The organism is Lonepinella sp. BR2271 (assembly GCF_051851515.1).
GTDB lineage: Bacteria > Pseudomonadota > Gammaproteobacteria > Enterobacterales > Pasteurellaceae > Lonepinella.
The window spans coordinates 1-49,544 of the sequence record NZ_JBPDVF010000015.1 but is presented as its reverse complement, the minus strand read 5'-3'; the positions used below and the strand labels follow the sequence as shown (position 1 = coordinate 49,544).

At 42.1% G+C, this 49,544-nt stretch carries 53 protein-coding genes and 4 tRNA genes; 8 read left to right on the top strand and 49 right to left on the bottom strand.

What is annotated here, in order from left to right; genetic code table 11:
• Window positions 1–6: 6 nt before the first annotated feature.
• The 17 genes from ACTG7X_RS10670 to rne form a co-directional block, all read right to left on the bottom strand.
• Window positions 7–82, bottom strand: a tRNA-Lys gene (locus ACTG7X_RS10670).
• Window positions 83–301: 219 nt separating this feature from the next.
• Window positions 302–760, bottom strand: coding sequence for a peptidoglycan-associated lipoprotein Pal (pal, locus tag ACTG7X_RS10665; RefSeq protein ID WP_439258429.1), 459 nt, complete (start codon window positions 758–760; stop codon window positions 302–304).
• A gap of 23 nt (window positions 761–783) precedes the next feature.
• On the bottom strand, window positions 784–2,067 hold the full coding sequence (tolB, locus tag ACTG7X_RS10660) for a Tol-Pal system beta propeller repeat protein TolB (protein ID WP_439258434.1): 1,284 nt from the start codon (window positions 2,065–2,067) through the stop codon (window positions 784–786).
• A gap of 73 nt (window positions 2,068–2,140) precedes the next feature.
• Window positions 2,141–3,262, bottom strand: coding sequence for a cell envelope integrity protein TolA (tolA, locus tag ACTG7X_RS10655; protein ID WP_439258428.1), 1,122 nt, complete (start codon window positions 3,260–3,262; stop codon window positions 2,141–2,143).
• Window positions 3,263–3,277: 15 nt separating this feature from the next.
• Window positions 3,278–3,703 (bottom strand): colicin uptake protein TolR, encoded by a 426-nt coding sequence (gene tolR / locus ACTG7X_RS10650; protein ID WP_439243402.1) that lies wholly within the window; start codon window positions 3,701–3,703, stop codon window positions 3,278–3,280.
• Between the two features lie 83 nt (window positions 3,704–3,786).
• Window positions 3,787–4,470: a protein TolQ gene (gene tolQ / locus ACTG7X_RS10645; RefSeq protein ID WP_439258427.1), complete on the bottom strand. Its 684-nt coding sequence runs from the start codon at window positions 4,468–4,470 to the stop codon at window positions 3,787–3,789.
• 16 nt (window positions 4,471–4,486) lie between these two features.
• Window positions 4,487–4,885 carry a tol-pal system-associated acyl-CoA thioesterase gene (ybgC, locus tag ACTG7X_RS10640; RefSeq protein WP_439258426.1) on the bottom strand — a complete coding sequence of 133 codons (399 nt, stop codon included), beginning with the start codon at window positions 4,883–4,885 and terminating at the stop codon, window positions 4,487–4,489.
• A 152-nt stretch (window positions 4,886–5,037) separates the two neighbouring features.
• Entirely contained in the window at window positions 5,038–6,312 is a 1,275-nt protein-coding gene (gene murA, locus ACTG7X_RS10635; protein WP_439258425.1) for a UDP-N-acetylglucosamine 1-carboxyvinyltransferase, read from the bottom strand.
• A gap of 10 nt (window positions 6,313–6,322) precedes the next feature.
• On the bottom strand, window positions 6,323–6,580 hold the full coding sequence (locus tag ACTG7X_RS10630) for a BolA family protein (protein ID WP_439243412.1): 258 nt from the start codon (window positions 6,578–6,580) through the stop codon (window positions 6,323–6,325).
• A gap of 15 nt (window positions 6,581–6,595) precedes the next feature.
• Window positions 6,596–6,946 carry an STAS domain-containing protein gene (locus ACTG7X_RS10625; RefSeq protein WP_439258424.1) on the bottom strand — a complete coding sequence of 117 codons (351 nt, stop codon included), beginning with the start codon at window positions 6,944–6,946 and terminating at the stop codon, window positions 6,596–6,598.
• A 26-nt stretch (window positions 6,947–6,972) separates the two neighbouring features.
• Window positions 6,973–7,635: an MlaC/ttg2D family ABC transporter substrate-binding protein gene (locus tag ACTG7X_RS10620; protein ID WP_439258423.1), complete on the bottom strand. Its 663-nt coding sequence runs from the start codon at window positions 7,633–7,635 to the stop codon at window positions 6,973–6,975.
• Window positions 7,636–7,687: 52 nt separating this feature from the next.
• Window positions 7,688–8,317: a phospholipid-binding protein MlaC gene (gene mlaC, locus ACTG7X_RS10615; protein ID WP_439258422.1), complete on the bottom strand. Its 630-nt coding sequence runs from the start codon at window positions 8,315–8,317 to the stop codon at window positions 7,688–7,690.
• 35 nt (window positions 8,318–8,352) lie between these two features.
• Window positions 8,353–8,853: an outer membrane lipid asymmetry maintenance protein MlaD gene (gene mlaD / locus ACTG7X_RS10610; RefSeq protein ID WP_439258421.1), complete on the bottom strand. Its 501-nt coding sequence runs from the start codon at window positions 8,851–8,853 to the stop codon at window positions 8,353–8,355.
• A gap of 32 nt (window positions 8,854–8,885) precedes the next feature.
• The gene (gene mlaE, locus ACTG7X_RS10605) at window positions 8,886–9,665 is read right to left on the bottom strand and encodes a lipid asymmetry maintenance ABC transporter permease subunit MlaE (protein WP_439258420.1); all 780 of its coding nucleotides are present in this window, start codon (window positions 9,663–9,665) and stop codon (window positions 8,886–8,888) included.
• On the bottom strand, window positions 9,662–10,459 hold the full coding sequence (locus ACTG7X_RS10600) for an ATP-binding cassette domain-containing protein (protein ID WP_439258419.1): 798 nt from the start codon (window positions 10,457–10,459) through the stop codon (window positions 9,662–9,664). The genes mlaE and ACTG7X_RS10600 overlap by 4 nt, the downstream gene beginning before the upstream one ends.
• Window positions 10,460–10,549: 90 nt before the next feature.
• Window positions 10,550–11,899, bottom strand: a complete 1,350-nt coding sequence (xseA, locus tag ACTG7X_RS10595; RefSeq protein ID WP_439258418.1) for an exodeoxyribonuclease VII large subunit — start codon at window positions 11,897–11,899, stop codon at window positions 10,550–10,552.
• Between the two features lie 57 nt (window positions 11,900–11,956).
• Window positions 11,957–14,866, bottom strand: a complete 2,910-nt coding sequence (gene rne / locus ACTG7X_RS10590) for a ribonuclease E (protein WP_439258417.1) — start codon at window positions 14,864–14,866, stop codon at window positions 11,957–11,959.
• A 406-nt stretch (window positions 14,867–15,272) separates the two neighbouring features.
• On the opposite strand from rne, the gene rluC reads away from it, so the two are divergent.
• Window positions 15,273–16,244, top strand: coding sequence for a 23S rRNA pseudouridine(955/2504/2580) synthase RluC (rluC, locus tag ACTG7X_RS10585; protein WP_439258416.1), 972 nt, complete (start codon window positions 15,273–15,275; stop codon window positions 16,242–16,244).
• Window positions 16,241–16,765, top strand: coding sequence for a hypothetical protein (locus ACTG7X_RS10580; RefSeq protein WP_439258415.1), 525 nt, complete (start codon window positions 16,241–16,243; stop codon window positions 16,763–16,765). The genes rluC and ACTG7X_RS10580 overlap by 4 nt, the downstream gene beginning before the upstream one ends.
• 36 nt (window positions 16,766–16,801) lie before the next feature.
• On the opposite strand, the gene trxA is transcribed toward ACTG7X_RS10580, so the two are convergent.
• Together trxA and ACTG7X_RS10570 are read right to left on the bottom strand one after the other, a co-directional pair.
• The gene (gene trxA / locus ACTG7X_RS10575; protein WP_439243442.1) at window positions 16,802–17,125 is read right to left on the bottom strand and encodes a thioredoxin; all 324 of its coding nucleotides are present in this window, start codon (window positions 17,123–17,125) and stop codon (window positions 16,802–16,804) included.
• 128 nt (window positions 17,126–17,253) lie between these two features.
• Window positions 17,254–18,366, bottom strand: coding sequence for a methionine biosynthesis PLP-dependent protein (locus ACTG7X_RS10570; RefSeq protein ID WP_439258414.1), 1,113 nt, complete (start codon window positions 18,364–18,366; stop codon window positions 17,254–17,256).
• A 254-nt stretch (window positions 18,367–18,620) separates the two neighbouring features.
• Here ACTG7X_RS10570 and ACTG7X_RS10565 point away from each other — a divergent pair.
• The 4 genes from ACTG7X_RS10565 (at window position 18,621) to ACTG7X_RS10550 (ending at window position 19,765) form a co-directional block, all read left to right on the top strand.
• Window positions 18,621–18,696: transfer RNA gene (locus tag ACTG7X_RS10565), tRNA-Gly, on the top strand.
• 34 nt (window positions 18,697–18,730) lie between these two features.
• Window positions 18,731–18,817 (top strand) — tRNA-Leu (locus tag ACTG7X_RS10560).
• Between the two features lie 64 nt (window positions 18,818–18,881).
• A tRNA-Cys gene (locus ACTG7X_RS10555) sits at window positions 18,882–18,955 on the top strand.
• Window positions 18,956–19,024: 69 nt separating this feature from the next.
• The gene (locus tag ACTG7X_RS10550) at window positions 19,025–19,765 is read left to right on the top strand and encodes an HAD-IIB family hydrolase (protein WP_439258413.1); all 741 of its coding nucleotides are present in this window, start codon (window positions 19,025–19,027) and stop codon (window positions 19,763–19,765) included.
• A gap of 38 nt (window positions 19,766–19,803) precedes the next feature.
• On the opposite strand, the gene iscX is transcribed toward ACTG7X_RS10550, so the two are convergent.
• From iscX to trmJ, 10 genes are all read right to left on the bottom strand, one after another.
• The gene (gene iscX / locus ACTG7X_RS10545) at window positions 19,804–19,998 is read right to left on the bottom strand and encodes a Fe-S cluster assembly protein IscX (protein WP_439258412.1); all 195 of its coding nucleotides are present in this window, start codon (window positions 19,996–19,998) and stop codon (window positions 19,804–19,806) included.
• Window positions 19,998–20,339 carry an ISC system 2Fe-2S type ferredoxin gene (gene fdx / locus ACTG7X_RS10540; protein ID WP_439242959.1) on the bottom strand — a complete coding sequence of 114 codons (342 nt, stop codon included), beginning with the start codon at window positions 20,337–20,339 and terminating at the stop codon, window positions 19,998–20,000. Before fdx ends, iscX begins: the two co-directional genes overlap by 1 nt.
• Window positions 20,340–20,369: 30 nt before the next feature.
• Complete coding sequence (hscA, locus tag ACTG7X_RS10535) at window positions 20,370–22,217, bottom strand: Fe-S protein assembly chaperone HscA (protein WP_439258411.1); 1,848 nt, start codon at window positions 22,215–22,217, stop codon at window positions 20,370–20,372.
• 10 nt (window positions 22,218–22,227) lie between these two features.
• Window positions 22,228–22,872 (bottom strand): hypothetical protein, encoded by a 645-nt coding sequence (locus tag ACTG7X_RS10530; protein ID WP_439258410.1) that lies wholly within the window; start codon window positions 22,870–22,872, stop codon window positions 22,228–22,230.
• Window positions 22,873–22,882: 10 nt separating this feature from the next.
• Window positions 22,883–23,398 carry a Fe-S protein assembly co-chaperone HscB gene (hscB, locus tag ACTG7X_RS10525; RefSeq protein WP_439258409.1) on the bottom strand — a complete coding sequence of 172 codons (516 nt, stop codon included), beginning with the start codon at window positions 23,396–23,398 and terminating at the stop codon, window positions 22,883–22,885.
• A gap of 14 nt (window positions 23,399–23,412) precedes the next feature.
• Window positions 23,413–23,736: an iron-sulfur cluster assembly protein IscA gene (iscA, locus tag ACTG7X_RS10520; protein WP_439242967.1), complete on the bottom strand. Its 324-nt coding sequence runs from the start codon at window positions 23,734–23,736 to the stop codon at window positions 23,413–23,415.
• A 169-nt stretch (window positions 23,737–23,905) separates the two neighbouring features.
• Window positions 23,906–24,289, bottom strand: coding sequence for a Fe-S cluster assembly scaffold IscU (gene iscU, locus ACTG7X_RS10515; protein WP_439258408.1), 384 nt, complete (start codon window positions 24,287–24,289; stop codon window positions 23,906–23,908).
• 19 nt (window positions 24,290–24,308) lie between these two features.
• Window positions 24,309–25,523: an IscS subfamily cysteine desulfurase gene (locus ACTG7X_RS10510; RefSeq protein ID WP_439258407.1), complete on the bottom strand. Its 1,215-nt coding sequence runs from the start codon at window positions 25,521–25,523 to the stop codon at window positions 24,309–24,311.
• Window positions 25,524–25,555: 32 nt separating this feature from the next.
• A complete protein-coding gene (iscR, locus tag ACTG7X_RS10505) occupies window positions 25,556–26,020 on the bottom strand; it encodes a Fe-S cluster assembly transcriptional regulator IscR (protein ID WP_439258406.1) in 465 nt (154 codons plus the stop codon).
• Between the two features lie 71 nt (window positions 26,021–26,091).
• Window positions 26,092–26,838 carry a tRNA (cytosine(32)/uridine(32)-2'-O)-methyltransferase TrmJ gene (gene trmJ, locus ACTG7X_RS10500; protein WP_439258433.1) on the bottom strand — a complete coding sequence of 249 codons (747 nt, stop codon included), beginning with the start codon at window positions 26,836–26,838 and terminating at the stop codon, window positions 26,092–26,094.
• Window positions 26,839–27,025: 187 nt separating this feature from the next.
• On the opposite strand from trmJ, the gene suhB reads away from it, so the two are divergent.
• The gene (gene suhB / locus ACTG7X_RS10495) at window positions 27,026–27,829 is read left to right on the top strand and encodes an inositol-1-monophosphatase (protein ID WP_439258405.1); all 804 of its coding nucleotides are present in this window, start codon (window positions 27,026–27,028) and stop codon (window positions 27,827–27,829) included.
• A gap of 39 nt (window positions 27,830–27,868) precedes the next feature.
• Here the strand turns inward: suhB and ACTG7X_RS10490 are convergent, their stop codons facing one another.
• The 5 genes from ACTG7X_RS10490 to ACTG7X_RS10470 form a co-directional block, all read right to left on the bottom strand.
• The gene (locus ACTG7X_RS10490; protein ID WP_439258404.1) at window positions 27,869–28,990 is read right to left on the bottom strand and encodes an AAA family ATPase; all 1,122 of its coding nucleotides are present in this window, start codon (window positions 28,988–28,990) and stop codon (window positions 27,869–27,871) included.
• A 70-nt stretch (window positions 28,991–29,060) separates the two neighbouring features.
• Window positions 29,061–30,836 carry an ATP-binding protein gene (locus ACTG7X_RS10485; RefSeq protein ID WP_439258403.1) on the bottom strand — a complete coding sequence of 592 codons (1,776 nt, stop codon included), beginning with the start codon at window positions 30,834–30,836 and terminating at the stop codon, window positions 29,061–29,063.
• Window positions 30,837–31,108: 272 nt separating this feature from the next.
• A complete protein-coding gene (locus ACTG7X_RS10480) occupies window positions 31,109–31,366 on the bottom strand; it encodes a helix-turn-helix domain-containing protein (RefSeq protein WP_439258402.1) in 258 nt (85 codons plus the stop codon).
• Window positions 31,367–31,651: 285 nt separating this feature from the next.
• Window positions 31,652–35,554: an ATP-dependent RNA helicase HrpA gene (gene hrpA / locus ACTG7X_RS10475; protein ID WP_439258432.1), complete on the bottom strand. Its 3,903-nt coding sequence runs from the start codon at window positions 35,552–35,554 to the stop codon at window positions 31,652–31,654.
• Window positions 35,555–35,572: 18 nt separating this feature from the next.
• Window positions 35,573–36,025 (bottom strand): DUF441 domain-containing protein, encoded by a 453-nt coding sequence (locus ACTG7X_RS10470; protein WP_439258401.1) that lies wholly within the window; start codon window positions 36,023–36,025, stop codon window positions 35,573–35,575.
• A gap of 240 nt (window positions 36,026–36,265) precedes the next feature.
• On the opposite strand from ACTG7X_RS10470, the gene ACTG7X_RS10465 reads away from it, so the two are divergent.
• Window positions 36,266–37,195: an AEC family transporter gene (locus tag ACTG7X_RS10465; protein ID WP_439243048.1), complete on the top strand. Its 930-nt coding sequence runs from the start codon at window positions 36,266–36,268 to the stop codon at window positions 37,193–37,195.
• Here ACTG7X_RS10465 and ACTG7X_RS10460 read toward each other — a convergent pair.
• The 15 genes from ACTG7X_RS10460 to ACTG7X_RS10390 all read right to left on the bottom strand — a co-directional run bounded on the left by ACTG7X_RS10460 (window position 37,173) and on the right by ACTG7X_RS10390 (window position 49,374).
• A complete protein-coding gene (locus ACTG7X_RS10460) occupies window positions 37,173–38,750 on the bottom strand; it encodes a peptide ABC transporter substrate-binding protein (RefSeq protein WP_439258400.1) in 1,578 nt (525 codons plus the stop codon). The two genes, ACTG7X_RS10465 and ACTG7X_RS10460, sit on opposite strands and share 23 nt — an antisense overlap.
• A 16-nt stretch (window positions 38,751–38,766) precedes the next feature.
• Window positions 38,767–39,810, bottom strand: coding sequence for an outer membrane-stress sensor serine endopeptidase DegS (degS, locus tag ACTG7X_RS10455; protein ID WP_439258399.1), 1,044 nt, complete (start codon window positions 39,808–39,810; stop codon window positions 38,767–38,769).
• Between the two features lie 10 nt (window positions 39,811–39,820).
• A complete protein-coding gene (ribD, locus tag ACTG7X_RS10450) occupies window positions 39,821–40,954 on the bottom strand; it encodes a bifunctional diaminohydroxyphosphoribosylaminopyrimidine deaminase/5-amino-6-(5-phosphoribosylamino)uracil reductase RibD (protein WP_439258398.1) in 1,134 nt (377 codons plus the stop codon).
• Window positions 40,954–41,409 carry a transcriptional regulator NrdR gene (gene nrdR / locus ACTG7X_RS10445; RefSeq protein ID WP_439258397.1) on the bottom strand — a complete coding sequence of 152 codons (456 nt, stop codon included), beginning with the start codon at window positions 41,407–41,409 and terminating at the stop codon, window positions 40,954–40,956. The genes ribD and nrdR overlap by 1 nt, the downstream gene beginning before the upstream one ends.
• Before the next feature lie 8 nt (window positions 41,410–41,417).
• Window positions 41,418–41,600: a YnbE family lipoprotein gene (locus ACTG7X_RS10440; protein WP_439258431.1), complete on the bottom strand. Its 183-nt coding sequence runs from the start codon at window positions 41,598–41,600 to the stop codon at window positions 41,418–41,420.
• A 98-nt stretch (window positions 41,601–41,698) separates the two neighbouring features.
• Window positions 41,699–44,422: a YdbH family protein gene (locus tag ACTG7X_RS10435; RefSeq protein ID WP_439258396.1), complete on the bottom strand. Its 2,724-nt coding sequence runs from the start codon at window positions 44,420–44,422 to the stop codon at window positions 41,699–41,701.
• Window positions 44,423–44,434: 12 nt separating this feature from the next.
• Window positions 44,435–45,226 carry a hypothetical protein gene (locus ACTG7X_RS10430; RefSeq protein WP_439258395.1) on the bottom strand — a complete coding sequence of 264 codons (792 nt, stop codon included), beginning with the start codon at window positions 45,224–45,226 and terminating at the stop codon, window positions 44,435–44,437.
• Window positions 45,227–45,244: 18 nt separating this feature from the next.
• Window positions 45,245–45,703, bottom strand: coding sequence for a ribosomal protein S18-alanine N-acetyltransferase (gene rimI / locus ACTG7X_RS10425; RefSeq protein ID WP_439258394.1), 459 nt, complete (start codon window positions 45,701–45,703; stop codon window positions 45,245–45,247).
• 8 nt (window positions 45,704–45,711) lie between these two features.
• Window positions 45,712–46,383, bottom strand: a complete 672-nt coding sequence (locus ACTG7X_RS10420; RefSeq protein ID WP_439258393.1) for a trimeric intracellular cation channel family protein — start codon at window positions 46,381–46,383, stop codon at window positions 45,712–45,714.
• A 132-nt stretch (window positions 46,384–46,515) separates the two neighbouring features.
• Window positions 46,516–46,749: a hypothetical protein gene (locus tag ACTG7X_RS10415; RefSeq protein WP_439258392.1), complete on the bottom strand. Its 234-nt coding sequence runs from the start codon at window positions 46,747–46,749 to the stop codon at window positions 46,516–46,518.
• 173 nt (window positions 46,750–46,922) lie between these two features.
• Window positions 46,923–47,321, bottom strand: coding sequence for a type II toxin-antitoxin system tRNA(fMet)-specific endonuclease VapC (vapC, locus tag ACTG7X_RS10410; RefSeq protein ID WP_439258391.1), 399 nt, complete (start codon window positions 47,319–47,321; stop codon window positions 46,923–46,925).
• A gap of 8 nt (window positions 47,322–47,329) precedes the next feature.
• On the bottom strand, window positions 47,330–47,563 hold the full coding sequence (locus tag ACTG7X_RS10405; RefSeq protein WP_439258390.1) for a hypothetical protein: 234 nt from the start codon (window positions 47,561–47,563) through the stop codon (window positions 47,330–47,332).
• 97 nt (window positions 47,564–47,660) lie between these two features.
• On the bottom strand, window positions 47,661–48,212 hold the full coding sequence (locus ACTG7X_RS10400; protein ID WP_439258389.1) for a hypothetical protein: 552 nt from the start codon (window positions 48,210–48,212) through the stop codon (window positions 47,661–47,663).
• Between the two features lie 210 nt (window positions 48,213–48,422).
• Window positions 48,423–48,626 carry a hypothetical protein gene (locus tag ACTG7X_RS10395; RefSeq protein ID WP_439258388.1) on the bottom strand — a complete coding sequence of 68 codons (204 nt, stop codon included), beginning with the start codon at window positions 48,624–48,626 and terminating at the stop codon, window positions 48,423–48,425.
• 25 nt (window positions 48,627–48,651) lie between these two features.
• On the bottom strand, window positions 48,652–49,374 hold the full coding sequence (locus tag ACTG7X_RS10390) for a phosphoribosyltransferase (protein WP_439258430.1): 723 nt from the start codon (window positions 49,372–49,374) through the stop codon (window positions 48,652–48,654).
• Between the last annotated feature and the right edge of the window lie 170 nt (window positions 49,375–49,544).

Below are 49,544 nucleotides of genomic sequence, written 5' to 3'. Positions count from 1 at the left end.
ATTAAGTGGTGGGCCGTGAAGGATTCGAACCTTCGACAAACGGATTAAAAGTCCGCTGCTCTACCGACTGAGCTAACGGCCCACTTGTTCGTTGCTGACGATTGGGTCACACAACGAGTGCATATATTACGGATTTTAAATGAATAATCAATAGTTATTTTTAATTTTTCGTCTGTTTGCGCGAATAGTCGCCAATCTAAGGGGAATGCTCGCGTATTCTTGAGGCGCCCCAAGCAACAAACATAAAACAGGCCTTATATGACTAAGGCCTGTTTCGTCAAAAAATAAAATACCTTTTAAATTAGTATTCTAACACTGCACGACGGTTTTTGCTGTATGCAGCTTCGTTGTGACCAGCAACAGCTGGTTTTTCTTCACCGTAAGAAACTGTTGATACGCTTGCGCCTTTCGCTGCTAAGTAAGATTTCACAGCGTCTGCACGACGTTGACCTAAAGCAATGTTGTACTCTGGTGTACCACGTTCATCAGCGTGACCAGATACAGTGATATTTGCTTTAGACGCATTTAAGTATTGTGCATGCGCATCTAACAATTGTTGGTATTCACCTTCAACTGCATAGCTATCAAATCCGAAATAAACAGTGTTATAACGAGTTTGTAAATCTTGAACAGATAAACCGCCGTAAGTTTGAGCAGCATCTGCGTTTGCACCGGCCATGCCACTTGCATCATTGTTTGATGAGCTACATGCAGCTAATGCTAATACTGGGGCAACTAACAATAATTTTGCTAATTTCATTTAATGTTTTCTCCTTAGAGTTTTTACTTTGTTAAATAGGGTGACCAAGCAGGAAATTTCACTTGTCCGTCACTTCCTGGCAACCGTGCTTTAAAGCGTCCGTCTGCAGATACTAATTGTAGCACCTTTCCTAAGCCTTGGGTAGAGCTATAAATAATCATAATTCCATTTGGTGAAATACTTGGACTTTCATCAAGGAAGGTTGAACTTAAGGTATCAATTTTCCCTGTTACAAGGTCTTTTTTAATCACATGATCGCCTGAAATCATAACCATGGTTTTACCATCAGCACTGACTTGTCCGCTATAACTTTTGCCACCTGAACCTACTAATGATGCACCACCACCGGAGGCACTCATTGAGTAAACTTGAGGCGAACCGCCTCGGTCGGAGGTAAACAAGATACGTCCATCTGGCGTCCAGCTCGGCTCTGTATTATTGCCTGCACCGCTCGTCAATTTAGTAGGTTGTCCACCATTCGAACCCATTACATAGATGTTTAGCTGGCCGTCTTGGTTAGAGGCAAAAGCTAAACGACTACCGTCTGGTGAGAATGCAGGGGCGCCATTGTGTCCTGGGAATGACGCCACCACTTTTCTGGCACCAGAACCTAAATCCTGTACCACAAGTTGTGATTTTTTGTTTTCAAAAGAAACATACGCTAAACGTTTACCATCTGGTGACCATGCCGGTGACATCATGGGTTCCGAGCTACGGTTAACCACAAATTGATTGAAACCATCATAGTCTGCTACACGCACTTCATAAGGTTGTGAGCCACCATTTTTTTGTACCACATAAGCAATACGTGTTCTAAATGCACCTTTAATGGCGGTGATCTTTTCAAACACTTCATCACTCACCGTATGCGCGCCAAAACGAATGAATTTTGCTGTCACGGTGAAAGAATTTTGTGCTAATACCGCGCCCGCTGAACCGGATGCACCAATAGTATCCACTAACTGATACGCAATATTATAACCGCCACCTGTGTCTGTCACTTGTCCAACCACTATGGCATCCACCCCTAAAGATGCCCACGCGTCAGGTGTCACTTCAGAGGCTGAACCCGGTTGTTGTGGCATTTGGCTCACGGCAACGGGGTTAAATTTTCCACTATTACGTAAATCATCAGAAATAATTTTGGCAATATCTTCTGGCACCGAACCATTGGTTTTGAATGGCACCACCGCAATCGGTCTGGCACCCTCAACACCCTCGTCAATCACAATACGCACTTCGTCATCAGCTTGTGCTGTGCTTAATGCGAAAAAGAATACGGCAAATACACTCAATAATTGAGCCATTAATTTGCGAGCTACTAATTTCATCATCCCACCTTATGGTTAATGTTGGTTAATGTTACTTTCCTAAAAATCGTTATTTTAAGTCAAAATCAATCGTTGGATTTTTATATTTATTATAAACTTCGTCACTCGGTGCAGCAGGCACTTTCTTTGTTCTTGCCACGGCACTTAATGCGGCAGCACAGATATCATCAGGCCCCGAGACACGTTGATAACCTAATATGGTCCCATCACGTGCTAACTGAATTTTAATACTACATACTTTTCCTGCAAAGCTAGGATCTTTAATAAAGCGACGCTTGATTTCTTTTTTAATCACACCCGCATATTGATCACCGACTTTGCCACCGTCACCTGCGCCGAGTGCTGCTCCGGAACCTTGGCTACCACCTTTGTTAGCATTCCCCCCTTTTGAGGCGCTGCCACCACCGATATCACCACCGTTCAAGAAGTCATCTAAAGCAGCTTGTTTGGCTTTAGCATCCGCTTTCGCCTTAGCGTCGGCTTTTGCTTTGGCCTCTTTCTCGGCTTTTGCTTTGGCTTCTTTTTCCGCTTTAGCTTTTGCTTCTTTTTCTGCTTTCGCCTTGGCTTCTTTCTCGGCTTTTTCTTTCTCCGCTTTTTCAGCTTTTTCTTTAGCCGCTTTCTCAGCCTTTTCTTTGGCTACTTTTTCTTGGTTTGCTTTTGCTTTGGCCTCTTCTTCTGCTTGCTTAGCGGCCGCTGCTAAACGTTTTGCCTCAGCATCTGCTTTTAATTTAGCGGCTTCCGCTTCTTTTTTCGCTTTTGCCTCGGCTTCTTGTTTGGCTTTTTCTAACGCCTCTTGTTTAGCCTTTTGCTGTTCTAGTTGTTTTTGGCGTTGTTGTTCTTTTTGTTGCTCAAGTTTCTCTTGCTCAATTTTCTTCTCGTCAACCACTGGCTTCGGTTCTGGTGCTGGCGTTTCAATCACTTCTTCAGGTTCTTTCTTGGCTTTTTCTGCCTGACCTTTTTTCTGCTGCTGAATACGCCCCCATTCCTGTGCGGCTGCCCCCGTATCGACCATGACCGCACCGATCATATCGCCATCACCTTCGCCCCCGCCCATCACTTCAAGCGGATGATAAACCAGTGAACTCAAAATTAACAAACCGAACAAAATGCTATGCAATATCACTGAAATCAGTAACGCATTGGTTTCTTTCTTTTGTCGATTATTTCTCACAATCTATCCTACTGCTTAAATGGGATCGGTCATTAAACCCACTGATTTAATGCCTGCTAAATGAAGTAAATTCAATGCTTTAATCACTTCTTCATAAGGCACATCATTGGCCCCGCCGATTAAAAACATGGTATTAGGATCTTTCTCAAATTCCTGCTTGGTCATTTGCGTCACCATTTCTTCAGTCAGTCCCTCGGAACGTTCTCCCGCAATGGAAATCGCATATTGCCCCACACCTGCGACTTCTAAAATCACAGGGACTTTATCTTCATTGGATACCGACTGCGTTTCAACGGCATCCGGTAAATCCACTTGCACACTTTGGCTGATAATCGGTGCAGTAGCCATAAAAATTAACACTAAAACTAATAATACGTCCAAAAATGGCACAATATTAATTTCAGATTTAATCGCTTTTTCTCTACGACGGCGGTAAGCCATATAAACCTCTAAAACGTCATTCAAATCAACCGCACTTTACCTGTTAATCTCAAAAAGTGCGGTGTAAAATCTCTTTATTTTGCTTAGTTTTTAGCAAATACTTGGCGTTGCAAAATCGTGGTAAATTCATCAATAAAGTTACCATAATTTTGCTCCAATTTATTGACACGTAAACTTAAACGGTTATAAGCCATCACCGCAGGAATCGCAGCAAATAAACCAATGGCCGTCGCAATCAAGGCCTCAGCAATCCCCGGTGCCACCATTTGTAAGGTCGCTTGTTTGGCGCCACTTAACGCCATAAAAGCGTGCATAATTCCCCACACGGTACCAAATAATCCGATATAAGGACTAACCGATGCCACGGTGGCTAAAAAAGGTACTCGAGTTTCGAGATCTTCAATTTCACGGTTCATGGCTAAATTCATGGCTCGAGTGCTACCCATCATAATGGCTTCTGGTGCATCCGGATTTACTTGTTTTAAACGCACAAATTCTTTAAAGCCGGCATAGAAAATTTGCTCACTGCCCGTCATGGACATATCACGACGATTTTCTAAACCATCATAAAGTTTAGTTAAGTCTTCACCAGACCAAAAACGATCTTCAAAGGCCGTGGAATCTTTTAATGCTTTGGTTAGCACACGGCTACGTTGAATAATAATTGCCCACGAGACAATCGAGAACATAATTAAAATAAAAATTACAATTTGAACGACGATACTCGCCTTTAGAAATAAATCTAAAAAGTTCAATTCAGCAGTCATTGCATAGCTCCGAAAATTATTGACTAAATGCGGCTTTGACTTCCTTTGGAAGTGCCACAGGTTTCATTTTGCCTAGATCAACACAGGCTACTTTCACAGTAGCCACGCTTAATACTTGATTTTCTCGTTTCAGGCATTGCGAGAAAAAAATCGTCGCCCCTTTCATTTCTTCTACTTTGGTTTCCACCATCAACAAATCATCTAATTTTGCTGGAAATTGGTAATCAATCGACATGGATTTGACCACAAAGGCAATGCCTTGTTCCGCTAATAAATGTTGCTGTGAAAAATGCAAAGAGCGTAAAAATTCTGTTCTTGCTCGCTCGTAAAAATGCAGATAACGGGCGTGATAAACAACACCGCCCGCATCAGTATCTTCATAATATACCCGAACGGGAAATTGAAAAATGTGCATATTAACAGAATATCCTTGTTCGGTTTATTTTCAGTACAAAAAACTGGCGTATTTTAGAGCTTTCAATAATGATAAGCAAGCAATTAATAAGTGCGGTGAAAAAATTTATGTTTTTTCACCGCACTTTATTGAACCCAATAAATTATTCGCCTTTATTCTTCTGAATTTTCAGAAAAACGCTCAATTTTTGCGCCTAATCCACGTAGTTTTTGCTCAATATGTTCGTAACCCCGATCGATATGATAAATCCGATCCACAATGGTTTCACCCGAGGCAATACAACCCGCCAACACTAAACTGATGGACGCCCGTAAATCGGTTGCCATCACTTGCGCACCAGAAAGATGTTCGACCCCATGAATTAAGGCGGTATTTCCCTCAATTTCGCCTTTTGCCCCCATGCGGATTAATTCTGGCACGTGCATAAAACGGTTTTCAAAAATGGTTTCAGTAATTTTACTGGTCCCCTCGGCAACTGCATTTAATAAGGTAAATTGCGCTTGCATATCGGTTGGGAAACCGGGGTGTGGCATAGTGCGGATATTCACCGCTTTTGGACGCTGCCCCAAACTATCTAAAGTAATGGTATCTTCTGTGACATCCACTTGCATGCCCGATTCACGTAATTTTTCAATCACCGCTTCAAGGGTATCGGCTTTCGTACCCACACATTGAATACGGCCTCCCGACACGGCAGCAGCGATCAAAAATGTCCCCGTTTCAATACGATCTGGCACAATGCTGTGTTCACAACCGGTTAAACGCTCAACGCCCTCAATGGTGATCGTATCGGAACCTAAACCTGTAATTTTGGCCCCCATCTTATTGAGAAAACCCCCCGTATCCACCACTTCGGGTTCACGTGCCGCATTTTCAATTACCGTGGTACCTGTGGCTAAGGTTGCCGCCATCATGACCGACAAGGTCGCTCCCACGCTGACTTTATCCATGTAAACTTTGGCACCGAATAAACGACCACGCACACTGGCTTTAACATAGCCCTCGTCAAGTTCAATACTCGCCCCCATTTTTTCTAACCCTGCAATGTGCATGTCCACCGGTCTAGCGCCAATAGTACAACCACCAGGGAGAGAAACTTGTCCCTCATGAAAACGCGTCAATAACGGTGCTAATGCCCAAATCGAGGCGCGCATGGTTTTCACCAATTCATAAGGTGCCACATAATGATTAATCTGGCTTGCGTCAATGAATACCGCTTTATCGGTATCACGCTCAACACGCACGCCCAATTTACGTAGGATTTTAAAGGTGGTATCTACGTCTTTTAATTCAGGCACATTGGTTAACTTAACAGGTTGTTCTGCTAAAATGGACGCAAATAAGATCGGTAAAGCGGCATTTTTTGCGCCAGAAATCTGTACGGTTCCGCTTAAACGAGATTGACCATAAACACGAAATTTTTGCATACCTTTTTCCTTAATTCATTGAGTTTAAGAGGCGATCACGTTTCCATTTTTCCACGGTGTACGTTTTAATGGTTAACGCATGAATTTCACCAGTGGTGAAATAGTCCATTAATGGCGCATAAATGGTTTGTTGTTGCTTAACACGAGATAAAGCGGCAATGTCATTATCCACCACAATCACGCCAAAATGGGCATTTTCGCCTTGTGCATAGACTTCGGAAAGATTGAGTTTTTCTTTCAAAATCTCTTCAATTTTTTTCGGTTCCATAGTATTCCAATTAGGTTAATTATGAGTAATCAATGGGTTAAGCCAATCATTTAAATTAAATAAATCCGCCAATGTCAATAATTGTTGTGGCACATTGATTAACGTCATTTTATTCTCTGATGACATCACTTTTTTGCAATGCGCAATCAAATCACATAATAAAGCAAATCCCGCGCTGTCAATACGACAAATTTGTGCGAGATCCCATTGAATATTGTTGTCAGCCAGTTGCTTTTCTGATAAAAAAGCGAAACGTTGTTGCCATAATGGCAACAACGTATCACGAGATAACTCTCCAACAAGTTGGAGCTTTATTCTATCATTATTTTTTTCAGCCGACCATTGTAGTTTTTCCGCTTGTTTCATTCATTTTTCTCAAAGAAATAATATTGTTATTTTTGCTTAGTGTTATTGTAAAGAACTAAGTAGGCTTTAGGGTTAACATTTTGTTCTGAAATTCTTGATAACTTCGCTATAAAAGCATCAAACCCTTGAGTTCTTAACACCACACTGTTATCAGGACTAAGCAAAGCCAAAAGTTTTGCACCATCCAACCCTAAATCATAGATAAACCATTGATTTGTTTTAGGGTTTTTACGCCAATAAAAATAAAAGTTTTTTGCTTTTTCATGGGTTAAATGTACGCCGACACTTTCAAACCTATCACCACTTAATTTGCGTGTCTGCACTTGAAGATCGGCACTATCTACATATACGGCAACTAAGTGTGCGTACATTGCTTCGACATATTTATCAAATGCCGAAAAAGCCTTCTCTTTTTGTTCATCTGTCAAGGTTCTAAAATCAGAACCGAGCGTTGCAATCAGGATAACTCTAGTATTTGCATAAGGCATTAAATCCTTACGGACAATGGACTTCAAGATATTCGGATTAGATTGAATTTCAGCTTTGTGCGCTTGAATATCTTTAAATAAATTATGCGCGATTTTTTCCGTAAGTACATTCGGATCTTCTGCTGCCATTGCGCTTTGCATGGACTGAATAGCAAAAAAAACGGAGAACAATAAAAAAATCTTTGATAACCATCCTTTCATATCTAATCCTTATCATCTTGATTAATGCTTAAATAGGTAAGAAAACGCTATATTATTTTTTAATGGTGACAGGCACTGCCGCCGCTTCAGACACTTTCGCTGTCAAAGCATCAATACCTTCTTTACGCAAAATCGGTTTCCACTCTTCTTTTTTGGTTTCTACCATACTCACGCCTTCAGCCACCATATCGTACACTTGCCATTGACCAGATTTACTGTTTTTACGCCATAGAAAAGTTAAATTGACTGGTTGATTTTGAATTAACTTCACATTTACGATCGCTTGGCTGTCACCATTTAATTGTTCCGGTTGTACTTGGATTTCTTGGCCGTTATATAAGGTCAAGGCTTGCGCATAAGCCTGTTCAATAAATTGATCAAATGCTGCAAAAAATTTTTCACGCTGTTCTGGTGTGGTCGATTTAAAATACTGACCTAATACCAAAGATCCTGCATAGTTCACATGCACATAAGACATTAAATCTTTACGAACAATAGATTTTAATACATTCGGATTGGCTTTAATTTCTGCATTTTTTGCTTTTAAATCCGCAAATAAGGTATTGGCGGCTTTTTGGGTTAATTCATAAGGTCCGTCTGCGGCCATCACTTGCTGTACAGCAAAAAGTGCGGTTGCAATCACAACCATTTTTGAGAACCATTGTTTAACTTGAATTTTCATAAAAACTCCTAGTGGACTTACTTTCCTAAACTTATTTATTGAACCGTTGGCGTTTCCGTCGTCGATTCTGCTTTTTTATCGCCATATAAGAATTGGCCGATAAGATCTTCTAATACCATGGCAGATTTGGTATCCACCACTTTACTGCCCTCTTTTAACATTGGGGTTTCGCCGTCATCAAATCCGACACTTAAGGAAATATATTGTTCACCCAATAAACCCGAGGTTTTAATCGAAAGTGAGCTGTTATCTGGAATCTGGTTATACTCTTCATTTACCGCAATCGTCACTTGCGGTAAATAAGTTTGTTCATCAAGCGAAATATTTGTTACACGCCCGATTACCACACCACCAACCTTTAACGGCGCTCGCACTTTAAGACCGCCAATATTATCAAAAGTTGCAGAAATGTTATAAGACTTCTGTTCACCAAAACCTTGCACATTCGCTACTTTTAAGCCCATAAAAACCAATGCTAAGATACCGAGTAATAAAAATAAACCTACCCAGAATTCATATTTAATTGTTTGTCGCATAATTGTATACCTAATAAAAAATCAATTTAACCTTAACCGCCGAACATCATGGCCGTTAAGACAAAGTCTAACCCTAATACCAGTAATGACGCATTCACTACCGTTTTCGTTGTGGATTGGCTAATACCTTCCGAAGTCGGGACGCAATCATAACCATTGAATAACGCTATCCACACCACGGCAAAAGCAAAAACAAGGCTTTTAATAAAGCCATAAATCAAGTCTTGCGTTGTCACTGCATTTTGCATGACTGACCAGAAACTTCCACCATCAATGCCTTTCCAATCTACCCCTACAAGGGAACCCCCGATCACACCAACTGCGGTGAATAATACGGCTAAAATTGGCATGGAAATAATACCGCCCCAAAAACGTGGTGCAATCACACGACGGAGGGGATCCACGGCCATCATTTCAAGGCTAGAAAGCTGTTCCGTGGCTTTCATTAAACCAATTTCGGCGGTTAAAGCAGAACCCGCTCGCCCTGCAAATAACAAGGCGGTCACCACTGGACCCAATTCACGCAATAAGGATAACGCCACTAACTGCCCCACATTGGCCTCGGCGGCAAAGTCCACCAACACCACATAGCCTTGCAAGCCCAATACCATGCCGATAAAAAAGCCCGAGAGCAAAATAATCAGCAAAGACTGCACGCCTAGAACATGTAACTGTTTGATTAATAATGGTGCATGTTTACGAAATTGTGGTTTACCAACCAACGCTCCCCACAACATAAACCCCGACCGTCCTAAGGCACGCACGGAATGTATCACCGTGGCACCCAGTGCGGAGATCAATTTCACGATCATTTAAATAAATCCTCCACCCTGTCATTGGCAGGAAAATGGAAATGTACCGGCCCATCTTCTTGCCCTTGGATAAATTGCACCACTTGTGGATCGGTACTTTTTAATAAAATATCCGGCGTGCCTTCCGCTATCACTCGCTTATCCGCAATAATATAAGCGTAATCTGCGATACTTAACACTTCTTGTACATCATGAGAAACCACGATAGAGGTCAAATTCAAGGCCTCATTCAACCGTTTGATTAAGCTAATAATCACGCCCATGCTAATCGGATCTTGTCCAGTAAAGGGTTCATCATACATAATCAAATCCGGATCCAAAGCAATGGTACGAGCCAATGCCGCACGACGTGCCATGCCACCTGAAAGTTCTGATGGCATTAGCTCTGCCGCACCTCGTAAACCAACAGACTCTAATTTCATCAGCACAATTTTACGAATTAATTCTTCGGGTAACCGAGTATGCTCACGAATCGGATAGGCCACGTTATCAAAGGTTGACATGTCCGTAAACAACGCCCCCGATTGAAACAGCATGCCCATTCGCTGACGTGCTTTATAGAGTTGACTATTCGACATTTTACAAATATCGTCACCGTCAAATAAAATCTCGCCTTGCTCAGGATTCAACTGTCCACCGATTAACTTTAATAAGGTGGTTTTACCAATTCCCGACGGCCCCATAATGGCTGTAATTTTGCCTTCGGCAAAGCGCAAATTGAGATTGTCGTAAATAGTACGCTCACCCCGTTTAAACGTGAGATGTTTCACTTCAATTAGTGCTTTCTCCGTCATTTCATTTTCCATTCCATTTTTTCATTCTGTTATCTTATTCAAATTTGTTCGTGTTTGGACTATTAACTTTTCAATTAGTTCAGTAGACAGCTATTTTGCCTCATTTGGTTTAACCATCACTTGTGTGATTTCACTGAAAATGGTGCCATCTGAAACAATGGTTTGCATAGGTTGGCCGACACTGACCTGTTGCACAGACGTAATCGCTTTCCCTTGTGCATTTTCCGCAATGGCATAGCCTCGAGCTAACACTTTCAACGGACTCAAACTGTCCATTTTGCCACAGCAATGGGCTAAACGCTGCTGTTTCTGGCGTAAATTATGTTTTAACGCCAAATTTAACCGCACATTTAATTGCTGAATATGCTGTTGTTGCTTTTGCAAGCGATAAGGCACGGGATTATTATCCAAACGTCGGCAAAGTGCGGTGAAATTATCCCGTTTTTTGCCCAAACAATGTTGCATCGCTCGGGCTAATCGTTGGGTTAATTGTGCCGTTTGCTGTTGTTGCAAGGCTAATCTAGCTTGCGGATGCTGATGTTGCAAACGCATTTGCAAATGGCGCAGTTGCTGATATTTTTGTTCAAATAAGCGATCCAATGCCCGATCTAAGCGTTGCTGCTGATCGGTTAATTGCTGTAATAATTGCCCCTGATCACGACTCACCAATTCCGCAGCAGCGGAGGGTGTCGGCGCTCGCAAATCTGCCACAAAATCGGCAATCGTCACATCGGTTTCATGTCCTACGGCACTGATAATCGGCAAGCGAGAGTGAAAAATAGCTCGAGCTACGGGTTCTGTATTAAAGCACCATAAATCTTCCAATGAACCGCCGCCCCGTCCGACGATCAGCACATCCACTTCTTGGCGTTGATTGGCTAATTCAATCATTTTCACGATTTCTGCGGTGGCCTCTTTGCCTTGTACTTGGGTCGGGTAGATCACTACATGCAAACTGGGATCACGGCGTTTTAAAATCTGCAAAATATCTTGTAACGCTGCGCCAGTTGCCGAAGTCACTACGCCCACCGACTGACAAAAGTGCGGTAGCTTTTTCTTCAAATGTTGAGCAAACAAGCCCTCGGCGGCTAACTGCATTTTCAACTGTTCAAACTGTTGTTGTAATAGCCCATCACCGGCGGGTTGCATACTTTCTAAAATCAGCTGATAATCGCCACGAGGCTCATATAAACTGACGCCCGCTCGAACCAAAACTTGCATGCCATTTTGTGGTCGAAAATTAACCCGCTGCGTTTTCATTCGCCACATGGCGCAACGTACTTGCGCATGTTCATCTTTTAAGGTCAGATACCAATGCCCCGAGACGGGTTGCGTAAAATTGGAAATTTCCCCCGACAACCAAATGGCGCCAAACTGCCCCTCGAGGCTATTTCTCACCGCACTATTGAGTTGTGTCACCGAGTAAATATTCTGTTGCATACTTAAATTTCCATAAAAAATCCGATGAATATCATCGGATTTTCATTGTTTACATGTTTATTCCGCTGCGGCTTTGGTTGGCTCACTAAACACATGGCTCACTGCACAATGATGACCCGCCGAGCCTTTGCCGTGGAAATAATAACGGCTGTCTTTCCATTGCACAATCTCATAAGCCGGATTTAATTCTGCACTGGCTTGGGCTAAGGTCATCTCGGCTTTCACATGCTGTACCGCAGACACCGTACCTAGTCGTCCTGTAAACTGATAAGCACGAGCCGTCTTTTCAACAACCTCGACAGGTTTCACCGCTTGCTCCGTAACTACTGGGGCTACCGCTGTTTCAGCTTGTGCGGCTTGTTCTTCTAGGATACGTTGTTCTTCATTTAAACGTTCCAAAGATTGCTGTACTTTTTTCTCAACGGCTTCATTGGCGGGTTGCGTCACGAAACCTAAAGGTTGGCTGGCGACTTTTTCTTCCTTAGCCACTAATGGAATCACTGGCACAACGTCCTCAGTTACGGCTGACTGACCTTGCTGTTGTAACAATTCATCCACCGATAAGAAATTATTTTCTTTAACTTTTTGCACCGCACTATAATCAATGCACACTTTACCACTGGCTAATTCTGGCGAGGCCACCGCAGCAAATAACGGCATTGGTGAGGCATTTTCTTGACGGCGACGACGTTGATTGTTCACCCGTAAATGACGAGGTAAACGACGGTTATTGTTACGCTCACGACGCTCATTTTGCGGTGCAGTATTTTCCGTCACGTTTGCTACGTTTTCCGTTGCTAGCGCAGAGGTCAAGGTGCTTTCCACCACGCTTTCCGTGACTTTTTCCGCCACAGGTTGCGTTATCGGCTCGGCCAATGGCGCAATATGCGTATTTTCTACAACCGTTTCATTTGCCTCTTGACCAATTCGTACACGTTTACGCACATCACGACGTTCCCGACGTTGACGAACAGGGGCTTTTTCTTCCGTTGCCTCTGCAATGGTCACATTGGCTTGTTTTTCAACGCTATTCGCTACAAGGCTCGTGTCCTCAACTTGCGTTTTACGGACGTTACGGCGATTATTGCGTTCTGGACGAGAAGAGGTTGTTTTTTCGCTTAGCGCCTCTTCATTCGGCTTGGTCGTTGTATTACGTTCCGTACGCTCATTGCGTGGTTTACGGTTATTACGACGATCATTGCGAGGCTGACGTTGGCGAGTGTTTACCGGTTTTTCTTCTGGTGTCGGTTCACTGCTAAATAACCCTTTGAAACCTGCCCACAAACGTGCAAAGAAAGATGGTTTAGTTTCCACTTTGGTTTCCACAATCGGCGCTGCCTCTGAAATGGTCATAGACAAGGCTGCCATTTCTGCCACATTTTCACTGGCGGAGGTGTCGGCACTGTTCGCCGTCGAACTGGTTTCCGCTAGCGTATAAATGTCTTCTTTATCTTCGTATAATTTGGCTAAATTATAACTTAATATACCTGCATCTTCGCCATCACGAGAGCGCACCACTTTAAAGTGCGGGGTTTCCATGGCTTGATTTGGTGCTACCACCACATCCACATCATGACGTTTTTCAATACTTTGAATCGCTTGACGTTTTTCGTTTAATAAATAAGAGGCGATTTCCACCGGCACAATACATTGCACTTGTTTTGAATTTTCTTTTAAGGCCTCTTCTTCGATTAAACGCAAGATAGAAAGGGATAAACTTTCATTATCACGCACTTTACCCGTGCCTTGGCAACGTGGGCAAATATGATGTGAAGATTCACCTAAAGATGGGCTTAAACGCTGACGTGACATTTCCAACAAGCCAAAACGAGAAATCCGGCTAATTTGGATTCTAGCACGATCTTGACGCACCGCATCACGAATGCGATTTTCCACTTCACGTTGGTGACGAATCGGGGTCATATCAATAAAGTCAATCACCACTAAACCGCCTAAGTCACGCAAGCGTAATTGACGAGCAATTTCATCCGCTGCCTCTAAGTTGGTATTTAAAGCGGTTTCTTCAATATCGCCGCCACGAGTTGAACGAGCGGAGTTAATATCAATGGCAATCAAGGCCTCAGTGGCATCAATTACAATGGAACCACCTGATGGCAAACGCACTTCACGTTGGAAAGCGGATTCAATTTGTGATTCAATTTGATAATGGCTGAATAACGGCACTTCACCTTGGTACAATTTAATGCGATTTAAGAAATCAGGGCGAACGAGCTTGATATGGGCTTTGGCTTTCTCAAACACTTTCGGGCTGTCCACCAAGATTTCGCCGATATCACGGCGCAAATAATCACGGATCGCACGCACGATCACATCACTTTCTTGGTGAATTAAAAACGGTGCAGGGCGACTTTTTGCCACGGTTTGAATGGCATCCCAGTGATGTAATAAGACTTTCAAGTCCCATTGTAATTCTTCAGGCGATTTGCCTACCCCAGCGGTACGCACAATTAAACCCACGCCATCTGGCACATCCAATGAACTCAAGGCATCTTTTAATTCAAGGCGTTCATCACCCTCAATGCGGCGAGAAATCCCGCCCGCTCTTGGGTTGTTTGGCATGATCACTAAATAACTACCGGCCAGTGAAACAAACGTGGTTAAGGCGGCGCCTTTATTACCTCGTTCTTCTTTGTTCACTTGCACAATGACTTCTTGCCCCTCTTTAATCACATCCTTGATGTTCGGGCGGCCGTTATAGCTATAACCGGCAGGGAAATATTCACGGGCAATTTCTTTTAACGGTAAGAAACCGTGACGGTCAGCGCCATAATCTACAAAGGCGGCCTCAAGACTCGGTTCTACACGGGTAATTTTCCCTTTGTAAATATTGGCTTTTTTTTGTTCGTGACCTGGACTTTCAATATCCAAATCAAATAAGCGTTGTCCATCGACTAACGCAACACGCAACTCTTCTTTTTGAGTCGCATTGATTAACATTCTTTTCATTGTAAAAATTTTCTCATTTTTATTTTAATAAATTCGATTAAAACACACCGCACTTTGCTCATTTGAATAAATTTCAAGCAAAAAATTTCCACAATCGACCTCGTGTTTTTCGTCCTATGTCTGTCATCTCGACTGTCAAAGACTGGGTGCATTGATTGGGTTATCCAAAATTTGTGTCTAAAAACATAGGATAAATCGGCAATTTAATCACATATTTCGTTAAAAATTAATGTCTTATGTCTAAACCGCATTGATTGCTAAATTAACAAAACTTCATTAATTTTGCCTAGGCAAAATCTGTATTATTATGGACGTAATACCGCTTTTTAGCAAGGTATTTCAGCAATTTTAATTATTTGTTAATTATGTTAAAATCCGACTAATTTTTCCTGAAAAACACAATTTTATGACAAACCAACCCAACGCTATTATTAATGCCTCCGTCAAAATGCTCAATATTTCGGCTGATGAGGCGGGGCAACGTATCGACAATTATTTATTAACCAAGCTCAAAGGCGTGCCAAAAAGCCTGATTTATCGTATTGTGCGAAAAGGCGAAGTGCGAGTAAATAAAGGGCGCATTAAACCAGAATATAAATTACAAGCGGGTGATGTGGTGCGAGTGCCGCCTGTGCGAGTGTCGGAAAAAGCCCAAGCGCCGATTTCCACCAAACTGAATAAGGTGGCGCAATTAGAAAGCCAAATTATTTTTGAGGACGATTGTTTATTGGTGATCAATAAACCCTCAGGCATTGCCGTACATGGCGGCAGTGGCTTGAGTTTCGGAGTGATTGAGGGCTTACGTGCATTGCGTCCAGAGGCCAGATTTCTGGAATTAGTCCATCGTATCGACCGAGATACGTCGGGGATTTTATTAGTGGCGAAAAAACGCTCTGCCTTACGCAATTTACATGAACAGTTACGCATTAAAACCGTGCAAAAAGACTATTTGGCCTTGGTGCGTGGACAATGGCAATCCCATGTAAAAGTGGTTCAAGCCCCGTTACTCAAAAATGAATTGGCGAGCGGTGAACGCATTGTCAAAGTGAGCGAACAAGGCAAACCGAGCGAAACCCGTTTTAGCATTGAAGAACGTTATGCCAACGCGACCTTAGTCAAAGCCTCTCCCGTCACAGGGCGAACCCATCAAATTCGGGTGCATACTTTGCATGCGGGCCACCCGATTGCCTTAGATGATAAATACGGGGATAAAAAATTTGATGAAGAAATGACCGCATTTGGGCTAAATCGCTTGTTTTTACATGCCTTTAATATTCGTTTTGAACACCCAAAAACAGGGGAAACCTTGCAATTAACCGCCCCGTTAGATAAAAATATGAAAACGATTTTACAAAAATTACGAGAACAAAGCCGATGAAAATCAATAAATTATATGGACTATGCTTAATCACGCTCTTCCCTGCATTGGCAAGTGCGGTGGAAAATCCTGTTGTTTTGCCGAGCGACATTATCGGCGAATGGACATGTCAAATTTTCTATCCCCGTTTAGGCGTGGAATCATTGGATCAATTTGATTTTCAAGCGGATGGCACATCACTAGGTATCGGGATAATAAATTTCCAAAAAACTTTTACTTATGAAAGCCACCATACAGGACATTGGGAACTGAAAGGAAATATGTTGTCAGAAACCAGTACCAACTATGTTTTTGGCAAAATTCATTCCAAAGAAACGGAACAAAAGCTCAAAAACAGTCCTGAATTAAACGAATTTGAACAAAAAATCTTTCAGACATTTACTCAAAACGCCAACGACGGAAAATCTGTGAATATTGAAATCACTGAATTGAAAGGTAATAAAATGCGGATTAACCATGTATGGGATAACCAAGAACGCCATGCGGGATTATGCGTGAAGAAAACCAAAGAGAACAGTTAAACAAAAACGCCTAGCATCCGCTAGGCGTTTTCAAGATTATAATGCTTGATTAACAAATGAGGCTAATTGTGTTTTTGGCACCGCACCCACTTGCGTAGCTAGCACTTTGCCCTCTTTGAATAAAAGCAACGTTGGAATCCCACGCACACCAAATTGTGCTGGTGTCCCTTGGTTATCATCAATGTTCATTTTCACAATTTTGACTTTATCACCATATTCTTTAGCAAGATCTTCCAAAATCGGGCCAACCATACGACAAGGACCACACCAAGGCGCCCAAAAATCTAATAATACAGGTACATCTGAATTTAACACATCTGCTTCAAATGACGCGTCTGTTACATGTAATACATCTGCCATTTTTCATTCCTTTTTTAATAGTATAAATTTGAAATCATTTCAGGGTGATACCCCAAAGCTGAAAATATCATAACACAGCTATAAAATTATCACCCTTTATTTAATCAATCATTTCAATTTGTGAAACCTTACTTACAACAAGCCACCAATGCTTGACGCAGATCTTGTTTAATATCTTCGACATCTTCTAGCCCCACGGAGAAACGCAATAAGCGATTACACACGCCACGAGCAATTCGCTCCGCCTCGGGAATATCCATATGGGTTTGGGTGGCGGGATAAGTAATAAAACTTTCGGTTCCGCCAAGACTTTCCGCAAAGGTAATCAATTTCATGGCTTTTAAGAAAGGATTAACCCAATTTTCATCTTGCAAACGGAACGACAACATCCCGCCTTTGTTAGAATACAATACATCCGTAATTTGCGGTTGTTGACGTAAAAATTCGGCAATTTCCCGTGCATTTTGCTGATGACGTTGCATACGTAATGACAGCGTTTTCAAGCCACGAATGGTTAACCAAGAATCAAACGGCGACAACACAGCGCCTGCCCCATTTTGAATATAGAACAAACGATCACATAATTCCTGACCTTTTGCCACAATCAAACCCGCTAACACATCATTATGACCCGCAATATATTTGGTACCACTGTAAATTGTCACGTCCGCCCCATCTTCCATTGGACGATAAAGCATTGGGGTTAAAAAGGTATTATCCACAATTAATAACAAATTATGTTTTTTAGCGACTTTTGCAATCGCTGCCACGTCGCATTCTTCCATTAATGGATTGGAGGGGGTTTCCACAAAAATCGCTTTAGTATGAGGGGTAATGGCTGCCTCAATGGCACTGACTTCCGCCGTATTCACATACACGGGTTTCACGCCATGGTTATTTTTATAACAAAAATCCAATAACCGATAGGTACCGCCGTACACATCACTGGACACCAGCCATTCATCCGGCGCCTTAAATAAACTCATTAACACCTGAATCGCTGCCATGCCCGAGGCAAAGGCAAACCCCGCATCACCGCCGTCTAATTTCGCCATGGTTTCTTCTAATACCACTCGGGTCGGGTTTTTGGTGCGAGTATAATCAAACCCCGTACTTTCACCAATACCGTGATGTCCATAAGCCGTCGAAAGAAAAATCGGTGTGGACACCGCACCGGTACGAGGATCCGTACGATTTCCCGCCTGAGCCAAAATCGTATCTAACGCATAGTCTGTTGTCATGTATTCACCTAAAATATGTTGTAAAAATCATGGCAAACATTCTGACATAAAGTGCGGTGCGATTAAAGCAGATTTTTTGATTTTCTTCGGTTCATCTTTCGGGCGATTTCTACTAAAATTGACTGATTTTTAACAAGCCTGTATTTTTTTTCGGCAAACAATCGTTTTTTCAAGATTATTTCAAAATTCCTGTTGACATCAATACAGATTTCCGTAAAATGCACCCTCGTTGACAGCGTAATGCTGAGAACAAAGCGGGAATAGCTCAGTTGGTAGAGCACGACCTTGCCAAGGTCGGGGTCGCGAGTTCGAGCCTCGTTTCCCGCTCCAATTTAAACCTAGCAAAAGTTAGGAAATGCGTTTAGCCCGAGTGGCGGAATCGGTAGACGCAAGGGATTTAAAATCCCTCGCCTTTCGGGGCGTGCCAGTTCAAGTCTGGCCTCGGGCACCATTTTAAACACTAGGTTAAAAAATAGCACCGCAAGGTGTTTTTTTATATCTAAAATCACTTCTATGGCGTGTTAGCAAAGCGGTTATGCACTGGATTGCAAATCCATGTAGCTCGGTTCGACTCCGGGACACGCCTCCATCAATCAAAATACGCATTCATTTAATCACATTGATATAATTCAGCTATTGGCATAAGGAAAATAGAAAAATGACCACATTTGTGTTTGATATTGACGGCACGATTTCCAAAAATGGCTTAAAAGTCAGTGAGTCAATCAGTAATGCTATTGTGGACTTACTCAAAAATCACTCGGTCATTTTTGCCTCCGCCAGACCCATTCGGGATATGTTGCCCATGTTGCCGACTGACCTCACCTCACATAAAAACACGATTTTAGTCGGTTGCAATGGTGGCATGGCGTATCAGCAAGGCACCTTTATTTTAACCAAATTGTTAGCACAAGATTATGTGGAAAATTGTTTAACCACATTAAAACAATTAAAGTTAGCCTATGTTCTTGATGGCAAATGGGCGTTTTCCTTATCTGAACAACCTCATGATTTTCATCAATATATTGCGTCATTAAGCAATGAGCAAGTCAGTGAACAAGCGTTAATAAATGAGGGCGTGAGTAAAATCTTGGTGCTGTTAGATCAACCTCAGCAAGCAATTTATGATCAATTTAATACCGAGAATATTAGCTTTCATATTCATAAAAAAGAATGTTTCTTTGATATTACCCCTAAAGGTAACAATAAATATCATACGCTAAAGCACTTAATTGGAGAACAAGACTATGTAGCATTTGGTAATGATTTCAATGACTTTTTAATGCTACAACATGCCCAAACCTCTGTTTATTTAGGGGAGAAATCCGAATTTCAAGCCGACTATTATGTTGATGATGTGGATTTGGTGGCTGAATTTATTCGTATACATTTTCTTTAAAGCATATAAAAAGTCGCCCTCAAGCGACTTTTTTTTGTTTACTCAAACTCATCCAACCAAGCCAACAAAATTCCCTCTAGAATTTTCTCATTGCTGGCCTCGGGATTGTCATCAAAATCTTCCAATTCACAAATCCATTGGTGCATATCGGTAAAACGTACCGTTTTTGGATCTAAATTGGGATCACGGTCATATAATGCCTCAGCAATGGCTTGTACATCTGTCCATTTCATTAGTGCGCCGCCTCATTTGCGTGGTTCAGATTATATTTTGGAATTTCTACCACTAAATCTTCGTCCCCCACGATACATTGACAAGATAAACGGCTTTCAATTTCTAAGCCCCAGGCTTTATCCAACATATCTTCTTCTTGGTCAGAACTTTCGTTTAAACTGTCATACCCCTCACGGATCACCACGTGACAGGTGGTACAAGCACAAGAACCGTCACAAGCATGATGAATTTCTACATCATGATCATGTGCAAGATCTAACAAGTTATCCCCTTTTTTGGCGTCAATCACCATACCCTCTGGGCAAAATTCTTCATGGGGTAAAAACACAACTTTTGGCATATTTTCTTTCCTATTGTAAATTCGTAAATACTATAAATTATTGACTGATTGCCCTTTTAAGGCTTTTTGGATGGATTTATCCATTCGGCGTGCCGCAAATTCTTGCGTCGCCTGATCTAAATCCTTAATCCCTTGTTTAATCGCTAAGGTGTCAGTGCCTTGCTGTAAATTGTCTAACGAAACTAAGGCATTTTTCACCGCACTGAGTTCCTCTGCATTCAGTAAATCTTGGTCATTTTCCAAGGCAGTTAACACAGCTTCCATCACTCGACGAGCCTCGACACGTTGTTCGGCTAATAAGCGTGCATCAATATCCTGTTTCGCATTTTCCATGGAAGATTTGAGCATGTTAGTAATCTCATCATCGGTTAAACCATAGGACGGTTTTACCTGAATAGACGACTGAACGCCAGTGGATTTTTCCATGGCGGTCACACTTAACAAGCCGTCGGCATCCACTTGATAAGTTACACGAATATGTGCCGCACCGGCTGCCATGGCGGGAATACCACGTAACGTAAAGCGAGCTAATGAACGGCAATCTTCCACCATTTCACGTTCGCCTTGCACAATATGCACTGACATAGCGGTTTGACCGTCTTTGAACGTGGTAAATTCCTGTGCTCGAGCCACGGGGATCGTGGTGTTACGTGGAATAATTTTTTCCACTAAACCGCCCATGGTTTCAATTCCCAAAGAAAGCGGAATCACATCAAGCAACAGCATATCGGCATCCGGTTTATTGCCCACCAAAATATCCGCTTGAACCGCAGCCCCCAAGGCCACCACTTTGTCAGGATCGATAGAGGTTAACGGCATTTTTCCAAAGAACACGCCCACTTCTTCACGCACAAACGGCACTCGGGTTGAACCGCCGACCATCACCACTTCTCGGACTTCTTCAGCAGTAATATTGGCATCTTTTAACGCTCGGCGACAAGCCATTAAAGAACGTTTAACCAAAGGCTGAATTAATTGATTAAACTGCGCTCGACTAATGCTGCCTTGCCAACCTTGCCAAGCAATCTCCACCTCTTGTTCTTGGGACAAAAATACTTTGATGTCATTCGACATCTCAATCAATTCACGTTGTTGTTGTGCATTTTCAGGGGACTGTCCTGATTGGCTAATGATCCAATCTGCAATTAAATGATCGAAATCATCTCCGCCCAAAGCGGTATCGCCACCTGTCGCCAACACTTCAAACACACCTTTAGATAGACGCAAAATGGAAATATCAAAGGTGCCACCGCCTAAATCATAGACTGCAATCACACCCTCTTGGCCACTATCCAAACCATAAGCAATAGCTGCCGCTGTTGGTTCATTTAACAAACGTAACACATTCAAGCCAGCCAATTTCGCTGCGTCTTTGGTGCTTTGACGTTGGGCATCATCAAAATAAGCCGGCACCGTAATCACCGCACCAGACAATTCACCGCCTAGCGTTTGCTCACCAAGTGCGGTTAATTTTTTCAGAATTTCGCTAGATACTTCAACCGGACTGACGTTACCTTGTGACGTTTGAATTAATGGTAAACCATTTTCCGTCGCCTGAAATTGATAAGGCAAATTTGGATAACGCTGTTGCACATCCGTTAAACTTCGTCCGATTAATCGTTTAACAGAAATAATTGTATTTTGCGGATCTTGGCTCGCTAACGCCCCAGCATCATGACCCACCACGACGTTATTTTCCGCATAATGCACAATAGATGGGGTTAAGGCTTGCCCTTGTTCATCTAATAAAATATCCGCTGTCCCACTACGCGCCGAGGCAACCAAGGAATTTGTTGTGCCTAAATCAATGCCCACCGCCAATTTATGTTGGTGCGGTGCGGCCATTTGGCCGGGTTCAGCAATTTGTAATAATGCCATGTTTATCTTCTTATTTATATAAATTTTCTATCATCAAACTATCTGCGATAACATTAAATAATGGGCGGTAGGTTTCAAATGAAGCTCCGGTTGATGTTCCATTGAAAGATGTCATGACCATACCTTGAATCGCCACCATTTTATCTTGAGTGAAGATAAAATAAGTAATATTTTCCATACCAAAATTATTATCTAATCGCTCTGCAGTAACCCGATTCCTAAGCCAAAAACCTGGAAATCCTTCAAGCGTTATCACGCCACTCCCGAGATAAACGCCATTATAATCTTCGAGCATAGCCTCTGCAAAATCACGTCTTTCATTGGCATCTGATAAATATTCTCGCCATTCAGCCTTTGAAACACCCCGAATTTCCTCCGGTAAATCTTTTACCATCAACATCACTTGGGCTTCTTTGCCATATTTGCTTTGAAATTTTTGCACAATATTGGAACGTCTCGCCTCTTGCCCGATCCAACTATTCGGCAATCTTAATGACAATGTTAAGCCTTTCGATTTGGGTGAATTACTCGTATAAATATAACTCTCATTCGTTTGTATTTCTTTTAGAGGATCGGTTCCGTAAGCGGTTTGAGCAAAAGACAAAGAAGTCGTCAATAACATGACTGCAACAACGAATAAGTGACTTAACTTCATGCTCTGTCCCCTAAAACAATTTTTCTTCTACGTTTTCAATCTGTTCAATCAATTTTCTCACAAAACGTAATTTATCTGCCGTCATTTGTGCAGCTGACCAGTTTTGCTCGGCTAATTCAGTTTCAATTTGTTGCAACAGCGTTTTTTGTTCCATCTCAATCTCACCACGAAATTCATCAAGTGCGGTGTGATTTTGTTGCGTTTCAATCTCGTCTAACTGTTCACGCCATTGTAATTGTTGCATTAAAAAAGCAATATCTTGCGTACTTTTTTGCTCCAGATCCTGTACTTCGCCAGTGTGAATTTGAATAATCGCCTCAGCACGCAAAATCGGATCTTTAAGGGTTTTTAAGGCATCATTAATTTCTGCCGATTGTTGCATCGCCAAACGCTGATCTTGTGCGGATTGGGTAGCAAAATTATCGGGGTGAAATTGCTTTTGTAACTGCAAAAAACGCTCGGACAATAAGGCCATATCCACGGCAAATTGTACGGGTAAATTAAATAGGGAAAAGGGATTTGTCATAAAATTTATCTTATTTATACGTTAAAACTTTCACCACAACCACATTGATCTTTGACATTTGGGTTGTTGAATTTAAAGCCCTCGTTTAAGCCCTCTTTCACAAAATCCAGTTCTGTACCGTCTAAATACACCAGGCTTTTGGTATCTACGATCACTTTTACACCGTCATATTCAAACACATGATCATCTTCATTTAGGCTATCCACAAATTCTAACACATAAGCTAATCCAGAACAGCCTGATGTTTTAATGCCTAAACGTAAACCAATACCTTTGCCACGATTTTGTAAAAAAGTGCTGACACGATGAGCGGCACTTGGCGTTAATGTGACTGCCATTATATGCTCCCAATAAAAGAATACAGCCTCTCCCTGTGGGAGAGGATGGAGAAAATCTGAAAGATTTTCGGGAGGTGAGGGGCAATCTCGTGTTCCCTCACCAAAACTATTACCCTCACCCTAGCCCTCTTCCAGAGGGAGAGGGGATTTTATGAGGAGAGGGAATTAATTACTTCGCTTGTTTCGCTTTATAATCCGCAATGGCGGCTTTAATCGCATCTTCCGCAAGAATTGAGCAATGCACTTTTACCGGTGGTAACTCTAATTCTTCCGCAATTTGGCTGTTTTTAATCGCCCCCGCCTCGTCTAAGGATTTACCTTTGACCCATTCGGTAATCAATGAGCTAGAGGCAATCGCTGAACCGCAGCCATAGGTTTTGAATTTCGCATCTTCAATAATGCCATTATCGCCAACTTTAATTTGTAACTGCATTACGTCACCACAAGCCGGTGCACCGACCATGCCTGTACCCACGTCAGCAGATTTTTTATCCATAGCACCCACGTTGCGTGGATTTTCATAATGATCTAATAATTTTTCACTGTATGCCATTTTCTTGTTCCTTATAAAATTAGTGAGCTGACCACTCAATGGTGTTTAAATCAATACCCTCTTTGAATAAATCCCAAAGTGGTGATAAATCTCTTAATTTTTGCACCGCACCTTGCATTAGGCTAATGGTGTAATCAATTTCTTCTTCCGTCGTATAACGGCCTAAGGTGAAACGAATTGAGCTGTGAGCTAATTCATCATTTAAGCCTAAAGAACGTAATACATAAGACGGCTCAAGGCTCGCTGATGTACAAGCAGAACCAGAAGACACCGCAATATCACGCAATGCCATCATTAAACTTTCACCCTCAACATAGTTAAAGCTGATGTTTAAATTGTTATCTAAACGATGTTCCATAGAACCATTGACATAGGTTTCTTCAATGCCTTTTAAGCCATTGTATAAACGGTCACGTAAGGCTTTTAAGCGTGGCATTTCAGTTGCCATTTCTTCTTTACAAATACGATAAGCCTCGCCCATACCGACGATTTGATGCACTGGCAACGTACCTGAACGCATACCACGTTCATGGCCACCACCGTGAATAATCGCCTCTAAACGAATACGTGGTTTACGACGTACATATAACGCCCCGATCCCTTTTGGCCCATATAATTTGTGGCTTGACATAGACAGTAAATCTACCGGTAATTCCGCTAAATTAATCTCAACTTTACCCACACTTTGCGTAGCGTCGGTATGGAAAATGGTTTTATTGGCACGGCAAAGTTCACCAATCGCTTTAATATCTTGAATCACCCCGATTTCGTTGTTGGCGTGCATAATCGAAACTAAAATCGTATCTGGACGAAGTGTCGCTTTAAACACGTCAAGATCGATTAAACCGTCCGCTTTCGGCTCTAAATACGTGACTTCAAAGCCCTCACGCTCCAACTGGCGACAAGTATCTAACACCGCTTTATGTTCAGTTTTGCACGTAATAATGTGCTTGCCTTTGGTTTGATAGAAATGTGCAGCCCCTTTAATGGCCAAGTTATCCGCCTCGGTTGCCCCCGAAGTAAACACGATTTCACGGCTGTCTGCACCGATTAAATCTGCAATTTGATTACGTGCGATATCCACCGCCTCTTCCGCTTGCCAACCAAATTTGTGTGAACGAGAGGCTGGGTTACCAAAGTTACCATCAATGGTTAAAAATTCCATCATTTTTTTTGCCACACGTTCATCTACTGGACAGGTTGCTGCATAGTCCAAATAAATTGGTAATTTCATTAAATTCACTCCTAAAAATGCTATATTTATAGCTAGCTATTGACGACTAAAAGATTATCAAAATCTTGATGTGTTTGATGAGTACGTGCTTTCGTACCCTGCTTATTAACCAGTTCTGCCAAGGTGATTTGATCTAAAAAACTCTCAATCCGTTGGCTTAATTCTTCCCATAAAGAATGGGTTAAACATTCATGCCCGTCATGACAATTCCCTTGACCTAGACATTTCGTCACGGAAATATTTTCATTCACCGCCGAAATAATCATACCGATGGAAATATCTTGTGTCGGCAATCCTAATTGATAGCCACCACCTGGCCCACGCACACTTTTCACTAAGCCATGTCGGCGTAATTTAGCAAAAAGCTGCTCCAAATAAGAAAGGGAAATACTTTGCCGTTCAGAAATGTCAGACAATGTCACCGGATTTTCCTGACCATTTAGTGCAATATCTAAAATGGCCGTCACGGCATAACGTCCTTTGGAAGTTAATTTCATCTTTCTCTCTCTTCTTATCCTAACAATCAATGCGAATAGTTTACTTAACCTAGTAAAATAGTCAACTATTATTACTTATGAAAATCTAAGCGTTTTTCCACCGCAGTTAACATACCACGCAAAATATTTAACTCATTTTGCTCCACTTCAGCACGTTGATACAAACGCCTTAATTTCGGCATAACACCTTGATTTTGAATAAAACCTAAAGATTGATAAAGGCGTTCCGTATGTTCAAAAAAGTATTCTAATTGTTGTGTCGTAGCTAAAAGTGCGGTGTTTTTAACGGTATTTTCTATGGGAGTAACAGGCATTTCCTGTGCAGTTTGCGACAAAAACGCCATACGTAATTCATAACACACCAACTGCACTGCCATGGCTAAATTGAGCGAAGAATAATCAGGATTCGCCGGAATGGTTAAATGATAACGGCATTTCAAGAGTTCATCATTGGTTAACCCCACTCGCTCACGACCGAAAATAATCGCCACTTTTTCACCGCACTTCGTGGCTTGCATAGCAATCTCACCGCATTGACGAGGTTCAATTAAACTATTCTGCAAATGGCGAAGTCTGGCACTGGTGCCAATCAACAGCGAACAATCGCCCACCGCTTGCTCAAAACGCTCAACCACCACCGCATTTTTCACCACATCCTCCGCCCCTGCGGACAAGGCTATTGCCTGTTCATCAATACCTTGTTTCGGCGAAACCAAATACAACTCACGCAAGCCCATGGTTTTCATGGCCCGAGCCGCCGAGCCAATATTACCAGAATGGGAGGTTTCGATTAATACAATGCGGATGTTGTCTAACATAGTTGCGATATTCAAATTAAACTCGTTGCTTATTTTAGCACAATATCCCTATTTATTAGTAGGTTTTAGAAAATATTTTTAATAGTGGAAACGGCTCAAAAAATTCACTATAATGCACCGCAGTTTAAGGCAAAACGCAAAATACGCTTTGCCATTGTTCTTTTCACAATCTCTAATGGATATTCTTATGAACCCAATGTTAAATATCGCTATTCGTGCTGCACGAAAAGCAGGCAATGTTATCGCCAAAAGTTATGAAAACCGTGCGGATATTGAAACCCAAGTTAAAGGCAACTATGACTACGTGACCAACGTAGATAAAGCGGCCGAGGCCGCCGTGATTGAAACCATTCGTGCCTCCTACCCTGATCACAGTATTATCACCGAAGAATCAGGGGTGTTAGCAGGTAATGATCGTGATACGCAATGGGTGATCGATCCATTAGACGGCACCACCAACTTTATCAAAGGTTTCCCACATTTCGCTGTCTCTATCGCTATTCGTGTCAAAGGTCGCACTGAAGTGGGCGTGGTTTATGACCCAATCAAAAATGAATTATTTACCGCAGTACGTGGCGAGGGAGCAAAATTAAACGATATTCGTTTACGTGTTGCAGACCGCCGTGATATGAAAGGCACCGTACTAGCCACTGGTTTCCCATTCAAACAAGCCAAACTGATGCCAATTCACATGGCCATGATGAATGCCTTAATCACCGATGCCGCTGATTTCCGTCGCACAGGCTCTGCCGCCTTAGATTTGTGCTACACCGCTGCCAACCGTGTTGATGGTTTCTTTGAAATGGGCTTAAAACCTTGGGATATTGCCGCAGGTGAATTGGTCGTTCGTGAGGCGGGTGGCTTAGTTTGTGATTTTAATGGCGGACATGATTATTTAAAAGACGGCCATATTGTCGCAGCTCATCCTCGTGTGGTGAAAGAAATTTTGACTAAAATTCAGCCTTGTTTAGGGGATACGTTTAAAGAGTAATATCTGTTGTAATATGAAAAAGGGGCGTTTGCCCCTTTTTTAAATTTTATTTTCTATTAACCACGTTTGAAACTGCGGTTGATTAATCTTTAATTCATCTCCCACACCCCGAGTGATCAAATCCGCTCGTTCAAGTTTTCTCATTTTACCTTGAATTGTACTGCTACTTATTTGTTCAACGCCCAACAAATTTGCTAATTGTTGACGAGTGTCTTGGCTGTACAATGCACTTTTTCCTTGAGCGATCAAACGTAAAATCTGTCTCTCAAGCTCACTAAGCTGTTGCCATTGTTGTACATTCTCATTTTGAAAGCCTATTTCATCTAAGGTCTTTTGTACGGCTTGTTCTAAAGAAAGCTCAGGATCGATAATCAAATTCTGCGTAATCGTCCGCATATACAATGGCGTATAATTCAATCGTTGAAAAATCGTAAAAAATACCGTTTTATCTAATCCTTTTCCAACTCGTTGCTGATAAATATCCGCTAAAAAGTCAGTAAAATCACGACCAAGATTGGGGAAATTGAGTGCGTGTGCAAAATGAAAGAACGGTGCTTTACTGTCATTAAACATCGTACGTAAACCATTTGTGCTTGATCCAGTAAAAATTACTTTAATTTTAGATTGATACATATCAAGCCCTGTACGCAAAGATTTCACTAAGGCTTGCATTCCCTTAATTCTAGCCAATTCTTGGATTTCATCAAACAGCATTAAGACAGGTTTCTGACTGGTTTCGGCAATTTCTTGCAATAGACGACTTGGGCTTGTTTGCACCGGTAATTTTCCATTGTCTAAACCTACGCCAACCATCCCTGCAATTTCAACGGTTTTAATTTTTCCCAACGCTTTGTTTAGCTTAACTTGTACTGTTTTAGTTAGAAAAGTGGATAATGCCTGACAAAAGGCTTGCTGAATATCCGTTCCCTGAGCTTGGTTATCTCCAGAAATAAATGTATCCATAAAACTAAAATAGCAAACGTGAAACCCCATTTTTTCCGCTAAGGGTTTAATATCCTGTAATAAAAATTGTGTTTTGCCCATACGGCGTGGAGCAAACAATGTCAAAGCATGGCTAATACCATCTTTCAAACTCACCACTAAACGTTCTGCCAGTTCTGTTCGTGGATAATAGAGAGGATCCTTGGTTATATTGCTCATTTTATATACCTTTATACAAAATTATACTTCACGTATATAATTATACTTTACATATATAATTTTGTATATTTTATTTTGATAGCCATAAATACATCAAATCCAAACTGATGGTTGTCAACCGTTCAATTTCACTCACCCATGCTGATACTTTTTCATCCCACTCTGGCAACTCCCCCTGTTGCATCAAATTCGCCAAATTCTGAACCGATTGCATAGCAAGACTGGCAGCCGCCCCTTTGAGTTTATGAGCGGTTTCAGTAAATTGTTGCTTACTGATATGGCCTTGTTGATAATCTTGATAAGCGGAAACCACATCCAAATCGCCACCGTTGATTTCCTGTTTAAATAAACGGATATTTTCGGCATATAAATCTTTGCCAATAAATTCAAGCAGTTCTGCCAGAATGTCAGGGTTAAAATATTCGGCTAAATCTTCGGGAATGGGTTGAGTCTCTGCGTGCTTTGGGGCATGTGCTAACATTTCACTGTCGCCAAAATAGGTATTCAAGCAAGCGGTTAATTCATTCACTAACAATGGCTTACGCAATACGTCATCCATGCCTTGACGTTGATATTCGGCTTTGTTTTGCATCACATTGGCGGTTAACGCAATTAACGGTGGCAGATAATCATAGCGATCATTTTCATAGCCATCACGTAAATAATGGGCAATGTCAAAACCGGTCATATCGGGCAGTTGAATGTCTAATAACAATAAATCATAGCTGTTGTGTTCAAAGGCTTGAATAGCCTCTTTGCCTGACATGGCGACATCCACTTGGTGACCGAGTTTTTCTAACAGAGTTTTTGCCACGGTGATGTTGAGCTGAATATCTTCCACCAATAAAATGTGTAAATTTTGCACCGCACTTTTTACCATCGGCGACGCTTTAGGTTCCACGCTTTCCGCTTGAATGCGGAGCGTAAAAGTGGTGCCTTGCCCGAGTTCACTGGCAACGGTTAAATCTCCCTGCATTAAATGTGCCAGATTTTCTGAAATGGCTAACCCAATGCCACTGCCAGCAGAGCGTTTACCACTGCTGGCCACTTGGTAATACATGGTGAAGATTTTGTCTAGCTCTTGGCTTGGCATACCTTGTCCGGTATCCGTGACAGAAAATTGATAGTGATTATCGGGTAAAGCATTGACTGCTAGACCGATCGTCCCTTGTTCGGTGAATTTCACCGCATTACTCAATAAATTCCATAAAATTTGGTTTAGCCTTGTTTGATCTAAGCGTAAAAAGTGCGGTAAATTTTCGTCACATTTCATCTCAAAAGACAAGCCTTTTTGACTGGCTAATAAGGTCGCAATATTTTGTATATCGTTTAAAAACGCATAAAAATCCGTTTCACGTTGATATAACTCAATGTTATGGCTATCAATTTTTTCTAAGTCGATAATATCATTAAAAATATTGCCTAAAGACACCGCACTTAGGCTAATGGTATGCAGATAATTTCGCTGTTGTTCCGTCAATGATGTGTCTAACAGCATTTGGCTTAACCCTAAAATGCCATTTAATGGCGTGCGGAGTTCGTGACTAATACTGGCCAGCAAGGCACTTTTATCTTGAATGGATTTAGCTAAGGCTAAACGTGAGCGTTCGAGCCGATCGACTAATAAAGTGAAAAAATAAATCACGAAAGGGGCGGAAATCAAGCCAAAAATAATGGCATAACTTAAACTTTCCCAATTAATTCGCCCCATCACCACAAAACTTAACACAATATGGGTCAGTAAGGCAAAGGTGGCGACAATGAGAAAACCTAACAGGGAAAATTTGAGCCGACCGAGTTTGATCACCCAGTCGATATAGCGTTGTGTGAAATGATTGACGTTCATAGCGGATCTCATTAAGATTTTTTGCGTATCTTAACAAAAATTGAGGAAAAGTGCGGTGTTTTTTACGAGAGGTTACAATATAAATAACAACAGGATCATGCCTATTTCGTATATATCATCATAACGCACACAAGTTTTCCGCATTTCTTGTATACGTTATTTTATCATGCACAAATTTTGCCGTTTTTTGTGTATAAACAACCTCACTCGCAACTCGTCAATCACATAGCGAATTTCTAATACACTTTGCAGAGTGTAGTAAATTTGAAAAGTTATTGGTTACTGAAATGTTGATTTATTTCTTGTAAAACAACCAAAGGATCAAGCTCAAGACCTTTACAATAAGCGATAAACTCAAAAACATCTAATCGTCTATCACCCGTTTCCACTTTACCAATAAAGGAATGAATTACTCCCAACTTATCGGCTAATGCTCGTTGTGATAAACCTAATTTTTGCCGTTGTTCTAAAAATAATTGGCGTAACCAACTATGCTCGGCGGAATGAATGGATAATCTTAAATTTCTCATTGCACCTATTCTAGGTTCATAGTAAAATGAACCTGTTTTAGGTGCAAAAATTCAAGAAATTAAATTAAAGGAGAATTTGTTATGTGGCTTTTCGTTTGTCTTTTTGTCTGTTTTGCAGTTGCCCAACCACGTACATTGGGACAAGTTATGATTACATTGATCTTTGCACTCATCCTTTTGGCGTTATGCTCTTCTTAATGAACTATATAGTTAGAAACAGTGGACCAACCTATTTAATAGTACAAAGTTTTTACTCACTTTTTCTAACCATTTTGTTTGCTATGTCTAAATTTCATTAATCACATTCAGCACCCTTTTATCCGAAATCGGATACTTCGTCCCCAACTGTTGAGCAAACAAACTCACTCTAAGTTCTTCAATCATATAGCGAATTTCCAACACTTCTGCGGAGTGCGGTTTAGATTTTGGCAGTTTTGCTAACAGCTGATTATAGGCTTGTTGGCATTGTTCTACCCGCAGCATTGCTGCCCTGTCTCGGTTGGTATCTTGGGCGAGTTTGTCTAGGCGTTTATCTATGGCTTGGAGATAACGCTGTAAATCGGGCAGTCTGGCATAGCCTGTTTTTTCCACAAAACCTTGATAAATCAAGCCGTTCAATTGGGCTTTAATGTCAGATAGGGCAAAGGCTTGAGTGAAATCCATTTTGCCTTTTAGGCGTTTGTTGATTTCAAAGGTGAGCGTTAGCAAGCGTTCTACCTGTTGGGCGATGTCCACGGTAATATCATTGAGATTTTCTCGCACGAAATCTCGTAATTTATCAAAATCCGTTTCATTCCACACAAACCCACCGAAATCAGCGATCAGCTTGTCCACACCGCAGGCGATACAGTCATCAATTAATTCCAGCACTTTGCCGAACGGGGTGAAATATAGCCCCAGTTTGGATTTGTTGGGTAATTTTTCGTGTAAATATTTGATCGGTGATGGCACGTTGAGCAAAATTAAACGGCGTAACCCCTGCTGCATTGCCACGCTTTGCTCGTATTCGGTTTCAAATAATTTAATCCCCACGGCATCTTTTTCGTCCGTAATCGCAGGAAAGGCTTTTACGGTAAACCCTTGTTTTTTCTGCTCATAACATTGCGGAAGTTGGTCAAAATTCCAAATATGAATCCCTGATTGCTCAATGCCATCATCTGCCACGGCGGAAATGCTGGCTTGCACCCGATCTTTGAGATCAAATTTAAGCTGGTCTAAATTCATACTTTCGGCAATTTTTTTGCCTTTGTCGTCCACCACACGGAAGGTCATTTTTAAGTGCGGTGCAATTTGCTCAAAATTCCATTGCTCAGGTTCAACGGCTACGCCTGTCATTCGGCGGAACTCGTGGCTTAAGGTTTCCGTCAATGGCTTATCAAAATGGGTCACTCGCCCTAAAAATGCCTCGGCATAATTGGGGGCTGGCACGAAATTGCGGCGGAGATTTTTCGGTAAGGCTTTGATTAAAGCGATAATCAATTCTTGGCGTAAACTGGGGATTTGCCAGTCAAAACCTGTCATTTCAATTTGATTGAGCAACGGCAATGGAATATGCACCGTCACGCCGTCTGCGTCCGTCCCTGGTTCAAATTGATAAGTCAATTTGAGCTTAATATTGCCCTGTTGCCAGAAATTCGGGAAATCCAGTTGGCTCACTTTTTGTGCATCATCATTCATCAAAAACGATTTTTCAAAATTGAGCAAATCAGGAGCGTTTTGGCTGGCGGTTTTCCACCAGCTATCAAAATGTTTCTGCGACACCACGTCCGCCCCGATGCGTTCATCGTAAAACTCAAATAAGGTGCGGTCGTCCACCAAAATATCACGGCGGCGGGATTTATGCTCCAGCTCTTCCACTTCACGCACTAATTTTTGGTTGGCAAAAAAGAACTTGTGGCGAGTATTCCAATCCCCCTCCACCAGTGCGGATTGAATAAAAATCGCACGGCAGGTTTGCGGTTCAATTTGGCTAAAATTCACAGGGCGACTTGCCACAATCGGCACGCCATACAGGCTCACTTTTTCATCGGCAATCACTTGCCCACGGGATTTTGACCAACGGGGTTCGGAATAACTGCTTTTGGTTAAATGTTTGGCAAGGGGTTCAATCCATTCAGGCTCAATTTCTGCCACCATTCGCCCCCAGAGTTTAGACGTTTCTACCAGTTCCGCTGCCATTACCCATTTCGGCTGTTTTTTAAACAATACCGAATTAGGAAAAATCGCAAAATGTGCGTTTCTTGCCCCTAAATATTGGCTTTTTTCATTATCTTTCAGACCGATATGCGACAGCAAACCGCTCAAAAGTGCGGTGTGAATTTGCGGATATTTTGCCGCTTCCGAATTGATCGGCAAGCCCAATTCTCGCACTTGGGTTCTGATTTGATGATAAATATCCTGCCATTCCCGAATCCGCAAATAATTGAGAAAATCCTTTTGGCATAAACGGCGAAATTGGTTTTTGGTCAGCTCTTTTTGGTTGGTTTGAATATAATTCCACAGGTTCAGCCACGCCATAAAGTCGGATTTTTTATCGGCAAAACGGCGATGTTTGTCGTCTGCGGATTGTTGTTTTTCCTGCGGTCGTTCTCGGGGATCTTGAATAGACAGGGCAGATACGATAATCATTAATTCGTGTAAACAACCTTGTTCTACCGCTGTTAAGAGCATTTTGGCAAGGCGGGGATCCACTGGCAATTGGGCGAGCTGTTTACCTTGTTGGGTTAAAAAGCGTTTCTCGCCAAATTTGGTTTTTCGCCATTCAAAGGCTTGCAATTCTTCCAACAATTTAATGCCATCTTGAATATGGCGTTTATCGGGGGCATCCACAAAGGGGAACGCATCAATATCGTCCAGCCCAAGTGCGGTCATTTGCAAAATGACGCTGGCTAAATTGGTACGTAAAATTTCAGGATCGGTAAATTCAGGGCGGTTGTTGAAATCCTCTTCTGAATACAGGCGAATACAAATCCCTTCACTCACCCGACCGCAACGCCCTTTGCGTTGATTGGCGGACGCTTGTGAAATGGGTTCAATAGGCAGGCGTTGCACTTTGGTGCGGTAACTGTAACGAGAAATGCGTGCTGTACCGGGATCGATCACATATTTAATCCCTGGCACGGTCAAGGACGTTTCCGCCACGTTGGTTGCCAATACAATACGATTAAGTCCGCTCGGGTGGAAAATTTTATTTTGTTCTTGGGCGGACAGCCGTGCATACAAGGGCAAAATTTCCGTATGGCGAAGATCTTGTTTTTGCAACATTTCCGCCGTATCTCGAATTTCCCGTTCGCCGTTTAAGAAAATCAAAATATCGCCACGCCCTGCGGCTTGCAGTTCATCTACTGCGTTAGCAATGCCCTGTAATTGATCTTCTTCATCGTTGTCTAACATTGGACGATAACGCACTTCCACTGGATAGGTTCGCCCTGATACTTCTAAAATAGGAGCGTTGTTAAAATGCTGAGAAAAACGTTCTACATCAATGGTCGCTGATGTGATAATGACTTTTAAATCAGGACGGCGTGGCAAGAGCTGTTTGAGATAACCGAGAATAAAATCGTTATTCAGTGAGCGTTCGTGAGCTTCGTCAATAATCAGCGTATCATATTGATTTAAATAGCGATCGGTTTGAATTTCTGCCAGCAAAATCCCGTCTGTCATCAGCTTAATTTGGGTGTTTTCGCTTACTTGATCGTTAAAACGCACTTTGTAACCCACTATACCGCCGAGTTCAGTTTGCAATTCTTCCGCAATACGAGCCGCCACTGAACGCGCCGCAATACGGCGTGGTTGTGTGTGTCCGATCAAGCCTTTTTTGCCTAAACCCAGTTCTAAACACATTTTCGGCAATTGGGTGGTTTTGCCCGATCCCGTTTCGCCTGCAATCACCACCACTTGATTTTCACGGATTAATTTCTGAATTTCGGCTTTACGTTGGCTAACAGGTAAATTATCAGGAAATGCTATTTTTTGCACCGCACTTTTACGTTGATTTAGGCGTGCTTGAGCCTGTTGAATTTGGCTTTGAATTTCGGCAGCAACGGCTTGTTGGCTTTGTTCATTTTTAATTTGACCTATGCCTTTAATGCGTGCCGCAATTTTTCGTTCGTCAAGGATCATCACGTCTTTGAGTTGGTGAAATAAGGCATTTTGCAACGGCGTTAATGGGGTTCTATTTGATTTGATTTGATTTGGTTTCACAGCTTATTTTCCCCCAATCAATAAGGATAAAATCCCTGCTGCAATCAATGGGCCGACAGGAATACCGCCGAGAAATGCTACGCCAAGCACGGTGCCAATCAATAAGCCGGTAAGCAAAATCGGTTGGGTTCCCATTAAACTGACGCCTCGCCCACCGAGCCATGCGACCAATGCTCCCACGGCCAACGCAATTAGCATTTTCCAATCAAATAAGGATTTCAATTCTGGCAGTTGCACTTTGCCTGATACTATCGGGCTGAGTACGCCAATGGTTAAAATAATAATGCCGATCGTTAAACCATTCTTTTCTACAAAGGGGATGTATTTGCTCAAAAAAGTTTGTTGCATTAACAATAAGACGGTGGCGGAAATGGTAATCGAGCTGTTATTACTAAGTACACCGAGTAAAATGAGTACGACCAATAACAGAGCGATAGCATTAAATTGTAATGACATTTGCGATCCTTTTTTTTTCTGATGAACCCTCACCCTAGCCCTCTCCCAGAGGGAGAGGGGACTGAATGAGGATTTTTATTATAAATATTCCCTAAACTATTCCCTCTCCCTCTGGGAGAGGGCTAGGGTGAGGGTAAAAAAGTAATTAGCAACCATTATAACAAAATATCACATTTTTTTATTTCCATTTTTAGCTAAAATCGGTACTATAAAATCCTGCTCATTTAACGGGAACGCCTTATGGATATTGCTTTAATTTTAGCCAGTAAAATCACCGAACTTACCCTTATTGTGTTATTAGGTTACGGTTTAGTGAAGTCAAAATTATTGCAACCGAAAGATACCTTTCCTCTCTCTGTTGTCGGAGTGTATATCATTAGCCCTGCCGTCATGCTCAAAGCGTTCCAAATTGATTACAGCCCTGAATTGTTGCGTGGTTTATTGCTTTCCGTTTCCATGGCAATTTTGTTGCACATTCTCTTAATTATCATGGGCGTTATGCTGAAAAAAATCTTTAAACTCGACGGAGTGGAACATGCCGCCGCCATTTATTCTAATTCAGGTAATTTAATTATTCCCTTAGTGATGTCCATGTTTGGTGATGAATGGGTGATTTATGCCACCTGTTTTATCGTGGTGCAGACGGTGTTATTTTGGACCCATTGCCGTGGTTTGATTTGTGGAGAAAAATCTTTCTCCTTGAAAAGAATTGTGAAGAATATCAATATTTGGTCAATTATTGTGGGGGCAACTTTGTTTGCTTTTCAAATTAAATTGCCCGCTATTGTGGTTGGCACCTTATCTTCCATAGGGACTTTTATTGGCCCTAATGCCATGTTGATTGCAGGAATGTTAATTGCAGGTATCCCGTTACGCAGTATTTTGTCGTCAAAACGGATTTATTTAGTCACTTTTTTACGCTTAATTTTTATCCCACTTTGCTTAATGCTGGTGATTAAATTCGGCCATTTTTCTAGCTTGGCAGAACATGGCGAAACCATTGCGTTAATCAGTTTTCTCGCCACCATTAGCCCTGCTGCGGCGACCGTCACACAAATTGCGGTATTACATGGCAAAGATGCGCAAAAATCCAGTGCCATTTATGGGGTGACGACTATGTTATGCGTCATCACCATGCCGTTAATTATTACTTTGTATCAGTTGATTTAGGCAAGTTTAAACGATAAAGATCTTTGCTATAAATCACGCTCGTGGGATTGGTAAGATCGTAGCCCGCCACACTGGGAGCAATTTGCACTGGCATGGCATATTGGAAAATTGGCATTACCACATATTCTTGCTGAGAACGAGCAATCGCCTTGCGATAAAGTGCGGTGCGTTCTTGTTCGGAAATCTTGGCCGACAAGGCTTTTTCTAACAGTTGATCCATCTCGGGATCAAAAAATCCCATTTTATTATCCGCACTTTGGGAATGTAATAAGGATAAAAAAGCAGAGGGATCGTTGTAATCCGCACACCAACCTGAACGAATAAGTTGAAAATCACCCTGCGCATGTTTTTCAAGTAGCGTTTGATAGGAAACCGGATCCGCCTGAAGACGAATTAAATCCGACTGCGACCACACACGAATTAAATGCTCTGCAATTTGAGCGTGTAACCCCTGATTATCATAGGTAAGCCGTAATGTTAAGGGCTGACTTTCAGTGATACCCGCATGCTGTAATTGTTGTTCCACCACCGTCGGCTCAAAATCTCGTTCTTGTTCAAATTGCATATTCTCGGGTAAATAACTGATTCCGTTTGGCAACATAAAAGGTTGTGACGGCACGATATTACTTGGAATCATGGCCGATAAAGCATTGCGTACCGCTTTTTTCTGCAACAGAGGATCACGGAAATTAAATTCGTAAAAATAAGTACAAAGTTGCGGAAAATAGCTGATGTGATCTGTCCCCTGTTGACTATTTTGGATAATATCCAAGCGTGATGGCGGCATGTCTGGCGTGATCTGTTGGTAGATCACTTGACCAAATGCACGGTCATTGGCTTGCCAATAAGCCGGATTTTGCTGTAAACGAAGTTGATTTTCGCCTTGTTCCACAAGCACATAAGCCCCATTGGAAATTATGTTCGTGGTCGTTGGCGTCGCTCCTTGATATTGAGGTAACAAGGCCACGTGAGCCAACATCTTCGGCAAATAAGGGGTGGGTTTATCTAAACGAATTTGCAGGGTGCGGTCATCAAGGGCTTGTACGCCGAGTTGCTGTACAGGCATAGATTGCGCCAGTACGGCAGCGGCATTTTGCATATTCATGTAGCGTAAAAATTGCTTTTGCGGATTTGCCGAACCGGCTAATTGTTGCCAACTTTGCACAAAATCTTGTGCCGTCACGGATTCGCCATTGGACCATCTGGCATTTTTACGTAAGGTAAAAATCCATGTTTTTTGATCCGCACTTTGCCAACTTTCCGCCACGCCGGCAATGATATTGCCTTGCGGATCATAAATCACTAAACCCTCGAATAAATCACGTAATAGAGCGGTTTGTTCTGGCTGTTGAATTTGTTCAAGCTGTAACATAAACGGCCCATACACACCTCGGACTAATACATCCGCTTGATACGCCACGTTATCGGTGGGGCTAGCAACGTTTTGCATTTTTTCAGGGGCAGCATTCGGCTCACAGGCGGACAGACAAATCAGGCTAAAGATCGCCAACAGGGCCACCTTAACAGCGTTTATCACGATGATTTTATTGTGCATATTGGCGCTTTATCCGCTAATTCGCTGGATATTCTTCAATGGTGACGGGCAATTCAAAAATGCGCCCTAAACGAGAAATCACCACCTTGACTTGCGTGTTTGGCTTGGTATTGCTGATCACTTGCATCACCTGATCGGGCGAATTGGCCACTTTATCATTAAATTTCAACATCACATCACCTGCTTGAATACCCGCTTTTGAGGCCGGCCCATTTGGCACCACATTTTCAATTAAAATCCCCGAACTGTTGCCATCATTTTGACCGTTACTAAACAAAATATTGCTTTGCACGCCAAAATAACCTCGGATCACTCGGCCATCACGGATAATCTTTTTCATCACATCATTAGCAATTTCAATGGGAATGGCAAAGCTCAAGCCCTCGGCAATTTCCGTGGCGTCTTTACCGATACTTAAGGTGCTAATGCCCACTAACTCGCCCAAGGAGTTGATCAAGGCGCCGCCTGAATTACCGCGATTAATGGAGGCGTCGGTTTGAATAAAATTCTGCCGACCGACGGTTTCGCCGACGGCATTTCGGCCAGTGGCGCTGATAATCCCTTGCGATACGCTTTGGCCGAGATTATAAGGATTACCAATGGCCAACACCACATCCCCCACGTGAATTTGACGTGTCGGATTCTGCGGTATGGTGGCCAGTTTATCGGCGCGAATTTTTAGCACCGCCAAGTCGGTTAAACTATCCGAACCAATTAAATTAGCCTCAAATACCCGTCCGTCTTGTAACGCCACAATAATTTGATCCGCACGTTGAATCACGTGTTTGTTGGTGAGAATATAGCCATCTTTGCTCATAATCACACCCGATCCTAAATTATGGGTTGACACTTTACCCGCATCTAAATTGGAATTACTGGTAAAGGTTTGATTATACACATTCACCACCGCTGGCGAGGCAATGCGTACGGCCTCTTTAAAAGACATCACCTCACTGGTTAATTTTAACCCTGTGCCACCGGTAAATTGCGGGATCACAAAAAGAATTAAGCCTGCACAAACCAAGCCAATCAATGCGGATTGTAATAATTTTTTTATCATAACAGTCTCTCTATTTTTGCTGTTTGCGGTAGTAACAGGTTTTTAAATCTTCGCCTAGCTGTTCAACAGATTGTAATTGTAATTGCCATTGCGGGGCTTGCGCCAGTTGCTGAACATGTGGCAATTTGCACAAGCCTCTGGCTTGGTCGCCGAGCAATTTAGGCGCAATATACACCAACAATTCATTGACTACATTCTGCTCAATCAAGGCACCCGCAAAAGTGGCCCCACATTCTACCCATAAGCTGTTGATTTGGCGTTCCCCTAAGGCTTGCATTAAGGCAGAAAGTGCGGTCTGATTTTCCTTAGTTTCTAGCTGAATATGTTGGCAGAAATCGGGGAAATCTGCTAAATCACGGGCTTTATCACTGACCAACCACACCGGCGAATCTGTGTTGAAAAGCTGATGAGTTGGCAACACTCGGTGCTGAAAATCCCAAATAATACGCACTGGTTGGCGAACATTTTCAATCGCATATTCCTGCTGAATGGTAGGCGGTAACTGCGCCCAACGGACATTTAAGCTCGGATCGTCTGCTAACACCGTGGCGGCGGTGGATAAAATTGCCGAGGATTTTGCCCGTTCTTGTTGCACGTCTGCACGGGCTAACTCGCCGGTAATCCATTTGCTCTCACCATTCGCCATAGCCGTTCGACCATCCAAACTCATGGCCAATTTTAATTGTACAAAAGGCAAGCCCGTTCGCATACGGTGCAAAAAGCCTTGGTTTAACTTTTCGGCTTTTTCTTGCAATAATCCCACTGCGGTTTCAATGCCTGCCTGTTGCAACATCTGCAAACCACGGCCAGCCACTTGCGGATTCGGATCTAACATGGCCGCAATCACGTTGCTCACACCTGCCTCAATTAAGCCTTTGGCACAAGGCGGTGTGCGTCCATAATGGGAACAAGGCTCCAAGGTCACGTAAGCCGTCGCATGTTTAGCTTGTTCGCCCGCTTGGCGTAATGCCATGACTTCAGCATGCGGTTCGCCCGCTTTGAAATGAAAACCTTGCCCGACAATTTGCCCCTGTTTGACCAACACACAACCCACCGAGGGATTTGGCGAAGTGGTAAATCGGCCACGTTCGGCTAAATCTAACGCAAGCTGCATAAACTGGTGATCTTGTGGGCTAAATGTCATCAAGTAAAGTCCTTAATTTTATCGATTTCTTTGGAAAATTCATTAATATCTTCAAAACTTAAATACACCGAGGCAAACCGAATATAAGCCACTTTATCCAATTTTTTTAATTCGTCCATGACTAAATTCCCGATCAATTTACTCGGCACTTCGCGCTCACCAGTGGCTTGTAATTGGTGAATAATATGGCTCACCGCGTTTTCCACATCATCTTCACTGACGGGACGTTTCCCCACCGCGTGCTGAATACTCTGACGGAGTTTCAGTTCATCAAAGGGTTCTCTGGCGTCATCTTTTTTAATCACACGAGGAACCAATAACTCCGCGCTTTCAAAGGTAGTAAAACGCTCGTGGCATTGGGTACATTCACGACGTCGGCGAACCTGAAACCCCTCGGCCACCAAACGGCTATCAATCACTTTCGTTTCTTCGGCAGAACAAAACGGACAATACATAACATTCCTTATTTTTCTAATACTTGCTTCGTTTCTTTATCCATTTCTACATTAATTTTATGATCCACCACCACATTCATATTAATGGTAATCCCCTCTTTCGGCGTTTCCAACTGTACGGTAGGCGTACAGCCAGTCAGCAATAGGCTGCTGGCCAGAAAGTGCGGTGTCAATTTTATGTATTTTTTCATCATTCAAAAACCCTGTTGCGCATGGTCTAAGTTTAACACAGCCTGAGGGGAAATCCTACACCTCAACCTTAGGGCTGTTGAGGTTTCAAGGCAAGAGATTATTTTCTTTTTTGATAGAGTTGATATTCTAAATTCTGTTCAAAGGTGGAACCATAATTCACCATATCCCATAATTCATAGACATTTTCTTGATGAGTATAATTCAAGGTAATGGGATGTTTATTGCGTTTCGTCGGGTTATAACCTTGAATATGTGAGGCTAATGTCAACATGCCATTGGGCGTTAAATTGACATTGGCAGTTAACTTTTGCAAATTCATGTTACTCACCACATCCGCTAAAATCCCCTCAGTTAACCCACCGGATTTTAGCCCTGTAATCAGTTCTGGCCCCAATGTTAAGTTCACATCTTGCTCGTCCGTTTTGGTGATTTCACCGTCACAAATAATACAATGTTCATTTTCCAACCAAAATGGGAGCGTCGCATTCACTCGCCCCGACAGGCCCACTTGGGTATATTCCGCCATGGTTAAGGCTTGCGATAAATCAATATTATATAGCTGTACATTGGCAATTTTTTGTTGCGGTAAAGCAAATTTATTGACACTCATTTCGCCACCGAGTAAATTAAATTTTAATTCACTCAATGTCAGCGGGCGTTGTGTCGAATAAGGGTAATAACCTTGCACTTTTACGCTCAGGTTTTCCGCCACTAACACGCCTGATTTCAGGTAATTGACCGACACTTGCACGGGATTTTTCACTAATTCTACACGGCTATTGAGGTAACGATAAGGCAACGCAAATTCAATGCCTCGCAATTCACCATCAGGAAACGCCACCTCCGCTTGTCGAATGGAAAAATGGCCGCCCATTTGTAAACCTCGTTCGGCGCTGACATCAAAATCGGTTTGTCCTTTGATCGTGCCATTTAAAATTTCCCATTCCCAATTCTGCGGGAATAAGGTTTGGAACACTTTCGCCGATTGTTCTAACCAATATAGTCGCCCCACTAATTCATCATTGCGATAATGGGCAAATAATTTTATCGGGCCTAATCCGCCTGCGGTCATATTACCGGCTAAATTAAAATCTTTCAGCGCTTTGCCATCAATGCCTAACTCCAACACCGGCTTGACAAAATGCCCGCCGTAATCTAAACCAATGTCGGGAATGCTGGCTTGCAGTAAGCCTTGTAATTTCTCTTCTTCATAATACCAATGCAAGGTGTCTTTTAAGCGCATTTCAACCTTGGGGACACGGATGCCTGAGGTATAAAATTTCCCCAAATGGGCTTGTAATTGTTGGATTTCCACATGATCCGATTGCCATGCGCCTTTTCCGCTTACAGTAATCGGGCTTTTCAGCGCTTTCACATTGGCTTTACCGTTAAAATTCCATTTCCACCAGTTGCTATCACTGCTTTTCAAGATCACCCCATTGCGTTGAAAATCATCTGTACGCAAAGCGAATAAAGACGTAATCCCCGCCACAAATTGATTGGCTTGACCGTCTAAATGTAAATCAATATCCGAAAATTGGGCGGTGTGGCCTTGTAAAAAGGCTTGTAATCTTCCCCCTACGCCATACTTGCCAATAATCACATCTGTCATAGGAATTCTCACCGTCATATTGGCATTAGGCTCTTTCCAATTCACCCGTAAGATGGATTTTTCTTTGAATAGGGCAATCATATCCTCTTGATTGCCTCGCACATCAAACGCCGTGTCGACATAAGCAATGGATTGACCGTATTTCACGTTGCCATGGGCCTCCAAAGGAAGATTAAGACTGTCTTTGTTAATCACGCCTTGGGTGCCATAAATCACAATATTGCCTTTACCTGCCTCACCAGCGGAAAACAAGCTCAAGCGCACGTCCATATTCAGCGGAAGCCAATCTTCCGTTAGCTTATGTAAAGTTAAATTTAACACTCCTTGCAAGGGTTGTTGTAAGTTGGAAACAGGCCAATAAAATTGACCATTTTCAATTTGAAATTGGTCTTTTTCCACCTTAAACGGCACATTTAAAATTGGCTGTTGATGTGCCACATCTTGCAAAACCAAAATGCCTTGCCGATCTTGCCATTGCAAGGATAAATCCGCCTGCGTTAAGGCTAAATCGGGGCGTTGCCAATGTAAATTGAATTTCCCCTGTTCAGGAATATCCAATATATTTTGTGATAAGGCAAATTGAAAATCTGCTTGATGTTGCTGATCCGCTTGGGGTTGATAGGTTAAATGGCCACTCACTTGCTGTTCGGCTAAGGTTGCATTGAGTTGAATCAGCTCACGCTCTGGCGTTTTGCCCGTCGCTTGTAAATGGAGTTGTTGATCTTGATAAGACAAAGCGGCGCTTAATTGACTTTGCAATAATTGTTGCAGCGCAGGCGAACTGATGGCCTCCGCATTAATCACCTGTAAATCCGCAATTTCTACACTCACATCAGGCAAACTGGCCAAAAGTGCGGTTAAATTAAATTCTGTTTTTGTGGCGTCCTCTGCACTCGGTATCTGTTGAAAACAAGCATAATCAAGGATAGCCTTTTCCGCCTGTAACGCGCGTTTATCCCACCAATGGGCTTGAACATTTTCTAATTGCACTAACGGACAAGCCTCGGGCTGATTGAGATTAAGCGTAAAGCTATGCAGTTCCGCCCCTTTGCTAGAGAGCGTGTTTTTTTCACCGATTTTAATGGAAAGATCTTGTCCGAGAAAATGATTCGCCAGTTGCTCGATATGGCTCGGTGACAAGGCGAATAAGCTGATTGCCACCACTGCGAGTAACGTCACCGAAACAGAAACAAGACATTTTTTAACCATCTGCTTTCTTCTCTATATGAAGTACGCTAACATGGCCCAAATCGGTAAAAAACTGGCAATAAACAATAACAGCATTAACGCAGGATAATTGAGTTTTATTTTTCTAAAAATCGTCACCGCTAAAATGCCCATTAATGCCAAATGTGATAGGAAATAAAGCACCGCAGCAAAATCATTGGCAAAACGCACCGCACTCGGATTCCATGCCATAACAAATAATACCGACAGGATATTCAGGACCAACAATACCGCCATAATCAATGGCAATAAAGCGATCAAACCTTGCAAGCGGTTACGTGAAATCACCAAAGCGAAATTGGCCAACACCACCCCGATAAACAGTTGGGTAAAGGGACTATAAATCAAATAGGGCGCGCGATTCTCAACCATTAACAGCACATACAGAACGATAGCAATCAGCCCAATCATTCCCCCCGCCAATAACCACGTATCACGGCGATCATCCTCTTGTGTCGGTTGCTTTAAAGCAATGATAACCATCAATGCCCCACAAAAACAGAGCGCTAACGTGGTTAACGGGCGAGTATCATTTAACAACCCGATTATGCCAATAATCACCCAATACAAAGCAAAAAAGCCCTGCGCAACCATTAACCGCCCACGTTGACCAGGGCAGATTTCCCCTTTGAAAAACACCACAAAACACAACAGTTGTGCCGCTAAAAAGCTCAATGGCAACGCACGTTGTTGAAATATAATCACGTAACTTTCGGGAATGCACGCCAATAAAATCGGCATGAGGGAGAAAAGTGCGGTGCGTTTTAAAGGGGTTTCTTCTGACATAATCAATCCAATCAATGTTTAAAATGATAAATAAGCGGCCATTACCAGTGCATTTTCACGCTTGCCCGCTGGTGTCGGGTAATAATCTCGGCGCACACAGACTTCATTAAAGCCACATTGTTCATACAATTTTTGGGCGTTATGGTTACTTTCTCGCACTTCCAACCAAAGGGTTTTGATGCCTTTTTGTTGTAATTGCACCAGTAATTGCTGCAGTAATTGAAAGCCTAATTTTTGCCCTTGAAAAGCGGGATCAATGGCAATATTAAATAATGTCGCCTCATCCACCACGATTTGACTAATGGCAAACCCGACAATCTGCTGATTAACGCTAATTTTCAGATTATGATAACGCTCACCCTGATTATTTTTCAAGGTGCCCATGGACCAAGGCACTAAGTGCGCCGCCTGTTCAATCTCAAAGAGGCGTTCAAAATCCTGAGATTCAATCCATTCAATGCGAATATCACTCGACATAGCGTTCCTTATTGACGTTTTTTCGGCAAGCGATCTACGTCGGTTTTCTTCTCAATTTCTTGTTCTTGATAATCAAACACCGGCAACCCCCATTCAAAACGGATCGCCAATAAACGGATAATAAAACCACTGAGTAAAGTGATGATCACTACAATATCATGCTGAATACCCAGTTCATGCAAGGCAATGTAAATGCAGGTCGCCAACAAAGCCACACTGGCATAGAGTTCTTTTTGAAACACCAGCGGAATACGGTTACATAATAAATCACGCAACACGCCACCGAATGCGCCCGTGATAATGGCGGCGATAGTGGCAATAATATAACCATGGCCCATATCCAAGGCAATTTGTGCGCCAATAATGGAAAACACGATCAACCCAACGGCGTCAAGCACTAAGAAAATGGTACGAAAATAGCGCATAAAATGGTTAATAAAGGGCGCAATAAACACGGTTAACACCGCCGCCGTAGCCACAATAATAAAATATTCGGGGTGTTTCACCCAACCTAGCGGATAATGCCCTAACAACACATCTCGCACGGAACCACCACCAATGGCGGTCATGGAGGCGATAATAATCACCCCAAAAATATCCATTTTTTCTCGCCCTGCGGCTAATGCCCCCGTAATGGCCTCGGCGGTAATACCAATGATATAGAGAATGGAAAGTAGCATAGGTTTTGATTGTTGATAAAAAGTGCGGTTGATTTTAGCGTAGTTTTTGGGGAATGGCAATGTTAGCCGCGGTGACGGATAATTACCCCTTGGTTTTATTGAGAAAATAAGGTTTATTATAAGGATTTTAAATCAAATACGGGAGTACCACTCCCAATTCCATCGTTCAAGCAATTTATTTGTCGGTATTTTCAAATCAATATCGCCGACATCTTTGCCTTGGTAATTCATTGCCAAATCATATAATGTGTCAGGCTTAAAATATTCCACCACAATTTTTTCCATCAGCTGGTTGGCGTTGATACCTTGCAAATGGGCATTGTGGCTGATGATTTGTTCTAATTGTGGGTTAAGATTGAGTTGCATAACGTTCCCCTTTCTGTTTGGTATGCGTTGAGTTTAGCATAGTTGCTTGTTTATTTTCAACCCACAAAAAAACCGCAATATTTCACTGCGATTTTAGGTTTAGCTTAACTAGATTAGATGTGCGTGCAAATTTTTTTGGTCATTTGCAAATTTTGCAAAATTGCCTAGCTCTTTCAAACCCAATTATCCAATCTCAAACCTGCAACGCGGACAAACTCCTTGCTATTATTGGTTACTAAAACTAAACCTTGACTGCGAGCGTGAGCGGCAATGTGCATATCATTTTCACTGAGTAATTGCCCTTGTTTTCTGAGTGCTGCACAAATATTGCCGTAGTGCGTGCTGGCATTAAGATCGTAATCTAAAACAGTCAGACGAGAAAGAAAGTCATCTACCGCATTGAGATTTTTGGCAATGAATTGGCTATTTTCAGCACCAAAATAAAGTTCAGCTGCGGTAATGCTGCTAACACATAAGCGACTGGCGTATTGGTTAAATTTTTCTAGGGCAGAAATCGGTTTACGTTTCATCACATAAATGCAAATATTGGTGTCTAACATAAAATTAAGCATAATCCGCCCTAATCAAAACTTTCACGTTGACTTGCAGCAACAGATAAGCGTTCTGCCATAAAATCATCACTCACGCTGTCGCCTGAGAGAAAGAAACTATCCCATATTTGACTGGTTGGGCTAATAATGCAATTACTGCCTACTTGGCGAACAGTAACTTGGCTGATATGAGTAGGGAAATGCAAGGCTTGGGCAAGATAAATAGGTACGTCTTGCGGGATATGTGTGTGTGATGTCGCCATAATTACCCCTTGGTTTTATTGAGAAAATAAGGTTTATTGTAAAAGATTTAGGTCAAACATTCAACCCACAAAAAAACCGCAATATTTCACCGCACATTTACAAAATATCCTGATAATGTTCAGGGGCGTTAATGAGTTTGTTGATGGTTTGGTGGATTTTGTGCATTACTTGTTGTTGATGTTTTTCATTAAAATGTCCGAACATACTGTTGTGATCTATCAAAAAACGGATGATTGGTGTTTGTTTATTGTCGTTACTGTTGGTTTGATCTGGTTCAAAGGTAACAATGAGCAAGGGGTCGTTTTGGTTGTACTGCACACGAGCGTGATATAAACCAATGTAAAGTGGGGTTATGCTCCCTTTGGCATTGATATGTGAAGGTTTAATTCTGCCGTGTTTTGCGTCGCTGTCTTGGTGGTACACTTCTACAAAACCTTGCACTTGCCAAGTGTTAATTAAGGTTGCAAGGTCGTAGATGTATTGTTCTTTGATATCATCAATGAATTTATCAAGCAAAATAGCACTGATTTCATAGAAAAATTCGTCAATTTCAGGTTTGCTGATGTTGATGATTTCTATGGTTTTGGGTCTCGCTGTTTCTTTCTCTAGCAAGGTTGCCAAGTCTTTGAAGTTGTGCAAGGATTTCATCAAAGGTGTTTCCTGTAATGGCGACTCTTTGGTTGATGTTATCTTGCAGTTCAATGATTGAGCGAGCAAGGGGGGGGCTAGGTTGTACGCTATTCATCGTTTTCTCCCTATTATTTAAGCCGTTGGACTTAGTTTAGCATAGTTGCTTGTTCACTTTCAACCCAAAAAAACCGCCACTTTTTTAAGTCGCGGTTTGGAGTGAAATGGTGATTATACGAATAATGCCCGTAAGATGTTATTTGTGCGTTGACGGTCTTGAGTGTTGTTATGTTGAATAATAAGATCAATCACATCAGGGTCAAAAAAGGCTTCTAGTTGATAGGTATCCTTTCTTTTGTGGGTAAATTTAAACTGTCCGCGTACAGCATCATTCCAATCACCATTATCAGTAGCATCTGGGGCAGCCAATGCCATTTCCCCAGCTAATTCACATAACCGCTTATAGCCCTGTTCCTTGCTTTCGCGCAAGGATTGTATCTCGGATTTGCTCAATGTTCTTACCTGAATTGATGATGAATCGGGCTTCCCATTCACTAAGGTAGGCGAAGTTGTAATCAAATTGTTGTTGCCAGAAGGGTTCAAGTTGTGCATAGCGTTCTCTCAATGTATATAATGTTGTCGGAGATAGTCTTAATTGTGCTGAATATTGTTTGCCTGTTAGTGCATAGGCAGCAATAACCTTGCCTTGATGTTGTTCTATATAGCCTTTTAGGCTAGTAAGTGTACCACCTTGTGTCTGAGTGTCATCTAAAATAATCGCGAATTTATCTCTTGGTACAACACCATCAAACATTGGGGGATTGGCTAATCTATGCCATCCATCCCCACCCGTACGTGAAACTTTTGTAGCTTGTACAATAGACCGCTCTACTGGAATATGCAAATGTGTTGCCAATACAAAGGCGGTAGCAAGTGGTATCATATTTCGCCCGACGGCTTCTTCTGCATGAACGGGGATAAGCACACTATTTTGTCTACGATTGCCAATAATTTGTGCCAATTTATTTATGGCTGACTGCGTTACCAAATCTTGAGCCAATTGATAGGCTGCATTTATATCACCCGCCTTAGCTTCTGCATAGGCTATGTGCGATGTTGCATCAGCAAGTTTACGATCAATAACAGTGTCTGGAAAATCATCACTCCATTTACTACGCATCATATTATTCAAAATTATTAGCTATAAGTTCTGCATATCATAAAACATTCCTCCCAAACATTCAACCCACAAAAAAACCGCGGTATTTCTGATCTGCACCCCAAAAGTTGGACTAATAACCAACTAAGTAAGGTGCAGATTTTTATGACTAAATACAACCAAGCATTTAAACA

Excerpts from the sequence above, each read along its gene's own strand:
- pal (WP_439258429.1), bottom strand. The coding sequence starts at position 760 with ATGAAATTAGCAAAATTATTGTTAGTTGCCCCAGTATTAGCATTAGCT.
- tolB (WP_439258434.1), bottom strand. The coding sequence starts at position 2,067 with ATGGCTCAATTATTGAGTGTATTTGCCGTATTCTTTTTCGCATTAAGC.
- tolR (WP_439243402.1), bottom strand. The coding sequence starts at position 3,703 with ATGGCTTACCGCCGTCGTAGAGAAAAAGCGATTAAATCTGAAATTAAT.
- tolQ (WP_439258427.1), bottom strand. The coding sequence starts at position 4,470 with ATGACTGCTGAATTGAACTTTTTAGATTTATTTCTAAAGGCGAGTATC.
- ybgC (WP_439258426.1), bottom strand. The coding sequence starts at position 4,885 with ATGCACATTTTTCAATTTCCCGTTCGGGTATATTATGAAGATACTGAT.
- murA (WP_439258425.1), bottom strand. The coding sequence starts at position 6,312 with ATGCAAAAATTTCGTGTTTATGGTCAATCTCGTTTAAGCGGAACCGTA.
- ACTG7X_RS10630 (WP_439243412.1), bottom strand. The coding sequence starts at position 6,580 with ATGGAACCGAAAAAAATTGAAGAGATTTTGAAAGAAAAACTCAATCTT.
- ACTG7X_RS10625 (WP_439258424.1), bottom strand. The coding sequence starts at position 6,946 with ATGAAACAAGCGGAAAAACTACAATGGTCGGCTGAAAAAAATAATGAT.
- ACTG7X_RS10620 (WP_439258423.1), bottom strand. The coding sequence starts at position 7,635 with ATGAAAGGATGGTTATCAAAGATTTTTTTATTGTTCTCCGTTTTTTTT.
- mlaC (WP_439258422.1), bottom strand. The coding sequence starts at position 8,317 with ATGAAAATTCAAGTTAAACAATGGTTCTCAAAAATGGTTGTGATTGCA.
- mlaD (WP_439258421.1), bottom strand. The coding sequence starts at position 8,853 with ATGCGACAAACAATTAAATATGAATTCTGGGTAGGTTTATTTTTATTA.
- mlaE (WP_439258420.1), bottom strand. The coding sequence starts at position 9,665 with ATGATCGTGAAATTGATCTCCGCACTGGGTGCCACGGTGATACATTCC.
- ACTG7X_RS10600 (WP_439258419.1), bottom strand. The coding sequence starts at position 10,459 with ATGACGGAGAAAGCACTAATTGAAGTGAAACATCTCACGTTTAAACGG.
- xseA (WP_439258418.1), bottom strand. The coding sequence starts at position 11,899 with ATGCAACAGAATATTTACTCGGTGACACAACTCAATAGTGCGGTGAGA.
- rne (WP_439258417.1), bottom strand. The coding sequence starts at position 14,866 with ATGAAAAGAATGTTAATCAATGCGACTCAAAAAGAAGAGTTGCGTGTT.
- rluC (WP_439258416.1), top strand. The coding sequence starts at position 15,273 with ATGACAAACCAACCCAACGCTATTATTAATGCCTCCGTCAAAATGCTC.
- ACTG7X_RS10580 (WP_439258415.1), top strand. The coding sequence starts at position 16,241 with ATGAAAATCAATAAATTATATGGACTATGCTTAATCACGCTCTTCCCT.
- trxA (WP_439243442.1), bottom strand. The coding sequence starts at position 17,125 with ATGGCAGATGTATTACATGTAACAGACGCGTCATTTGAAGCAGATGTG.
- ACTG7X_RS10570 (WP_439258414.1), bottom strand. The coding sequence starts at position 18,366 with ATGACAACAGACTATGCGTTAGATACGATTTTGGCTCAGGCGGGAAAT.
- ACTG7X_RS10550 (WP_439258413.1), top strand. The coding sequence starts at position 19,025 with ATGACCACATTTGTGTTTGATATTGACGGCACGATTTCCAAAAATGGC.
- iscX (WP_439258412.1), bottom strand. The coding sequence starts at position 19,998 with ATGAAATGGACAGATGTACAAGCCATTGCTGAGGCATTATATGACCGT.
- fdx (WP_439242959.1), bottom strand. The coding sequence starts at position 20,339 with ATGCCAAAAGTTGTGTTTTTACCCCATGAAGAATTTTGCCCAGAGGGT.
- hscA (WP_439258411.1), bottom strand. The coding sequence starts at position 22,217 with ATGGCATTATTACAAATTGCTGAACCCGGCCAAATGGCCGCACCGCAC.
- ACTG7X_RS10530 (WP_439258410.1), bottom strand. The coding sequence starts at position 22,872 with ATGAAGTTAAGTCACTTATTCGTTGTTGCAGTCATGTTATTGACGACT.
- hscB (WP_439258409.1), bottom strand. The coding sequence starts at position 23,398 with ATGACAAATCCCTTTTCCCTATTTAATTTACCCGTACAATTTGCCGTG.
- iscA (WP_439242967.1), bottom strand. The coding sequence starts at position 23,736 with ATGGCAGTCACATTAACGCCAAGTGCCGCTCATCGTGTCAGCACTTTT.
- iscU (WP_439258408.1), bottom strand. The coding sequence starts at position 24,289 with ATGGCATACAGTGAAAAATTATTAGATCATTATGAAAATCCACGCAAC.
- ACTG7X_RS10510 (WP_439258407.1), bottom strand. The coding sequence starts at position 25,523 with ATGAAATTACCAATTTATTTGGACTATGCAGCAACCTGTCCAGTAGAT.
- iscR (WP_439258406.1), bottom strand. The coding sequence starts at position 26,020 with ATGAAATTAACTTCCAAAGGACGTTATGCCGTGACGGCCATTTTAGAT.
- trmJ (WP_439258433.1), bottom strand. The coding sequence starts at position 26,838 with ATGTTAGACAACATCCGCATTGTATTAATCGAAACCTCCCATTCTGGT.
- suhB (WP_439258405.1), top strand. The coding sequence starts at position 27,026 with ATGAACCCAATGTTAAATATCGCTATTCGTGCTGCACGAAAAGCAGGC.
- ACTG7X_RS10490 (WP_439258404.1), bottom strand. The coding sequence starts at position 28,990 with ATGAGCAATATAACCAAGGATCCTCTCTATTATCCACGAACAGAACTG.
- ACTG7X_RS10485 (WP_439258403.1), bottom strand. The coding sequence starts at position 30,836 with ATGAACGTCAATCATTTCACACAACGCTATATCGACTGGGTGATCAAA.
- ACTG7X_RS10480 (WP_439258402.1), bottom strand. The coding sequence starts at position 31,366 with ATGAGAAATTTAAGATTATCCATTCATTCCGCCGAGCATAGTTGGTTA.
- ACTG7X_RS10470 (WP_439258401.1), bottom strand. The coding sequence starts at position 36,025 with ATGTCATTACAATTTAATGCTATCGCTCTGTTATTGGTCGTACTCATT.
- ACTG7X_RS10465 (WP_439243048.1), top strand. The coding sequence starts at position 36,266 with ATGGATATTGCTTTAATTTTAGCCAGTAAAATCACCGAACTTACCCTT.
- ACTG7X_RS10460 (WP_439258400.1), bottom strand. The coding sequence starts at position 38,750 with ATGCACAATAAAATCATCGTGATAAACGCTGTTAAGGTGGCCCTGTTG.
- degS (WP_439258399.1), bottom strand. The coding sequence starts at position 39,810 with ATGATAAAAAAATTATTACAATCCGCATTGATTGGCTTGGTTTGTGCA.
- ribD (WP_439258398.1), bottom strand. The coding sequence starts at position 40,954 with ATGACATTTAGCCCACAAGATCACCAGTTTATGCAGCTTGCGTTAGAT.
- nrdR (WP_439258397.1), bottom strand. The coding sequence starts at position 41,409 with ATGTATTGTCCGTTTTGTTCTGCCGAAGAAACGAAAGTGATTGATAGC.
- ACTG7X_RS10440 (WP_439258431.1), bottom strand. The coding sequence starts at position 41,600 with ATGAAAAAATACATAAAATTGACACCGCACTTTCTGGCCAGCAGCCTA.
- ACTG7X_RS10435 (WP_439258396.1), bottom strand. The coding sequence starts at position 44,422 with ATGGTTAAAAAATGTCTTGTTTCTGTTTCGGTGACGTTACTCGCAGTG.
- ACTG7X_RS10430 (WP_439258395.1), bottom strand. The coding sequence starts at position 45,226 with ATGTCAGAAGAAACCCCTTTAAAACGCACCGCACTTTTCTCCCTCATG.
- rimI (WP_439258394.1), bottom strand. The coding sequence starts at position 45,703 with ATGTCGAGTGATATTCGCATTGAATGGATTGAATCTCAGGATTTTGAA.
- ACTG7X_RS10420 (WP_439258393.1), bottom strand. The coding sequence starts at position 46,383 with ATGCTACTTTCCATTCTCTATATCATTGGTATTACCGCCGAGGCCATT.
- ACTG7X_RS10415 (WP_439258392.1), bottom strand. The coding sequence starts at position 46,749 with ATGCAACTCAATCTTAACCCACAATTAGAACAAATCATCAGCCACAAT.
- vapC (WP_439258391.1), bottom strand. The coding sequence starts at position 47,321 with ATGCTTAATTTTATGTTAGACACCAATATTTGCATTTATGTGATGAAA.
- ACTG7X_RS10405 (WP_439258390.1), bottom strand. The coding sequence starts at position 47,563 with ATGGCGACATCACACACACATATCCCGCAAGACGTACCTATTTATCTT.
- ACTG7X_RS10400 (WP_439258389.1), bottom strand. The coding sequence starts at position 48,212 with ATGAAATCCTTGCACAACTTCAAAGACTTGGCAACCTTGCTAGAGAAA.
- ACTG7X_RS10395 (WP_439258388.1), bottom strand. The coding sequence starts at position 48,626 with ATGGCATTGGCTGCCCCAGATGCTACTGATAATGGTGATTGGAATGAT.
- ACTG7X_RS10390 (WP_439258430.1), bottom strand. The coding sequence starts at position 49,374 with ATGATGCGTAGTAAATGGAGTGATGATTTTCCAGACACTGTTATTGAT.